The sequence below is a fragment of the Serratia sp. SCBI genome (genome assembly GCF_000747565.1).
Taxonomy (GTDB): domain Bacteria; phylum Pseudomonadota; class Gammaproteobacteria; order Enterobacterales; family Enterobacteriaceae; genus Serratia; species Serratia ureilytica.
On record NZ_CP003424.1, the window covers coordinates 3789771 to 3846616 of the forward strand.

At 58.6% G+C, this 56846-nt stretch carries 50 protein-coding genes, 4 pseudogenes and 1 riboswitch (2 of these 55 cut by a window edge); of the genes and pseudogenes, 29 read left to right on the forward strand and 25 right to left on the reverse strand.

Translation table 11 applies throughout. From position 1 onward, the window contains the following. Together SERRSCBI_RS17780 and SERRSCBI_RS17785 are read left to right on the forward strand one after the other, a co-directional pair. Positions 1-194, forward strand: the final stretch of a protein-coding gene (locus SERRSCBI_RS17780) for a diguanylate cyclase (protein ID WP_042785187.1). Its footprint begins 3136 nt before the window's first position; 194 of the gene's 3330 nt are visible here — the last part of the coding sequence; its start codon lies beyond the left edge, outside the window; it ends in the stop codon at positions 192-194. Between the two features lie 195 nt (positions 195-389). Then, positions 390-743: a DNA-binding protein gene (locus SERRSCBI_RS17785; RefSeq protein WP_033644048.1), complete on the forward strand. Its 354-nt coding sequence runs from the start codon at positions 390-392 to the stop codon at positions 741-743. A gap of 6 nt (positions 744-749) precedes the next feature. Here SERRSCBI_RS17785 and alkA read toward each other — a convergent pair whose 3' ends face one another. The 3 genes from alkA to SERRSCBI_RS17800 all read right to left on the reverse strand — a co-directional run bounded on the left by alkA (position 750) and on the right by SERRSCBI_RS17800 (position 4398). Continuing rightward, positions 750-2240 (reverse strand): DNA-3-methyladenine glycosylase 2, encoded by a 1491-nt coding sequence (gene alkA, locus SERRSCBI_RS17790; protein ID WP_033644049.1) that lies wholly within the window; start codon positions 2238-2240, stop codon positions 750-752. Between the two features lie 160 nt (positions 2241-2400). Next, positions 2401-3240 (reverse strand): oxidoreductase, encoded by an 840-nt coding sequence (locus SERRSCBI_RS17795; RefSeq protein ID WP_042785188.1) that lies wholly within the window; start codon positions 3238-3240, stop codon positions 2401-2403. 147 nt (positions 3241-3387) lie between these two features. Beyond that, positions 3388-4398, reverse strand: coding sequence for an AraC family transcriptional regulator (locus SERRSCBI_RS17800; protein ID WP_033644051.1), 1011 nt, complete (start codon positions 4396-4398; stop codon positions 3388-3390). Between the two features lie 270 nt (positions 4399-4668). On the opposite strand from SERRSCBI_RS17800, the gene yegD reads away from it, so the two are divergent. Together yegD and SERRSCBI_RS17810 are read left to right on the forward strand one after the other, a co-directional pair. Beyond that, positions 4669-6021 carry a molecular chaperone gene (gene yegD, locus SERRSCBI_RS17805; protein WP_033644053.1) on the forward strand — a complete coding sequence of 451 codons (1353 nt, stop codon included), beginning with the start codon at positions 4669-4671 and terminating at the stop codon, positions 6019-6021. A 51-nt stretch (positions 6022-6072) separates the two neighbouring features. Next, complete coding sequence (locus SERRSCBI_RS17810) at positions 6073-6639, forward strand: GNAT family N-acetyltransferase (protein ID WP_033651544.1); 567 nt, start codon at positions 6073-6075, stop codon at positions 6637-6639. Here the strand turns inward: SERRSCBI_RS17810 and SERRSCBI_RS17815 are convergent. Then, positions 6636-7253, reverse strand: coding sequence for a pyridoxamine 5'-phosphate oxidase family protein (locus SERRSCBI_RS17815; protein WP_033651545.1), 618 nt, complete (start codon positions 7251-7253; stop codon positions 6636-6638). The two genes, SERRSCBI_RS17810 and SERRSCBI_RS17815, sit on opposite strands and share 4 nt — an antisense overlap. Before the next feature lie 61 nt (positions 7254-7314). Further along, on the reverse strand, positions 7315-8268 hold the full coding sequence (locus SERRSCBI_RS17820) for an aldo/keto reductase (protein ID WP_042785189.1): 954 nt from the start codon (positions 8266-8268) through the stop codon (positions 7315-7317). A 269-nt stretch (positions 8269-8537) separates the two neighbouring features. On the opposite strand from SERRSCBI_RS17820, the pseudogene SERRSCBI_RS17825 reads away from it, so the two are divergent. The 6 genes and pseudogenes from SERRSCBI_RS17825 to baeR all read left to right on the forward strand — a co-directional run bounded on the left by SERRSCBI_RS17825 (position 8538) and on the right by baeR (position 19459). Next, a pseudogene (locus tag SERRSCBI_RS17825) lies at positions 8538-9727 on the forward strand (MdtA/MuxA family multidrug efflux RND transporter periplasmic adaptor subunit). Next, positions 9727-12846, forward strand: a complete 3120-nt coding sequence (locus tag SERRSCBI_RS17830; RefSeq protein ID WP_033644058.1) for an MdtB/MuxB family multidrug efflux RND transporter permease subunit — start codon at positions 9727-9729, stop codon at positions 12844-12846. Before SERRSCBI_RS17825 ends, SERRSCBI_RS17830 begins: the two are co-directional and overlap by 1 nt. Then, positions 12843-15923 carry a multidrug efflux RND transporter permease subunit MdtC gene (mdtC, locus tag SERRSCBI_RS17835; protein ID WP_042785190.1) on the forward strand — a complete coding sequence of 1027 codons (3081 nt, stop codon included), beginning with the start codon at positions 12843-12845 and terminating at the stop codon, positions 15921-15923. Before SERRSCBI_RS17830 ends, mdtC begins: the two co-directional genes overlap by 4 nt. A gap of 10 nt (positions 15924-15933) precedes the next feature. Next, a complete protein-coding gene (gene mdtD / locus SERRSCBI_RS17840; protein ID WP_042785191.1) occupies positions 15934-17364 on the forward strand; it encodes a multidrug transporter subunit MdtD in 1431 nt (476 codons plus the stop codon). Then, complete coding sequence (gene baeS, locus SERRSCBI_RS17845; RefSeq protein ID WP_033644061.1) at positions 17361-18743, forward strand: two-component system sensor histidine kinase BaeS; 1383 nt, start codon at positions 17361-17363, stop codon at positions 18741-18743. Before mdtD ends, baeS begins: the two co-directional genes overlap by 4 nt. Further along, the gene (gene baeR, locus SERRSCBI_RS17850; RefSeq protein WP_033644062.1) at positions 18743-19459 is read left to right on the forward strand and encodes a two-component system response regulator BaeR; all 717 of its coding nucleotides are present in this window, start codon (positions 18743-18745) and stop codon (positions 19457-19459) included. Before baeS ends, baeR begins: the two co-directional genes overlap by 1 nt. On the opposite strand, the gene SERRSCBI_RS17855 is transcribed toward baeR, so the two are convergent. Beyond that, entirely contained in the window at positions 19456-19638 is a 183-nt protein-coding gene (locus SERRSCBI_RS17855; RefSeq protein ID WP_033644063.1) for a hypothetical protein, read from the reverse strand. The genes baeR and SERRSCBI_RS17855 overlap by 4 nt on opposite strands. Before the next feature lie 285 nt (positions 19639-19923). Between SERRSCBI_RS17855 and SERRSCBI_RS17860 the strand changes: the two genes are divergently transcribed. Then, entirely contained in the window at positions 19924-20262 is a 339-nt protein-coding gene (locus SERRSCBI_RS17860; RefSeq protein WP_033644064.1) for a YegP family protein, read from the forward strand. 178 nt (positions 20263-20440) lie between these two features. Continuing rightward, on the forward strand, positions 20441-21793 hold the full coding sequence (gene yegQ / locus SERRSCBI_RS17865; protein WP_042785192.1) for a tRNA 5-hydroxyuridine modification protein YegQ: 1353 nt from the start codon (positions 20441-20443) through the stop codon (positions 21791-21793). Between the two features lie 216 nt (positions 21794-22009). On the opposite strand, the gene SERRSCBI_RS24820 is transcribed toward yegQ, so the two are convergent. After that, positions 22010-22231: a hypothetical protein gene (locus SERRSCBI_RS24820; RefSeq protein ID WP_127897175.1), complete on the reverse strand. Its 222-nt coding sequence runs from the start codon at positions 22229-22231 to the stop codon at positions 22010-22012. 29 nt (positions 22232-22260) lie between these two features. On the opposite strand from SERRSCBI_RS24820, the gene yegS reads away from it, so the two are divergent. From yegS to gutQ, 10 genes are all read left to right on the forward strand, one after another. Continuing rightward, positions 22261-23166 carry a lipid kinase YegS gene (yegS, locus tag SERRSCBI_RS17870; protein ID WP_033644066.1) on the forward strand — a complete coding sequence of 302 codons (906 nt, stop codon included), beginning with the start codon at positions 22261-22263 and terminating at the stop codon, positions 23164-23166. 261 nt (positions 23167-23427) lie between these two features. Beyond that, positions 23428-24477: a class I fructose-bisphosphate aldolase gene (gene fbaB, locus SERRSCBI_RS17875; RefSeq protein ID WP_042785193.1), complete on the forward strand. Its 1050-nt coding sequence runs from the start codon at positions 23428-23430 to the stop codon at positions 24475-24477. Between the two features lie 337 nt (positions 24478-24814). Then, positions 24815-25342 (forward strand): hypothetical protein, encoded by a 528-nt coding sequence (locus SERRSCBI_RS17880; protein WP_042785194.1) that lies wholly within the window; start codon positions 24815-24817, stop codon positions 25340-25342. A gap of 260 nt (positions 25343-25602) precedes the next feature. Next, on the forward strand, positions 25603-26151 hold the full coding sequence (locus SERRSCBI_RS17885) for a PTS glucitol/sorbitol transporter subunit IIC (RefSeq protein ID WP_004941528.1): 549 nt from the start codon (positions 25603-25605) through the stop codon (positions 26149-26151). 15 nt (positions 26152-26166) lie between these two features. Then, positions 26167-27150, forward strand: coding sequence for a PTS glucitol/sorbitol transporter subunit IIB (locus SERRSCBI_RS17890; protein ID WP_042785195.1), 984 nt, complete (start codon positions 26167-26169; stop codon positions 27148-27150). Between the two features lie 22 nt (positions 27151-27172). Beyond that, complete coding sequence (gene srlB, locus SERRSCBI_RS17895; RefSeq protein ID WP_004941520.1) at positions 27173-27535, forward strand: PTS glucitol/sorbitol transporter subunit IIA; 363 nt, start codon at positions 27173-27175, stop codon at positions 27533-27535. Positions 27536-27545: 10 nt separating this feature from the next. Beyond that, positions 27546-28325 (forward strand): sorbitol-6-phosphate dehydrogenase, encoded by a 780-nt coding sequence (srlD, locus tag SERRSCBI_RS17900; protein WP_033644069.1) that lies wholly within the window; start codon positions 27546-27548, stop codon positions 28323-28325. Between the two features lie 46 nt (positions 28326-28371). Then, positions 28372-28728 carry a transcriptional regulator GutM gene (gene gutM, locus SERRSCBI_RS17905; RefSeq protein WP_004941515.1) on the forward strand — a complete coding sequence of 119 codons (357 nt, stop codon included), beginning with the start codon at positions 28372-28374 and terminating at the stop codon, positions 28726-28728. 83 nt (positions 28729-28811) lie between these two features. Continuing rightward, positions 28812-29585 carry a DNA-binding transcriptional repressor gene (locus SERRSCBI_RS17910; protein ID WP_033644070.1) on the forward strand — a complete coding sequence of 258 codons (774 nt, stop codon included), beginning with the start codon at positions 28812-28814 and terminating at the stop codon, positions 29583-29585. Then, the gene (gutQ, locus tag SERRSCBI_RS17915) at positions 29578-30549 is read left to right on the forward strand and encodes an arabinose-5-phosphate isomerase GutQ (protein ID WP_042785197.1); all 972 of its coding nucleotides are present in this window, start codon (positions 29578-29580) and stop codon (positions 30547-30549) included. Before SERRSCBI_RS17910 ends, gutQ begins: the two co-directional genes overlap by 8 nt. A 39-nt stretch (positions 30550-30588) precedes the next feature. On the opposite strand, the pseudogene SERRSCBI_RS17920 reads toward gutQ, so the two are convergent. The 3 genes and pseudogenes from SERRSCBI_RS17920 to thiM all read right to left on the reverse strand — a co-directional run bounded on the left by SERRSCBI_RS17920 (position 30589) and on the right by thiM (position 32723). Then, positions 30589-31048, reverse strand: a pseudogene (locus tag SERRSCBI_RS17920) (inhibitor of vertebrate lysozyme family protein). Positions 31049-31131: 83 nt separating this feature from the next. Then, positions 31132-31932, reverse strand: a complete 801-nt coding sequence (thiD, locus tag SERRSCBI_RS17925; protein WP_025303881.1) for a bifunctional hydroxymethylpyrimidine kinase/phosphomethylpyrimidine kinase — start codon at positions 31930-31932, stop codon at positions 31132-31134. Next, a complete protein-coding gene (thiM, locus tag SERRSCBI_RS17930) occupies positions 31932-32723 on the reverse strand; it encodes a hydroxyethylthiazole kinase (RefSeq protein ID WP_042785198.1) in 792 nt (263 codons plus the stop codon). The genes thiD and thiM overlap by 1 nt, the downstream gene beginning before the upstream one ends. Before the next feature lie 35 nt (positions 32724-32758). Then, positions 32759-32855: riboswitch (TPP riboswitch) on the reverse strand. 142 nt (positions 32856-32997) lie between these two features. On the opposite strand from thiM, the gene SERRSCBI_RS17935 reads away from it, so the two are divergent. Further along, positions 32998-33423 (forward strand): GNAT family N-acetyltransferase, encoded by a 426-nt coding sequence (locus tag SERRSCBI_RS17935; RefSeq protein ID WP_033644074.1) that lies wholly within the window; start codon positions 32998-33000, stop codon positions 33421-33423. On the opposite strand, the gene SERRSCBI_RS17940 is transcribed toward SERRSCBI_RS17935, so the two are convergent. Continuing rightward, positions 33420-34643 (reverse strand): MFS transporter, encoded by a 1224-nt coding sequence (locus SERRSCBI_RS17940; RefSeq protein ID WP_042785199.1) that lies wholly within the window; start codon positions 34641-34643, stop codon positions 33420-33422. The genes SERRSCBI_RS17935 and SERRSCBI_RS17940 overlap by 4 nt on opposite strands. Positions 34644-34738: 95 nt before the next feature. Between SERRSCBI_RS17940 and SERRSCBI_RS17945 the strand changes: the two genes are divergently transcribed. Further along, positions 34739-35188, forward strand: coding sequence for a helix-turn-helix domain-containing protein (locus tag SERRSCBI_RS17945; RefSeq protein ID WP_042785200.1), 450 nt, complete (start codon positions 34739-34741; stop codon positions 35186-35188). A 21-nt stretch (positions 35189-35209) separates the two neighbouring features. On the opposite strand, the gene SERRSCBI_RS17950 is transcribed toward SERRSCBI_RS17945, so the two are convergent. Genes SERRSCBI_RS17950 through SERRSCBI_RS24300 form a run of 3 tightly spaced genes read right to left on the reverse strand, consistent with a single transcriptional unit; the run spans position 35210 to position 36433 of the window. Next, positions 35210-35455 carry a DUF1158 family protein gene (locus tag SERRSCBI_RS17950; RefSeq protein WP_042785201.1) on the reverse strand — a complete coding sequence of 82 codons (246 nt, stop codon included), beginning with the start codon at positions 35453-35455 and terminating at the stop codon, positions 35210-35212. Between the two features lie 55 nt (positions 35456-35510). Then, on the reverse strand, positions 35511-35891 hold the full coding sequence (locus tag SERRSCBI_RS17955; protein WP_049866702.1) for a putative T6SS immunity periplasmic lipoprotein: 381 nt from the start codon (positions 35889-35891) through the stop codon (positions 35511-35513). Between the two features lie 8 nt (positions 35892-35899). Beyond that, a complete protein-coding gene (locus tag SERRSCBI_RS24300) occupies positions 35900-36433 on the reverse strand; it encodes a type IV secretion protein Rhs (protein ID WP_071883574.1) in 534 nt (177 codons plus the stop codon). A gap of 272 nt (positions 36434-36705) precedes the next feature. Here SERRSCBI_RS24300 and rluF point away from each other — a divergent pair, with 272 nt between their 5' ends. Then, a complete protein-coding gene (rluF, locus tag SERRSCBI_RS17965) occupies positions 36706-37641 on the forward strand; it encodes a 23S rRNA pseudouridine(2604) synthase RluF (protein ID WP_232230722.1) in 936 nt (311 codons plus the stop codon). A gap of 50 nt (positions 37642-37691) precedes the next feature. Here the strand turns inward: rluF and SERRSCBI_RS17970 are convergent, their stop codons facing one another. From SERRSCBI_RS17970 to SERRSCBI_RS17985, 4 genes and pseudogenes are all read right to left on the reverse strand, one after another. Continuing rightward, positions 37692-38144 carry a DUF943 family protein gene (locus SERRSCBI_RS17970; protein ID WP_042785203.1) on the reverse strand — a complete coding sequence of 151 codons (453 nt, stop codon included), beginning with the start codon at positions 38142-38144 and terminating at the stop codon, positions 37692-37694. Beyond that, positions 38137-38940, reverse strand: coding sequence for a DUF3289 family protein (locus SERRSCBI_RS17975; RefSeq protein ID WP_042785204.1), 804 nt, complete (start codon positions 38938-38940; stop codon positions 38137-38139). The genes SERRSCBI_RS17970 and SERRSCBI_RS17975 overlap by 8 nt, the downstream gene beginning before the upstream one ends. A gap of 181 nt (positions 38941-39121) precedes the next feature. Next, a pseudogene (locus SERRSCBI_RS17980) lies at positions 39122-42168 on the reverse strand (autotransporter domain-containing protein). Between the two features lie 195 nt (positions 42169-42363). Next, positions 42364-42678 (reverse strand): hypothetical protein, encoded by a 315-nt coding sequence (locus tag SERRSCBI_RS17985; protein WP_025303891.1) that lies wholly within the window; start codon positions 42676-42678, stop codon positions 42364-42366. 175 nt (positions 42679-42853) lie between these two features. Here SERRSCBI_RS17985 and SERRSCBI_RS17990 point away from each other — a divergent pair, with 175 nt between their 5' ends. Then, on the forward strand, positions 42854-43486 hold the full coding sequence (locus SERRSCBI_RS17990) for a response regulator transcription factor (protein WP_042785205.1): 633 nt from the start codon (positions 42854-42856) through the stop codon (positions 43484-43486). Continuing rightward, the gene (locus SERRSCBI_RS17995; protein WP_042785206.1) at positions 43483-45264 is read left to right on the forward strand and encodes a hybrid sensor histidine kinase/response regulator; all 1782 of its coding nucleotides are present in this window, start codon (positions 43483-43485) and stop codon (positions 45262-45264) included. Before SERRSCBI_RS17990 ends, SERRSCBI_RS17995 begins: the two co-directional genes overlap by 4 nt. A gap of 97 nt (positions 45265-45361) precedes the next feature. Here the strand turns inward: SERRSCBI_RS17995 and SERRSCBI_RS24825 are convergent, their stop codons facing one another. From SERRSCBI_RS24825 to SERRSCBI_RS18005, 3 genes and pseudogenes are all read right to left on the reverse strand, one after another. Continuing rightward, the gene (locus tag SERRSCBI_RS24825; protein ID WP_145957773.1) at positions 45362-45556 is read right to left on the reverse strand and encodes a hypothetical protein; all 195 of its coding nucleotides are present in this window, start codon (positions 45554-45556) and stop codon (positions 45362-45364) included. A 158-nt stretch (positions 45557-45714) separates the two neighbouring features. Then, positions 45715-47846, reverse strand: a pseudogene (locus SERRSCBI_RS18000) (peptidase domain-containing ABC transporter). Beyond that, on the reverse strand, positions 47821-49098 hold the full coding sequence (locus tag SERRSCBI_RS18005; RefSeq protein WP_033644082.1) for an HlyD family secretion protein: 1278 nt from the start codon (positions 49096-49098) through the stop codon (positions 47821-47823). The pseudogene SERRSCBI_RS18000 and the gene SERRSCBI_RS18005 overlap by 26 nt, the downstream one beginning before the upstream one ends. A gap of 320 nt (positions 49099-49418) precedes the next feature. Between SERRSCBI_RS18005 and SERRSCBI_RS18010 the strand changes: the two genes are divergently transcribed. Then, positions 49419-49736, forward strand: a complete 318-nt coding sequence (locus SERRSCBI_RS18010) for a hypothetical protein (protein WP_079007635.1) — start codon at positions 49419-49421, stop codon at positions 49734-49736. Between the two features lie 77 nt (positions 49737-49813). Here SERRSCBI_RS18010 and SERRSCBI_RS18015 read toward each other — a convergent pair whose 3' ends face one another. The 4 genes from SERRSCBI_RS18015 to guaB all read right to left on the reverse strand — a co-directional run bounded on the left by SERRSCBI_RS18015 (position 49814) and on the right by guaB (position 56617). Further along, positions 49814-51439, reverse strand: a complete 1626-nt coding sequence (locus SERRSCBI_RS18015) for a cholesterol oxidase substrate-binding domain-containing protein (protein WP_042785207.1) — start codon at positions 51437-51439, stop codon at positions 49814-49816. A 128-nt stretch (positions 51440-51567) separates the two neighbouring features. Then, positions 51568-52371, reverse strand: coding sequence for a helix-turn-helix domain-containing protein (locus SERRSCBI_RS18020; RefSeq protein ID WP_033644341.1), 804 nt, complete (start codon positions 52369-52371; stop codon positions 51568-51570). A 1101-nt stretch (positions 52372-53472) separates the two neighbouring features. Next, positions 53473-55050 (reverse strand): glutamine-hydrolyzing GMP synthase, encoded by a 1578-nt coding sequence (gene guaA / locus SERRSCBI_RS18025; protein ID WP_021504498.1) that lies wholly within the window; start codon positions 55048-55050, stop codon positions 53473-53475. Between the two features lie 103 nt (positions 55051-55153). Beyond that, positions 55154-56617, reverse strand: a complete 1464-nt coding sequence (gene guaB, locus SERRSCBI_RS18030) for an IMP dehydrogenase (protein WP_004941460.1) — start codon at positions 56615-56617, stop codon at positions 55154-55156. A gap of 170 nt (positions 56618-56787) precedes the next feature. Here guaB and xseA point away from each other — a divergent pair, with 170 nt between their 5' ends. Continuing rightward, on the forward strand, positions 56788-56846 hold the start of the coding sequence (gene xseA / locus SERRSCBI_RS18035; RefSeq protein ID WP_042785772.1) for an exodeoxyribonuclease VII large subunit. Its footprint extends 1318 nt past the window's final position; the window shows 59 of its 1377 coding nt (coding positions 1-59); its start codon is at positions 56788-56790; the stop codon falls past the right edge of the window.

Genomic DNA, 56846 nt, shown 5'->3' on the forward strand with positions numbered 1-56846 from the left:
ACGAGCTGATGGTCTCGATGCTCAACGGCGCGGCGCATCGCATTAAAGCGCAGACCTTCGCCGGACCGGCTCACCAGCCGGTGACGCTGCAGGCGCTGCGCGACATTGGCGTCGATCTGGCGGACGGCGACCAGGTGGCGCTGGAGCAGCCGCTGGCGGTGTTGCTCAGCGACGGCTATTTCGGCATCCGTTAACCCTCTCCCCCCACTCAGGCGCCGTCTCCCGGGCGGCGCCTCGCATCTCGTTCGTTACATGATATTAACCAAGACAAGATTAGTGATATAAATAACACCTGAAGCTTAAACGATTAAGTAAGATGAAATCCCCATGCGAACATCGACGTATCCGTTGATTTTCCTCGACAGGTGATGGCTCAGAGACAAGGGACTATGGAAAAGAAATGGTTTTCCGCCAGGGAACTGATGGGTAAGGCGGGGTTGCCCTCAACCCCGCAAGGGGTCAATTTGATGGCCCGGCGCGAAGGCTGGGTCAGTCGCCGCCGCAGCGGCGTACAGGGCAAAGCGCTGGAATACCATATCGACAGTCTGCCGTTCGGCGCGCGCAGTCTGTCGGCGTTGCGCGAAACCGACCATCCGGATTACGACGTCAAACGTCAGGATCCGGTACGGGTCTGGATCGAGTATTACTATCACCTCACGCCGGCCGAACGGGAAAAGCTGCTGGCGTTCCTGATGCGTGAAGGCATGAGCCGCCTGCTGCAGCTGATCGAGTCTCCCCGCTAGCCGCGTTCAACTCTCCGCTTCCGGCGCCCAGCCGCCGTTGTGCCATAGATGCAGCGTGGCGTAAGAGCGCCACGGGCGCCAGCGCTCGGCGTAGCGTTCAATCTGGCGCGGCGTCATGCCGGGGAAACGCTGTTTGATCAGGTAGTCGCCGGCCAAGAACACGTCCGGCCACGACCAGGCGCGCATCGCGATATAGCTGGCGGTCCAGTTGCCGATACCCGGCAGCGCGGTCAGCGCCTTGATGCCCTGTTCGATATCCAGCACGTTGTCGAGCTGCAGCCGCCCTTCCCCCAGCGCGCGGGCGATCTCGATCAGCGCCGCCGCGCGCTTCACTTGCACCCCGAGCGGGCGCAGTTCTTCAGGCTGCAGCTGCGCCACCCGTTCTGCTGTGGGGAAAACGTGGGTGATGCCCTCATGCGGCGTCGCCAGCGCTTCGCCCCAGCGTTCGGCCATCCGCCCGGCGAAGGTCGCCGCCATTTTCACGCTGACCAACTGCCCCAGCACCGCACGCGCCGCCTGCTCGAAACTGTTCACGCAGCCCGGCAGGCGCAGCCCCGGCGCATCGGCCGCCAGCGAGCCCAGCGCCTCATTGATGCGATCCGGCGCGGCGTCCAGATCAAACAGCAGGCGCACCCGGCGCAACACCTCCGTCGTCACCAGACTGAGCGTCGGCGCAATCTCGACCCGAACCCGATTGCGCGCCTCTTCCGGCTGCACGCTGAGCCAGCCGCGGTGTTCCGTGCCGCCCTGGCTGACGGCGATCGAGCGCAGGTAGCGGCGCCCCTCGACCCGCTCCACGCCCTGCACGGCGCGCGCCTGCAAGAAATTCAGCATGCGCGCCCAGTCATAGGGCGGCCGATAGCCCAGGTGAAACACCAACCCGCTGGCGGCGGCCCGTTCACCGCGCGCGCCGCCGCTGCGCAGCGCCGACGGGATCAGGCGGTAACGCGCCTTGAACAGCTCGTTGAAACGCCGCAGGCTGCCGAAACCGGCGGCGAACGCCACCTCGCTGAGCGGCAGATCGGTGTCCGCCAGCAAGCGCTTGGCCTGCAGCAACCGATGCGACTGCGCGTAGTCGATCGGCGAAGCGCCAAACTGTTCGGCGAAGATGCGCCGCAGATGGCGATCGGAAATGCCCAGCCGCGCCGCCAGCGCTTCGCAGCTGTGTTCGGACAGATACCCCTGCTCGATGAGCTGCACCGCTACCTGGGCATAGCGGTTGCCCAGATCGATCAGCGCCAGGCCGGGCGCCAGTTCCGGTCGGCATTTGAGGCAGGGGCGAAACCCCGCCAGTTCAGCCGCCGCCGCGCTCGGATAAAAGGTGCAGTTTTCCAGCTTTGGCGTGCGGGCGCTGCACACCGGACGACAATAGATGCCGGTGGAAGAGACGCCGACGAAAAAACGGCCGTCGAATTTTCGGTCACGCGCGCGCAGCGCGTCGTACAACGCTTGCTGTTGAGTATTCATGGCAACGCTCGGGTTCGGTTTTTTCTGCATTATGGGACTCGGCTAGCGCGCTGACGTGCGGAATTCGGACATTAAGTTACGCACCTTCCCACCGTCCAGATTAGCGATTGTCTTTAATGATTATGCGTCTGAACAGCGTTCAGACGCACCATTTTCACCGCCACCGACATAAAGCCCGCTGCCCGACGACTTATTGCCCCTGGCGCGGTACCCCCAATGCCCGGCGCATCAGCCCATCGAAGGCGCGATCGGACAACAAGCGCCGCAGAAAAATCAGCGGTTTCGCGCCAAACCCCACGGCATAGCGCGTTTTCGGACGATGGGCGACGACGGCTTTGGCGATCGTATCGGCAATCACGCTCGGCGGCGATTGCCGTTTCTTGCTGGCGTCGCTGACCATGGCGTGGGCGACAGCGTGAGCCTGAGCGGCGTACTCGCTCTGGCCGGAAACGCCGATCAGTTTTTCCGCGGCGATATCCGCCCATTCACTCTGGATGCCGCCGGGTTCGATCACCACGACGTCGATGCCGAAAGGTTGTACCTCCATGCGCAAACAGTCGCTGATGGCCTCCAAGGCGAATTTGGTGCCGTGATACCATCCGCCCAGCGGCGTATGTATTTTCCCGCCCATCGACGTAATATTGATGACGGTGCCGGAGCGCTGCGCTCGCATGTGCGGCAAAATCAGCTGCGTCAGCCGAACCGCACCGAACACATTCACATCAAATTGAGCGCGAGCCTCATCCGCAGAAACGTCTTCAATAGCGCCATAGGAGCCGTAACCGGCGTTATTGACCAACACATCGATACGCCCCGTTTCGGCGATGATGGTCTTTACCGCCTGCGCCATGGAAGCATCGTCGGTGACGTCCAACGGCAAAACGCGAATGCCGGCGGCAGCCAGAGCCTGCATGCGTTCAACCCGGCGGGCGGCCGCATAAACGGTATGCCCGCGCTGCTTTAACGTGACGGCGGTGGCTTCGCCAATACCGGACGAGGCGCCGGTCACCAGGATCACTTTGGACTTCATACTGACTGCTCCTTATTAGGATGATTGCGTTGGCGACTGCCTGCGCAGTCTGTATGTTGTCCACTTTAAGCGACGGGCCCTGCCGCAACCATGTCGAACCGCGCCAATCAACTCGCAGAATGCGCCAACGTGAACAGCGCCTCTCGGCTAATTCAGCCGCATCGCCTGGCGAGCCGCTTCCGGCGTTTGCCCTGTCCATTCGTGAAAGGCGCGGAAGAAAGAGTTCGGCTCTTCAAAACCGAGCAAAAAGGCAATCTCTCCGCTGGTAAGGGTCGAATGCTTAAGATAGTGGCGCGCCAATTTTTCCCGGGTGCCGTTGCTCAGCGAACGAAAACTCTCGCCCTCATCTTCCAGACGCCGCTGCAGCGTCCGGCGGCTCATGCCCAATCTTGCCGCCACCGCGTCGATGCCGGCGGTATTGCTGGGAATCAACTCCAGCAGCACCGCACAAACGCGCTCTCCAGTGGTTGCCGTGGCGTCCAGTTCACTGAGGCGACGACGCAGCTCGGGTTCGAAAACGCGCCACATGCCCTCATTCACTGTCAAAAAGGGACGCAAGGCATCTGCGGAGGAGAAAGTAATGCCCGGCCCTGCCCCAGGCGTTACCGCGCAGCCGAAGAAGGCTGCCAAGGGGCGTGAAAGGGCTGCAGGCGGCAGTTCAGGCAAGGTGATACGGCGCGCTTTTACCGGTTCGCGCGTGGCAAGCTGCGCCAGCCGAACATAAAATGCCAGCTCAGCCACCAGTAAAGACGCCGGTACCGCCTCCTCCGCCAACAACCAGCGGGGTGAAATCGTCATTTCGCCTTCAGGGCCGATGGCGAGCTCCAGGCTCATCGGCGCCGTAAGTTGCTTGTATTTCGCTAACCGCTGGACAGCTTGCGCCAGATTGGCGCTGCACAGGGCGGCGAATATCGGAGGGTCAAACGATTCCGTTGACATCAGCGCAACGATTTTCAACGGAAACAACGGGTCGCCCGTTCCTTCCTCCATCGCGCGCCAGAAGCGGAAATATTCTTCCGTAGTGATCCCTTCAGCGGTGCGTGACAACAGATCTTCAGGCAATGCAGCCCGGCGTAAAACATCCGTCGGCTGGAGCCCCAGATCTTTCAGCAGGGTTCTCCAGCCGATATTCATGAGAAAGGTCGAGTTGCGCGTCATGAAATCCTCATCACAGAGTCATAGGGAAAGGCATTCCCCGCTCGGAATACCTGTTGAGTATAAAGAAATGGCGTGCGTCTTGATGGGCGAAGCACGCCATTTTCATAGCCGACTGTGCCATTGCTGCGGCTTGAGCGTTATCCGCACTGAGAAAGTTCGCGCAAGCCGCCGCGCCCGCTAAATTTTTCGACACTCGCGCATTGGCGCATTGCCCGCCGGCCCCGTCTCGGGTAAAGTCGCCCCCTTCATTGGCATGGGGACAAAAAAGAGATGTTTATTGGATTCGATTACGGGACAGCCAACTGTTCCGTTGCAGTGATGCGCGACCACGGCCCCGAGCTGTTGACGCTGGAAAACAACGCGCCCTATCTGCCTTCGATGCTGTGCGCGCCGACCCGCGAAGCGGTGAGCGAATGCCTGCACCGCCATTGGCAGATCCCGACCGGCAGCGAAGAAAACCAGCAGCTGCTGCGCCGCGCCATCAGTTACAACCGCGAAGAAGACATTCCGGTCAACGGCGACAGCGTGCTGTTCGGCCTGCAGGCGCTGGCGCACTATATGGAAGATCCGGAAGAGGTGTACTTCGTGCGCTCGCCGAAGTCCTTCCTCGGCGCCAACGGCCTGAAACCACAGCAGATCGCGCTGTTCGAAGACCTGGTGTGCGCCATGATGTTCCACATCAAACGCCAGGCGGAAAATGTGCTGCAAACCGGCATCGATCAGGCGGTGATCGGCCGGCCGATCAACTTCCAGGGCATCGGCGGCGACGAAGCCAACCGGCAGGCGCAGGGCATTCTGCAACGCGCCGCCGAACGCGCCGGTTTCAAGGACATTGAATTCCAGTTCGAGCCGGTGGCGGCGGGGCTGGACTTCGAAGCGACGCTGAGCGAAGAGCAAACCGTGCTGGTGGTGGACATCGGCGGCGGCACCACCGACTGCTCGGTGCTGCTGATGGGGCCGCAGTGGCGCAACCGCGCCGATCGCCAGCAGAGCCTGCTGGGCCACAGCGGCTGCCGGGTCGGCGGTAACGATCTGGACATCATGCTGGCCTTCAAGCAGCTGATGCCGCTGTTCGGCCTGGGTGGCGAAACCGCGAAAGGCATCGCCCTGCCGGCGCTGCCTTACTGGAACGCGGTGGCGACCAACGATGTGCCGGCGCAAAACGATTTCTACAGCGCCGCCAACGGCCGCGTGCTGCGCGATCTGATCCTCGACGCGGCGGAGCCGGAAAAGGTCAAGCGCCTGCTGAAAGTGTACCAGCAGCGCCTGAGCTATCGATTGGTGCGGGCGGCCGAAGAGAGTAAGATCGCCCTGTCCGGCCAAACGGCCATCAGCGCGCCGCTCAATTTCGTGCAGGCCGATCTGGCGGAGAACATCAGCCAGGATCAGCTCGCCGACGCCATCTCGCAGCCGTTGATGCGCATTCAGGAGCAGGTCAGCGCCGCGCTGGCCAGCAGCCAGACCGCGCCGCAGGTGATCTACCTGACCGGCGGCAGCGCGCGTTCGCCGCTGCTGCGCGCCGCGCTGCAACAGCAGCTGCCGGGCATTCCGATCGTCGGCGGCAACGACTTCGGCTCGGTCACCGCCGGGCTGGCGCGCTGGGCGCAAACGCTGTTCCGTTGACAGCCCGCGGGCGCGGCTCGCCGCGCCCTTGTTCATTGGAGGCTATGCATCATGTCGACCATCCTTACCCTCGACAGCGCCAGGCTGCGGCTGCGCCCCTGGCGCGACGACGACCTGCCGGCCTTCGCCGCGCTCAACGCCGATCCGCAGGTCATGCGCTATTTCCCGGCGACGATGACGGCCGAGGAAAGCCGCGCGCAGGCCGAACGCATCCGCGCCTTCCTGCAACAGCACGGCTGGGGGCTGTGGGCGGTGGAAGTGAAAAGCGGCGCGCCTTTTATCGGTTTTGTCGGGCTGGCGCGGCCGGGCGACGATCTGCCTTGCTCCCCCTGCGTGGAGATCGGCTGGCGGTTGGCGGCGGCCCACTGGGGCAACGGCTACGCCGCTGAGGCGGCGCGCGCCGCGCTGGCGTGCGCCTTCGACACGCTGCATTTGCCGGAAGTGGTGTCCTTCACCGCCGAAGATAACCAGCCGTCGCGCCGGGTGATGACGCGCATCGGTATGCGCTTCGACGGCGAAACCTTCCTGCACCCGCGTCTGCCGGCGGGCCATCCGCTGCAAAAGCACGTCTTGTACCGGCTGAACCGACAAACGTGGCGCGAACGCCACGGCGATTAATACAGCGTATCCTTCAGCCGCTGCGGCAGCGCGCTGTCGTACTCCTCACCATCGAAGCGCGTTTGGCTCACCGCAGCCAAAATATGGCCGGGGCTGGGCAGCGCCGAACGCTCGAGGCGGCTGGCCTCTTCCCATAACCCCGAACGCAAGATCGCCCGGCTGCACTGGAAGAACACCGCCTCCACCCGAATGCGCAGCACCGAACGCGGCAGCTGGTTGCGGTGGGCGAAACGCTGCAACACCGCCGGCGCCACCACGATCTCCGCCCGCCCGTTAATCCGCAGCGTTTCGCCGATGCCGGGGATCAGCAGCAGCAGCGCCACCCGGTTGTCGTGCAGGATATTGCGCAGGCTGTCGATGCGGTTATTGCCGCGCCGATCCGGCAACAGCAGGGTTTTCTCGTCTTCGATATGAATGAAACCGGCCGGATCGCCGCGCGGCGAGACGTCCATGCCGTCCGGCCCCACCGTCGAGAGGGCGGCGAACGGCGCCGCCTCGATAAACGGACGGTAAGCCGGGTGGATGTAGCTGACTTCTTTAAAAACCGAGGGCGCGGCGGGCTTGCCGTACAGCTGTTCCAGCGCCGCGAGGTCGTTGATGATATCGCCAGACATTGCAGTTTCCTGAATGAGTCATATTGACCCCTTCAGCATAGAGCAAAATCGCCGGCGGCTCTTACTCGGCGCTGGCGTGGTTCAGCGTCTGAATGTCGTCCGCATCCAGCGTCAGACGCGTGGCGCTGACCAACTCATCCAGCTGCGACAACGAGGTGGCGCTGACGATCGGCGCGGTGATGCTCGGGCGCGCGATCAGCCAGGCCAGCGAGACCTGCGCCACAGAGACGCCGTGTTTGCCCGCCACCTGATCCAGCGCCGCCAGGATGCGGAAACCGCGCGGGTTCAGGTAGCGTTCGACGATACGATCGCCGCGCTGACTTTTGCCCTCATCCGCTTTGCTGCGGTATTTGCCGGTCAGAAAGCCGCTGGCCAGCGCGAAGAAGTTGATCACCCCGAGGCCATGGCGCTGCGCCACCCCCTCCAGCTCGGCTTCATACCCTTCGCGCGCATACAGATTGTATTCCGGCTGCAGGGTTTCGTAGCGCGCCAATCCGTTGCTCTCGCTCACCCGCAGCGCTTCTTCCAGGCGATCCGCCTGATAGTTGGAGGCGCCGATCGCCCGCACCTTGCCGGCCTTAATCAACGCATCGAACGCCGCCAGCGTCTCTTCCAGCGGCGTATCGCGGTCATCGTCATGCGACTGATAAAGATCGATATAATCGGTTTGCAGGCGCCGCAGCGAATCTTCCACCGCCTGCTGAATATAGCGCGGCGACAGACCCTGTTTGCCTTCGCCCATCGGTTTACCCACCTTGGTGGCGATGATCACCTGGTCGCGCTTGCCGCTCTTCTTCAGCCATTCGCCGATGACGGTTTCCGATTCGCCGCCCCGGTTGCCCGGCGCCCAGCTGGAATAAACGTCGGCGGTATCGATAAAGTTGAGCTGATTGTCCACCAGCGCATCCAGCAGGCTGAACGAGGTCGCTTGATCCGCCGTCCAACCGAACACATTGCCGCCAAAGGTCAACGCCGGCACCTGAATGCCTGAGCGGCCCAATTCTCTGTTGCTCATCACCTGCTCCTGTGGGAAAAGATTCGCGGGTTAATTATTAGCGCCAACCAGGATAGAACGCTAAAACGGATTGGCTATAAGCTGAAACAAATCACTTATAAACATAGCACGCTCAAATCACCCACTTATTAGGACAATGCTGACGGTTCCTCCATATTTCCTTCATTTTTATGCCGTCCCCGCTGGCTAAACTAGTATCCTGTAAGGAGTGTCATTTTTGTGGCAATGAGTGCCCGCACCCCTGCCTTTTGGAGAGAATTTTCGCCGCCATGAATGCAAAACCCCAACGCCGTTCCCTGATGCCGCGCCTGCTGGTTGCGGCCATCCTGGTCATCGCCGCCGTCTTCGCCTGGCGTTATTTTAACGCCGCTCAACCGCCGGCCGGCACGGCCCCCCGATGTCGCCGGTGCAGGCCGCGACGGCCACGCAACAGACGGTGCCGCGCTATCTTTCCGGCTTGGGCACCGCCACCGCCGCCAATACCGTCACCGTCACCAGCCGGGTCGACGGCCAACTGATGGCGATCCACTTTACCGAAGGCCAGCAGGTCAAAGCCGGCGATCTGCTGGCTGAAATCGATCCCCGGCCGTTCCAGGTGCAACTGACCCAGGCGCAGGGGCAGTTGGCGAAAGATCAGGCCACGCTGGCCAACGCCCGACGCGATCTGGCGCGCTACCAGCAATTGGTGAAAACCAATCTGGTTTCCCGTCAAGAGCTGGATACGCAGGCCTCGCTGGTGCAGCAAACCGAAGGCGCCATCAAAGCCGATCAGGGCGCGGTCGACAGCGCCAAACTGCAGATCACCTACAGCCGCATCACTGCGCCAATCGACGGCCGCGTCGGGTTGAAACTGGTCGACGTCGGCAACTACGTCACCAGCGGCAGCACCAACGGTTTGGTGGTGATCACGCAGACGCACCCGATCGACGTGGTGTTCACGCTGCCCGAAGGCAACATCGCCGATCTGCTCAAGGCGCAAAAAGCCGGGCCGGTGAGCGTCGAAGCCTGGGATCGCACCAACCAGAACAAGCTGACGACCGGTTCGCTGCTGAGCCTGGACAACCAAATTGATACCGCCACCGGCACCATCAAGCTGAAAGCGCGCTTCGCCAACGAAGACGACGCGCTGTTCCCCAACCAGTTCGTCAACGCGCGGCTGCAGGTGGATACCCTGCACGATGCGGTGGTGATCCCGACCGCCGCGCTGCAGATGGGCAACGAAGGCAACTTCGTCTGGACGCTCAGCGAAGACAACAAGGTCAGCAAACACCGGGTCACCGCCGGCGTGCAGGACAGCCGGCAGGTGGTGATCAGCGCCGGCCTCAACGCCGGCGATCGGGTGGTGACCGACGGCATCGATCGCCTGACCGAAGGCATGCAGGTGGAAGTGCTGGCGCCGAACGACGCGCCTGCGGCGTCAAAAGCCAAGCGCGAACCTGACGTTCAGAGGAAGTCCTGATGCAGGTGATGCCACCGACCCGCGGCGGCGGCCCTTCCCGCCTGTTTATCCTGCGCCCGGTCGCCACCACCCTGCTGATGGTGGCGATACTGCTGGCGGGGATCATCGGCTATCGCGCGCTGCCGGTTTCCGCGTTGCCGGAAGTGGACTACCCGACCATCCAGGTGGTGACGCTGTACCCCGGCGCCAGCCCGGACGTGGTCACCTCCGCCATTACCGCGCCGCTGGAACGCCAGTTCGGCCAGATGTCCGGCCTGAAGCAAATGGCGTCGCAAAGCTCCGGCGGCGCCTCGGTGGTGACGCTGCAATTCCAGCTGGCGCTGCCGCTCGACGTCGCGGAGCAGGAAGTGCAGGCGGCGATCAACGCCGCCACCAACCTGCTGCCGAACGATCTGCCCTACCCGCCGATTTACAGCAAGGTTAACCCGGCCGATCCGCCGATCCTGACGCTGGCCGTCACCTCCACCGCCATGCCGATGACGCAGGTGGAAGACATGGTGGAGACGCGCGTGGCGCAGAAAATCTCTCAGGTGACCGGCGTCGGCCTGGTGACCCTGGCCGGCGGCCAACGCCCGGCGGTGCGTGTAAAACTGAACGCCGCGGCGGTCGCCGCCTATGGCCTGAACAGCGAAACCATCCGCACCGCCATCAGCAACGCCAACGTCAACTCGGCAAAAGGCAGCCTGGACGGCCCGACCCGCTCGGTCACCCTGTCCGCCAACGACCAAATGAAATCCGCCGACGACTATCGCCAGCTGATCGTCGCCTATCAGAACGGCGCGGCGATCCGCCTGCAGGATATCGCCACCATCGAACAAGGGGCGGAAAATACCCGACTGGCGGCCTGGGCCAACCAGCAACAGGCGATCGTGCTGAACATTCAGCGCCAGCCCGGCGTCAACGTCATCACCACCGCCGACAGCATCCGCGAAATGCTGCCGACGCTGATTAAAAGCCTGCCCAAGTCGGTCGACGTCAAGGTGTTGACCGATCGCACCACCACCATCCGCGCCTCGGTCAGCGACGTGCAGTTCGAGCTGCTGCTGGCGATCGCGCTGGTGGTGATGGTGATCTACGTGTTCCTGCGCAACGTGCCGGCGACCATTATCCCCAGCGTGGCGGTGCCGCTGTCGCTGGTCGGCACCTTCGCCGCCATGTATTTCCTCGGCTTCTCCATCAATAACCTGACGCTGATGGCATTAACCATCGCCACCGGTTTCGTGGTGGATGACGCCATCGTGGTGATCGAGAACATCTCACGCTACATCGAGAAAGGGGAAAAGCCGCTCGACGCCGCGTTGAAAGGGGCCGGCGAGATCGGCTTCACCATCATCTCGCTGACCTTCTCGCTGGTGGCGGTGCTGATCCCGCTGCTGTTCATGGGCGACATCGTCGGCCGCCTGTTCCGCGAGTTCGCCGTGACGCTGGCGGTGGCGATTTTGATCTCCGCCGTGGTATCGCTGACGCTGACGCCGATGATGTGCGCCCGCATGCTCAGCCACGAATCGCTGCGCAAGCAGAACCGCTTCTCCGCCGCCTCTGAGCGCTTTTTCGAGCGCGTGATCGCGCGATACGGCCAGTGGCTGAAAACGGTGCTTAACCACCCCTGGCTGACGCTCGGCGTGGCCGTGGGCACCCTGGCGCTGACGGTGTTGCTGTACCTGCTGATCCCGAAAGGCTTCTTCCCAGTGCAGGACAACGGCATCATTCAGGGCACGCTGGAGGCGCCGCAGAGCGTTTCGTTCAGCAACATGGCCGAGCGCCAGCAGCAGGTCGCGGCGCAGATCCTCAAAGATCCGGCGGTGGAAAGCCTGACCTCGTTCGTCGGCGTCGACGGCAGCAACGCCACGCTCAACAGCGGCCGGCTGCAGATCAACCTGAAGCCGCTGAGCGAACGCAGCGACCGCATTCCGGCGATCATCAGCCGGTTGCAGCAGCAAACGGCGCAGTTCCCCGGCGTGAAGCTGTACCTGCAGCCGGTGCAGGATCTGACCATCGATACCCAGGTCAGCCGCACCCAGTACCAGTTCACCCTGCAGGCGATGTCGCTGGACGATCTCAGCCTGTGGGTGCCGCAGCTGATGGATGAGCTGAAACAAACCCCGCAGCTGGCGGACGTCACCAGCGATTGGCAGGATCAGGGGCTGGTCGCCTACGTCAACGTCGATCGCGATTCGGCCTCGCGCCTCGGCGTCACCATGAGCGACGTGGACAATGCGTTGTACAACGCCTTCGGCCAACGCCTGATCTCCACCATCTACACCCAGGCCAATCAATACCGGGTGGTGTTGGAGCACGACGTCAGCGCGACGCCGGGGTTGGCGGCGCTCAATGAGATCCGTCTGAGCGGCAAGGACGGCGCCGTGGTGCCGTTGAGCGCCATCGCCAAAATCGAAGAACGGTTCGGCCCGCTGTCGGTCAACCACCTCGACCAATTCCCGTCGGCCACCGTCTCGTTCAACGTCGCCGCCGGCTACTCGCTCGGCGAAGCGGTAGACGCCGTCACCCAGGCAGAAAAAAATCTCGCCATGCCGAAAGACATCACCACCCAATTCCAGGGCGCGACGCTGGCCTTCCAGGCGGCGCTCGGCAGCACGCTGTGGCTGATTTTGGCGGCGGTGGTGGCGATGTATATCGTGCTGGGCGTGCTGTATGAAAGCTTCATTCATCCGGTGACCATCCTCTCCACCCTGCCGACCGCCGGGGTCGGCGCGCTGCTGGCGCTGATGCTGGCCGGCAGCGAACTGGACGTGATCGCCATCATCGGCATCATCCTGCTGATCGGCATCGTGAAGAAGAACGCCATCATGATGATCGACTTCGCGCTGGCGGCGGAACGCGAACAGGGCTTATCGCCGCGCGACGCCATTTATCAGGCCTGCCTGCTGCGTTTCCGGCCGATCCTGATGACCACGCTGGCGGCCTTGCTCGGCGCGCTGCCGCTGATGCTCAGCACCGGCGTCGGCGCGGAGCTGCGGCATCCGCTGGGCGTCTGTATGGTCGGCGGCCTGATCATGAGCCAGATCCTGACGCTGTTCACCACGCCGGTGATCTACCTGCTGTTTGACAAACTGGCGCGCAACACGCATCGCCAGCCGGATACGCAGGAGCTGCCGTGAAATTCTTCGCCCTGTTCATTCACCGGCCGGTGGCCACCACCCTGCTGACGCTGGCCATCGCCATCAGCGGCGCGATCGGTTTTCGCCTGCTGCCGGTGTCGCCGCTGCCGCAGGTGGATTTTCCGGTGATTTCGATCAGCGCGTCGCTGCCGGGCGCCTCGCCGGAAACCATGGCCTCCTCGGTGGCGACGCCGCTGGAGCGCGCGCTGGGCCGCATCGCCGGGGTCAATGAAATGACCTCGATGAGCTCGCTCGGCAGCACCCGGGTGATTTTGCAGTTCGATCTCAGCCGCGACATCAACGGCGCCGCGCGCGACGTGCAGGCGGCGATTAACGCCGCGCAAAGCCTGTTGCCGACCGGCATGCCGAGCCGCCCCAGCTATCGCAAGGTCAACCCTTCCGACGCGCCAATCATGATCCTGACGCTGACGTCGGACACCTACAGCCAGGGGCAGCTTTACGACTTCGCGTCCACCCAACTGGCGCAGAAGATCAGCCAGACCGAAGGCGTCGGCGACGTTTCCGTGGGCGGCAGCTCGCTGCCGGCGGTGCGCGTGGAGTTGAACCCTTCGGCGCTGTTCAATCAGGGCGTTTCGCTGGATGCCGTGCGGCAGGCCATCAGCAACGCCAACGTGCGCCGCCCGCAGGGCGCCGTCGAAAACCCGCAGCAACGTTGGCAAATCCAGGCCAACGACGCGCTGAAAACCGCCGACGCCTACCGCCCGCTGATCGTTCATTACAACAACGGTTCGGCGGTGCGGCTCGGCGACGTGGCCGAGGTCAAAGATTCGGTGCAGGACGTGCGCAACGCCGGGATGACCGACGCCAAGCCGGCGATCGTTCTGGCCATCAGCCGCGCGCCGGACGCCAACATCATCGAAACCGTCGATCGCATTCGCGCCGAGCTGCCCGCCTTGCAGGAGAATATCCCGGCCTCGATTCAACTCAACGTCGCGCAGGATCGCTCGCCGACCATTCGCGCGTCGCTGGCCGAGGTCGAACAGTCGCTGGCGATCGCCATCGGGCTGGTGATCCTGGTGGTGTTCATCTTCCTGCGCTCCGGCCGCGCCACGCTGATCCCGGCGGTCGCCGTGCCGGTGTCGCTGATCGGCTCGTTCGCCGCCATGTACCTGTGCGGCTTCAGCCTCAACAACCTGTCGCTGATGGCGCTGACCATCGCCACCGGCTTTGTGGTGGACGACGCCATCGTGGTGCTGGAAAACATTTCCCGCCACGTCGAGGCCGGCATGAAACCGATCAACGCCGCGCTGCTGGGCGCGCGGGAGGTCGGTTTCACCGTGCTGTCGATGAGCGTTTCGCTGGTGGCGGTGTTTATCCCGCTGCTGCTGATGGCGGGCCTGCCCGGCCGGCTGTTCCGCGAATTCGCCGTCACCCTGTCGGTGTCTATCGGGCTGTCGCTGATCGTCTCGCTGACGCTCACGCCGATGATGTGCGCCTATCTGCTGCGCCACCAGCCGGCGCGTTCGCAGCGGCGCGCGCGCGGCTTCGGCAAAATGCTGCTGGCGCTGCAGCAGGGATACGGACGCTCGCTGAACTGGGTGCTTGGCCACTCGCGCTGGGTGCTGGCGGTGTTCCTCGCCACCATTGCGCTCAACGTCTGGCTGTATATCAGCATCCCGAAAACCTTCTTCCCCGAACAGGATACCGGCCGCCTGATGGGCTTTATCCAGGCCGATCAGAGCATCTCGTTCCAGGCGATGCGCGGCAAACTGGAAGATTTCATGAAAATCGTGCGCGAAGATCCGGACGTGGAAAACGTCACCGGCTTTACCGGCGGCTCGCGCACCAACAGCGGCTCGATGTTCATCTCACTGAAACCGCTGTCGGTGCGCAGCGACGACGCGCAGAAAGTGATCGCCCGCCTGCGCGCTCGCCTGGCCAAAGAACCGGGCGCCAGCCTGTTCTTGATGGCGGTGCAGGATATCCGCGTCGGCGGCCGCCAGGCCAACGCCAGCTACCAATATACGCTGCTGGCGGATGACCTCGCCGCGCTGCGCGACTGGGAACCGAAGATCCGCGCTGCGCTGGCGGCATTGCCCGAGCTGGCGGACGTCAACTCGGATCAGCAGGATAAAGGCTCGGAGATGGATCTGGTCTACGATCGCGAGACCATGGCGCGCCTCGGCATTTCGGTGTCCGACGCCAACAACCTGTTGAACAACGCCTTCGGCCAGCGACAGATTTCGACCATCTATCAACCGCTCAACCAATACAAAGTGGTGATGGAAGTGGCGCCGCCTTACACTCAGGACGTCAGCTCGCTGGACAAAATGTTCATCATCAACAACGAAGGCAAGGCGATACCGCTCTCCTACTTCGCCAGTTGGCGACCGGCCAACGCGCCGCTGTCGGTCAACCATCAGGGGCTGTCCGCCGCCTCGACCATCTCCTTTAACCTGCCGGACGGCGGCAGCCTGTCGGACGCCACCGCCGCTGTCGAACGCACCATGACTCAGCTCGGCGTGCCGTCCACGGTGCGCGGCGCCTTCGCCGGCACCGCCCAGGTGTTCCAGGACACCCTGAAGTCGCAGCTGATCCTGATCCTGGCGGCGATCGCCACGGTGTATATCGTGCTCGGCGTGCTGTACGAGAGCTATATCCATCCGCTGACCATCCTCTCCACCCTGCCTTCCGCGGGCGTGGGGGCGCTGTTGGCGCTCGAGCTGTTCGGCGCGCCGTTCAGCCTGATCGCGCTGATCGGCATCATGCTGTTGATCGGCATCGTGAAGAAAAACGCCATCATGATGGTCGACTTCGCGCTCGAGGCGCAGCGCAACGGCGGCATCAGCGCCCGCGAGGCGATTTTCCAGGCCAGCCTGCTGCGCTTCCGGCCGATCCTGATGACCACACTGGCGGCGCTGTTCGGCGCGCTGCCGCTGGTGTTGACCAGCGGCGACGGCGCGGAGCTGCGCCAGCCGCTCGGCATCACCATCGCCGGCGGTCTGGTGATGAGCCAGTTGCTGACGCTGTACACCACGCCGGTGGTCTATCTTTACTTCGACCGGCTGCAGGCGAAGTTCCGCCGCAACAAGCAGCTGACCCCGCTGCCGCACTAATGGCCGACCGATGCTGATGAAACACACCGCCACGGTACGTTGGCAACTCTGGATAGTGGCGTTCGGCTTCTTTATGCAGACGCTGGATACCACTATCGTCAATACCGCCCTGCCCTCGATGGCCGCCAGCCTGGGGGAGAACCCGCTGCGCATGCAGTCGGTGATCGTCGCCTATGTGCTGACGGTGGCGGTGACGCTGCCGGCCAGCGGCTGGCTGGCGGACAAGGTCGGCGTACAGCGGGTGTTTTTCAGCGCCATTGTGCTGTTTACCCTCGGCTCCTTCCTCTGCGCCCGCTCGGCAACCCTGAACGAGCTGATCGCCTCGCGCGTGCTTCAGGGCATCGGCGGCGCGATGATGGTGCCGGTCGGCCGACTGACGGTGATGAAGATCGTGCCGCGCGAGCAGTACATGGCGGCGATGACCTTCGTGACGCTGCCGGGCCAGATCGGCCCGCTGATGGGGCCGGCGCTGGGCGGACTTCTGGTGCAATACGCCAGCTGGCACTGGATTTTCCTGATCAATATTCCGGTGGGCATCGTGGGTGCCATCGCCACGCTGCTGCTGATGCCCAACTACCAAATGCAGACCCGCCGTTTCGATCTCAGCGGCTTTTTCCTGCTGGCGATCGGCATGGCGTCGCTGACGCTGGCGCTCGACGGCCACAAAGGCATGGGCCTGACCGGCGGCGCCATCGCCGGCCTGGTGGCGCTGGGCGCGGCGGCGTTGTTGGGGTATGTTTGGCATGCCTACGGCAATAGCCGCGCCCTGTTCTCGCTGCGGCTGCTGCGCACCCCGACCTACAAGATCGGGCTGCTGGCCAGTCTGCTGGGGCGCATCGGCAGCGGCATGCTGCCGTTCATGACACCGCTGTTTCTGCAGGTGGGCATGGGCTTCACGCCGTTCCACGCCGGGCTGATGATGATCCCGATGATCATCGGCAGCATGGGCATGAAGCGCATCGTGGTGCAGGTGGTCAACCGCTTCGGCTACCGCAACGTGCTGGTGGCCGCCACGCTGCTGCTGGCGCTGGTCAGCCTGAGTTTCCTGCTGGCGGCGATGCTCGGCTGGCTGTGGCTGCTGCCGGTGATACTGTTCTTCCAGGGGATGGTCAACGCATTGCGCTTCTCGGCGATGAATACCCTGACGCTGAAAGACCTGCCGGACCGGCTGGCCAGCAGCGGCAACAGCCTGTTGTCGATGGTCATGCAGCTGTCGATGAGCCTCGGCGTCAGCGTCGCCGGCATCTTGATCGGCAGCTTCGCCCATCACCAGGCGGTGGCCGACAGCCCGGCCATCCACAGCGCATTTATTTACAGCTACTGCTGTATGGCGTTGATTATCGCCCTGCCCGCGCTGGCCTTCGCGCGCGTGCCGGCGGATAGCGCGCCTAACCGCACGCTGGCCAAAGAGCCGGGCACCGGCTCAACGAGGTTGCAATGAAGATAGGCATTACCGGGAAGCTGTTCCTGGCCATTTTCGCCACCTGCATGCTGGTGTTGATCACCATGCACTGGGGGGTGCGCGTCAGCTTTGAGCGCGGTTTTATCGACTACATCAAGAGCAGTAACGAGCAGCGCATCAACATGCTGAGCGAAGCGCTGGAGGAGCAGTACAGCCATCATGGCAACTGGATATTCCTGCGCAACAACGATCAGGTGGTCTACCAAATCATGCGTTCGTTCGAGCAGAACAGCGACAGCAGCCACAACCTGCCGCCCAAAGGCTGGCGCACCCAGTTTTGGGTGGTGGACAGCCAGTTCAATCGGCTGGTCGGGCATTCCGGCCCGTTGCCGAAAGAGGGGCCGCGCCACCCGATCCGCTACAACAACGAGATCGTCGGTTGGGTGCTCACTACCCCGGTCGAACGCCTGACGCGCAATACCGACATCAACTTCGATCGCCAGCAGCGCCGCACCAGCTGGATCATCGTCGCGCTCTCCACCCTGCTGGCGGCGGCGGTGACCTGGCTACTGTCGCGCGGCATGCTGGCCCCGGTTAAACGCCTGGTGGCGGGCACCCATCGATTGGCGGCGGGCGACTTCACCGCCCGCGTGGCGGTCAGCAGCCAGGATGAGCTGGGCAGGCTGGCGCACGACTTTAACCAGTTGGCCACCTCGCTGGAGAAAAATGAACAGATGCGCCGCGCCTTTATGGCCGACGTGTCGCACGAACTGCGCACGCCGCTGGCGGTGCTGCGCGGCGAGCTGGAGGCGCTGCAGGACGGCGTACGCCAGCCGACGCCCGCGTCGCTCAGCTCGCTGCAGGCCGAGGTGTCCACCCTGACCAAACTGGTCGACGACCTGCACCAGCTTTCGCTCTCCGATCTCGGCGCGCTGGCCTATCGCAAATCGTCGGTGGACTGCGTGCATCTGCTGCAGATCGCCGTCGCCGCCTTCCGCGAGCGCTTTCGCGCCAAAGGGCTGGAGATCGTCACCCATCTGCCGCCCCAGGCGCCGCTGTTCGGCGATCCCGATCGCCTGAATCAGCTGTTCAATAACCTGTTGGAAAACAGCCTGCGCTACACCGATGCCGGCGGCCGGCTGGAAATCAGCGCCGAGCTGCAGCCGGGGCGGCTGTCCCTCTGCTGGCAGGACAGCGCGCCGGGCATCAGCGATCAGCAACTGACGCGCATTTTCGAACGTTTCTACCGGGCGGAAGGCTCGCGCAACCGCGCCAGCGGCGGTTCCGGATTGGGGCTGGCGATCTGCCACAACATCGTGGAAGCGCACGACGGGAAAATCCGCGCCGAGCATTCGCCTTTAGGCGGCGTGCGCATTACAGTAGAATTTGCTACCCCGATAAAAAATAAGGCGCCCTGATGGACATTCAGAATCAACCCGTGCAGATCATGATTGTTGAAGATGAGCCCAAGCTGGGCCAGCTGCTGGTGGATTATCTGCAGGCGGCGGGCTACGCCACCCGTTGGCTGACCAACGGCAATGAGGTGGTGCCGACCGTGCACCAGCATCCGCCGGCGCTGATCTTGCTCGATCTGATGCTGCCGGGCGCCGATGGGCTGACGGTGTGCCGCGAGCTGCGCCGCTTCAGCGACGTACCGATCGTGATGGTGACGGCGAAAATCGAAGAGATTGACCGCCTGTTGGGGCTGGAGATCGGCGCCGACGATTACATCTGCAAACCCTACAGCCCACGCGAGGTGGTGGCGCGGGTGAAAACCATCCTGCGCCGCAGCTATCGGCCGCAGGAGAATGCGCGGGAAGATGACCTGCTGCACATCGATGAACCGCGTTTCCAGGCCAGCTATCAGGGGCAGTTGCTGGATCTGACGCCGGCGGAGTTCCGCCTGCTGAAGACGTTGGCCAGCCAGCCGGGCAACGTATTTTCGCGCGAGCAGCTGCTGAATAACCTGTATGACGACTATCGGGTGGTCACCGACCGCACCATCGACAGCCACATCAAAAACCTGCGCCGCAAGCTGGAGCTGATCGACGGGCAAAAATCCTTTATCCGCTCGGTATACGGCGTCGGTTACCGCTGGGAAGCCGAACCCTGCCGGCTGGTGAATGGGGTTTAGGGGAGAGAATCGACTGCGTTCCACCAAGGCGCGCGGTCAGCCACACCCTGTTGTCGCTCATCCGACAGCAGGAAGTCGTGTGGTAGGGCTGTGTTAGCGATCATTCTCAACAGAGGCTCCCAACCTTTATCGCTGCCCTCGCTTTTATCATTTCCTACTGACCGTTCGATTTTTTCCATCCTTGGCGCTCCTGTGCAAAATTTGCCCTATTTTATCTCTGCGAGGTGAACCCGCCAAGATGAAATCGCGAGTGTTCCACGGCTTAGACGTCCCAAATACTGCACTGCGCAATCACCGCCCCTCCCTTAGCTTCCCGTGCGGCGCCGGGCTTCTCGGGCGAAAACTCCGCGCCGGCGCAAAAAAATTGCGCATTTTTTCGACTAAGCTGCTGTGAGGTTTAGCCACCGATTTTCAAGCGATTGGCTACACTTACATCACGAATCGGAACCTACAGGAGAAGAACCATGGCAATCGGTCATTACGAGCTGAAAAAAGCAAAGAACGGACAGTACCACTTCAACCTGAAAGCCAGTAACGGCGAGATCATTCTGGCCAGCGAGATGTACGCCAGCAAAGCGTCGGCGGAGAACGGCATCGCCTCGGTGCAGACCAATTCGCCGCATGAAGCACAGTTTGAACTGAAGCACAGCACCAGCAACCAGCCCTACTTTGTGCTGAAGGCCAAGAACCATCAGGTGATCGGCGTCAGCGAAATGTACAGCTCCGAAAGCGCAGCCAAAAACGGTATCCAGTCGGTGATTAAAAACGGCCCGACCACCGATATTCGCGATTTGAGCGCCTGATCCCCCGTTTCGCCCGCGCGGTGGCCGCCATCGCGCGTTTTCCGTTTGACCGGGATCAATCTCCCTTGAATAAATCCGGTTAACTGCTGATTTTTTGCCGCGCCGCGGCTACAATCCCCCGCTTTTACTGCGCCATCAGGTGGCGTGGTGCTGACCTGAAATCAGACCGAGACACACTATGTTTACACCGGAACTTCTCTCCCCGGCCGGAACGCTGAAAAACATGCGTTACGCCTTCGCCTACGGCGCCGATGCGGTTTACGCCGGCCAGCCGCGCTACAGCCTGCGGGTGCGCAACAACGAGTTCAACCACGAGAATCTGGCGCAGGGCATCAACGAAGCGCACGCGCTGGGCAAAAAATTCTACGTGGTGGTCAACATCGCCCCGCACAACGCCAAGCTGAAAACCTTCCTGCGCGATCTGAAACCGGTAGTCGATATGGGCCCGGATGCGCTGATCATGTCCGATCCTGGCCTGATCATGATGGTGCGCGAAGCCTTCCCGCAGATGGACATCCACCTGTCGGTGCAGGCCAACGCCGTTAACTGGGCGACGGTGAAGTTCTGGAAACAAATGGGCCTGACCCGCGTGATCCTGTCGCGCGAACTGTCGCTGGAAGAGATCGCCGAGATCCGCGCCGAAGTGCCGGACATGGAGCTGGAGATCTTCGTCCACGGCGCGCTGTGCATGGCCTACTCCGGCCGCTGCCTGCTGTCCGGCTACATCAACAAGCGCGATCCCAACCAGGGCACCTGCACCAACGCCTGCCGTTGGCAGTACAAGGCGGAAGAAGGCAAAGAGGACGACACCGGCAATATCGTGCACCTGCACGAGCCGATCCCGGTGCAGACCGTCGAGCCGACGCTGGGCATCGGCGCGCCGACCGACAAGGTATTCATGCTGTCTGAGGCGCAAAAACCAGGCGAATATATGAGCGCCTTCGAGGACGAACACGGCACCTACATCATGAACTCCAAGGATCTGCGCGCCATCCAGCACGTAGAGCGTCTGACGCAGCTCGGCGTGCATTCGTTGAAGATCGAAGGGCGCACCAAGTCCTTTTACTACTGCGCGCGCACCGCCCAGGTCTACCGCCGCGCCATCGACGACGCCGTTGCCGGCAAACCGTTCGATCCGACCCTGCTCACCACGCTGGAAGGCCTGGCGCACCGCGGCTATACCGAAGGCTTCCTGCGCCGCCACGTGCACGAAGCGCAGCAGAACTACGACTACGGCTCTTCGCTCTCCGAGCGCCAGCAGTTCGTCGGCGAATTCACCGGCTTGCGCCGCGAAGGCTGGGCAGAAGTCGACGTGAAGAATAAATTCTCACTCGGCGACAGCGTCGAGATGATGACGCCGGGCGGCAACGTGCTGTTCACCCTCGAAAGCATGCAAAATAAGAAAGGCGAGCCGATTGAGGTCGCGCCGGGCAACGGACATATCGTTTATTTGCCGATTCCGCAGGATATCGATCTCAATTATGCTTTGCTGATCCGCAATTTGGCGGAAGAAAATAGCGCCGGAGCCTAACAATGAATCGCCGTCATTCGGCGGCGATTTTTAGCAAATATTAGAATTGGATCACATCAATGTGCCCGCAGCTTGGTTACTATCACGCTGCTTAAAACGAACAACGAAAATATTTGCATAGCAATACTAGGAACCACCTCCTTAGCCGGCCCAATCTCCCTTGGGCTGGCTTTTTCTTTATGGGCCCGCCATTGCCGCCGGCGCGCCTATTTCTCATTACGTTTTCCCGTTATCCATTTTAATAAAAATAATAACGCCACATCGATATATAAATAACGCTATAGCGATTAATCCTGCCGCCATTAAAATTGCGCTTATTGTCAGGTTAAATTCAGATAAATTCGCATCGTCCTCATATTCACGGCGCAATGGGAAATAACCGGAATTAGCTGAATATTCTGATGGCTTGGCGGCCTGGGCTGGTTTATCTTGAGGCATTATTGGTTTTCCGCCGGAGGAGCTCGGCAATGCCTCAACACTCACATGCACCAGCACTGCTTATCATCAACGGCAAGGGCGCCGGCAACGAAGAGCTGCGCCAGGCCGTCAACCGGCTGCGCGAAGAGCAGATAACGCTGCACGTGCGCGTCACCTGGGAGCACGGCGACGCCGCGCGCTACGTCGCGGAAGCCGCTCGGCTCGGCGTCGGCACCGTCGTCGCCGGCGGCGGTGACGGCACCATCAACGAAGTGGCCGCCGCGCTGGCGCAACTGCCGGCGCAAGGTCGGCCGGCGCTGGGCATTTTGCCGCTCGGCACCGCCAACGACTTCGCCATGGCCTGCAACATTCCCCTCTCGCCCGAGCAGGCGCTGCAGCTGGCGATCAAAGGCCGCTCGGTGCCTATCGATTTGGCCAAGGTCAACGGCGAGCGCTACTTCATCAACATGGCCACCGGCGGCTTCGGCACCCGTATCACCACTGAAACGCCGGAGAAGCTGAAGGCGGCGTTGGGCGGCGTGTCCTACTTCGTTCACGGCTTATTGCGCATGGATACGCTGCAGGCCGACCGCTGTGAAATCCGCGGGCCGGACTTCCGCTGGGCCGGCGAAGCGCTGGTGATCGGCATCGGCAACGGCAAACAGGCCGGCGGCGGCCAGGAACTGTGCCCCAACGCGCTGATTAACGACGGGCAGTTGCAGCTGCGCCTGCTGATCGCCGATGAACTGCTGCCGGCGCTGGTGGCCGCCCTGTTCAACGACGAAGAGAGCAACAGCATCCTCAGCGCCGCGCTGCCGTGGCTGGAGATCGACGCGCCGCATGAGATGACCTTTAACCTCGACGGCGAGCCGCTCAAAGGCCGCCATTTCCGCATCGAAGTGGTGCCGCAGGCCATCGAATGCCGCCTGCCGCCGAACTGCGCCCTGCTGGGCTAATCCGGCTCTGCGCCCGCTCGCCGCTCGGAACGCCAAGGCAGGCGAGATCGAACAATCAAGCACTTAACGCGCCGGGGGCGATCGTCCCCGCGTATTTGGCCTCGCCAATGGCATTTCCTCTCAATCGCATCTATTGTTTGTCCTTGCCGGATCAAGTTCGGTAGCATCGCTTTACAGCTTCAATCACCGCTTTTTTACTACGCCGGTGGTCAAAAACCCTTGCATTGCCGGTGTATGAAGAAGCTTAATCGGGAGTGAATCATGACTGATATTGTGCAGTTGCTAGGAAAGGAAGCGGAAGATCTGCTGCAACACCGCTGTACCACTATCCCCGCCGAGAATCTCTACCTGCCGGGCGCCGACTTCGTCGAGCGCGTAATGATCGATAACAACCGCCCCAACAGCGTGCTGCGTTCGATGCAAACCCTGTTCAACCACGGCCGCCTGGGCGGCACCGGTTACCTGTCGATCCTGCCGGTCGATCAGGGCATCGAGCACTCCGCCGCCGCCTCGTTCGCCGCCAACCCGCTGTATTTCGATCCGAAGAACATCGTCGAGCTGGCGATTGAAGCCGGCTGTAACTGCGTCGCCTCCACCTACGGCGTTCTGGCGTCGGTATCGCGCCGCTACGCGCATAAAATTCCGTTCCTGGTCAAACTCAACCACAACGAAACGCTGAGCTACCCGACCCAGTACGACCAGACCCTGTACGCCAGCGTCGAGCAGGCGTTCAACATGGGCGCGGTGGCGGTCGGCGCCACCATTTACTTCGGCTCCGAGCAGTCGCGCCGCCAGATCGAAGAGATCTCGATCGCCTTCGAGCGCGCGCATGAGCTGGGCATGGTCACGGTGCTGTGGGCCTATCTGCGCAACCCGGCGTTCAACAAGGACGGCGTGGACTACCACTCCAGCGCCGATCTGACCGGCCAGGCCAACCACATCGCCGCCACCATCGGCGCCGACATCGTCAAACAGAAAATGGCCGAAAACAACGGCGGTTACCGCGCGGTGAAATTCGGCTATACCGACGATCGCGTCTACTCCAAGCTGACCACCGATCACCCGATCGATCTGGTGCGCTACCAGCTGGCCAACTGCTACATGGGCCGCGCCGGGCTGATCAACTCCGGCGGCGCCGCCGGTGAGAACGATCTGCAGGAATCGGTGCGCACCGCAGTGATCAACAAACGCGCCGGCGGCATGGGCCTGATCCTGGGGCGTAAAGCGTTTAAGAAATCGATGAAAGACGGCGTGGCGCTGATCAACGCCGTACAAGACGCCTACCTGGACAAGAAGGTCACCATCGCCTGATGTGACAGACCGCCTGTCCCAAAGCCCGGTTCGCCGGGCTTTTTTGTGCATCGAGGGAGGTCTTGACAAGGAAATAATGCAACCGAATGTATTTTATGAGCAAAAATAAGAATTATTTTTTATTTACTATCCCTGGGCTTTTTTTATTCCAAATATGCGAAAGAGAACGACATAAATCATTAAAGATTGAAAGTTAACCTTATCAAATGTCAAATTCCCCACCTTTTCCGAAAACACAAAAAGTTAGCGTATTAATAATTATTATAGTCTGTTGTTATTTATGGACTTTTGACTAAATTTTACGCTAATTAATCCACGTTTTTATGGTGGTGCCATAATGAAAGTCAATATTGTAATCATCTCTCTGCTCATCCTTTCGCTATCGTCTTGCGCGCTATTTAAATCTCCGGCCTCTAAGCATGAGTTGAAACCTGGAGAAACGTATTGGTTTGACTATGACTCAACAAGAAGCAGCGCCATTTATATTCCCGCAGACTCAAATATCAAGTACTGCGTGGCTCCACCGCCTGATGTCGCGCAGTCCGTTATCGCCGCGCTGAAAGCTGAAATGAGCACGGAACAAATTCAAAAAGTCAGTGGCGATGCAGGGTTCAGCACCGCCGTAGTCGATCTGGCTCGGCGCACCACCACGGTAAATTTTATCCGCGATACGTTGTATCGCGTCTGCGAAGCCAGACTACAAGGCCCTCTCACCGCCACGGAAAAAGAAATTTTCCTGGCCGCGATAGCCGCCGCCAAAGATATGGCAATCGCTGAAAAAGACAAACAAAAGCAAGAGCTGGCCCAAACGGCCGAAAGAAACGGTGCTTCCGTGCAGACAATACACAAGATTCTCGAGCAGTAACAGAAACAAGCCAACAACGGCGATTACCGTATGTCCCCCTACTCAAAGCCCGGTTCGCCGGGCTTTTTTGTGCCCGTTATCCCGCCTCTCGCGCCGTTCACCTTCTCTTTCTTTCACTTTAAACTTTCAAAATAAAATATTTATCTTTCAAATTGTGATCTATTTAAAACAAATAGCCCAACAAAGTGACTACTGTAAGGCCCATGGCGACAGAGCCGCCGTTCGCTCCAGGCCATATCAGTCCATTACAGGAGAACATAATGATTGAGCTAATCACCCACGGCGCCGAGTGGTTTATCGGCCTGTTTCAGAAAGGCGGTGAAGTGTTTGTCGGCATGGTGACCGGCATTTTGCCTTTATTGATCAGCCTGCTGGTTATCATGAACGCGCTGATCAAATTTGTTGGCCAGGAACGTATCGAACGATTGGCACAGCGCTGCGCGGGCAACCCCGTTTCGCGTTATCTGCTGCTGCCGCTGATCGGCACCTTTGTCTTCTGCAACCCGATGACCCTCAGCCTGGGGCGTTTCATGCCGGAGAAATACAAGCCGAGCTACTACGCGGCGGCTTCCTACAGCTGCCACTCGATGAACGGCCTGTTTCCGCACATCAACCCCGGCGAACTGTTCGTTTACCTCGGCATCGCCAGCGGCCTGACCACCCTCGGCCTGCCGCTCGGCCCGTTGGCGGTGAGCTATTTCCTGGTGGGGCTGTTCACCAACTTCTTCCGCGGCTGGGTCACCGATCTCACCACCAGTCTGTTCGAACGCAAGATGGGCATCCGTCTGGATCGCCAGGTGCAACTTTAATTCGTGGAGTGCAGCATGAGTGCTTATATCCGTATTGAAAAAGGCGCCAGCGGCTGGGGCGGCCCCCTGGAACTGCCGATAGAACCCGGCAAAAAAGTGGTGTACATCACCGCCGGCACCCGGCCTTCCATCGTCGATCGCCTCAGCGAATTGACCGGTTGGCCCGCCGTCGACGGTTTCAAAGAGGGCGAGCCGCCGGCGGAAGAGATCGGCGTGGCAGTGATCGACTGCGGCGGCACCCTGCGCTGCGGCCTGTACCCGAAACGCCGCATTCCGACGGTCAACATCCACGCTACCGGCCAGTCCGGCCCACTGGCGCAGTTTATCCTCGAAGACATCTATGTCTCCGGCGTGCGCGACCACAACATCAGCCGAATCGACGCGACGGAGAACCCACCCGCCGCCGCCGCCGTTGCAGCGCCGCCCAAGGCGCGCGACTACGACACCAGCAAGAAGATCACCGAACAAAGCGACGGGCTGCTGGCGAAGGTCGGCATGGGCATGGGATCGGTGGTGGCGGTGTTCTTCCAGGCCGGGCGCGACACTATCGACACCGTGCTGAAGACCATTCTGCCGTTTATGGCATTCGTCTCGGCCTTGATCGGCATCATCATGGCCTCCGGCCTCGGGGACTTTATCGCTCACGGCCTGACGCCGCTGGCCAACAGCCCGATCGGCCTGGTGACGTTGGCGCTGATCTGCTCATTCCCGCTGCTGTCGCCGTTCCTCGGCCCCGGCGCGGTCATCGCCCAGGTGATCGGCGTGCTGGTCGGGGTGCAGATCGGCCTCGGCCATATCCCGCCGCAGCTGGCGCTGCCCGCGCTGTTCGCCATCAACGCGCAGGCCGCCTGCGATTTCATTCCGGTCGGCCTGTCGCTGGCGGAAGCCAAACAGGACACCGTACGGGTCGGCGTGCCTTCAGTGCTGGTTGGGCGCTTTCTGACCGGCGCGCCAACGGTCCTGATCGCCTGGGCCGCCTCGGCCTTTATTTATCAATAGCATGATTTCCAGGGAGACGTTTATGCACACCATTTTTCATACCACCATCACGCAGATCGGCGGCTGCGCCCGCGACGCGTTGCTGGACAACATGCTGATCACTTTCCGTGAAGGCGCGCCGGCGGATATCGAAGAGTTCTGCTTTATCCACCGCCACGGCGCGACCGCCGGTGAGCTGCAGGTCGGCGGCGTGATGGAACTGGCGCAGCAGCGCTACGCCATCACCGCCGTCGGCAGCGTCGCCACGCAGAATCTGCGCGAACTGGGCCACATCACCGTGCGCTTCGACGGAGAAGCCGAAGCCGAATTCCCCGGCTCGATCCACGTTTCCGGCCCGACGCCGACCGATATCCCGTTGGGCAGCACGCTGTCATTTATCGCATAAGGAGTAGACCATGTCTGAAGTAGCTGTAGTGATCGGCGGCGGCCAAACGTTAGGCGCCTTTTTGTCCCACGGGCTGGCGCAGGCCGGCTATCGGGTGGCAGTGGCCGATCTGAACGCCGACAACGCCAATCGGGTGGCGCGGCAGATCAACGAAGAGTACGGCGCTGGCAGCGCCTGCGGTTTTCAGGCCGACGCCACCGACGAGCAGAGCGTGATCGCGCTGGCGGCGGCGGTTGACCGGGAATTTGGCCAAACCAACCTGCTGGTCTACAGCGCCGGCATCGCCAAGGCGGCGCCGATCACCGATTTCCCGCTGGGTGACTTCGACCGCTCGCTGCAGGTGAACCTGGTGGGCTATTTCCTCTGCGCCCGCGAGTTCTCGCGCCTGATGATCCGCGACGGCATCGCCGGGCGCATCATTCAGATCAACTCCAAGTCCGGCAAAGTCGGCAGCAAGCACAACTCCGGCTATAGCGCCGCCAAGTTCGGCGGCGTGGGGCTGACGCAGTCGCTGGCGCTCGATCTGGCGGAATACGGCATTACCGTGCATTCACTGATGCTCGGCAACCTGCTGAAATCGCCGATGTTTCAATCGCTGCTGCCGCAGTACGCGCAAAAATTGGGCATCGCGCCGGACCAGGTGGAGCAATACTACATCGACAAAGTGCCGCTGAAGCGCGGCTGCGACTACCAGGACGTGCTGAACACCCTGCTGTTCTACGCCAGCGATAAGGCCTCTTACTGCACCGGCCAATCGATCAACATCACCGGCGGCCAGGTGATGTTCTGACGCCACCGACGCCCCCTTCCGCGGAAGGGGGCATAAGGAGAACCCCATGACACAAGCTTTGATCGCCTTCGCGCTACTGGCCTGGCTGCTGCAAATCGCCTTCGGCTGGTGGCAACTGCAACGTTTTAACCGCGCCTTCGACGGCTTATGCCGACTGGGCGCCGTCGGCGTCGGCCGCTCCGGCGGCCGTTTCCGCCCACGGGTGGTGCTGGCGCTGGCCTTCGACGCCGATCGGCGGGTGTGCGGCAGCCTGTTGCTGCGCGGCCTGACCGTTTTCGCCCGGCCCCGCCCGCTGCCTCATTTGCACGGTTTGCATCAGCGGGATTTGCGCCCGGATGTGATCTTCCCCGAGGATCGCGCATGCCAGTCTGCACTATCGTTAGCGATTGAACCCAAATCGTGATATTTTCACATTAAAAGGCATTACCTTTCATAGTGAATTATTCAGCGAGGGGAAATGCCCCACTCTTGTGAACGGGAATCGCGATGAAACCAAAGCAGCGGCAGGCCGCTATCCTTGAATATCTGCAGCAGCATGGCAAAACGGCAGTGGACGCCCTGGCCGAGCATTTCTCCACTACCGGCACCACCATCCGCAAAGATCTCACCCTGCTGGAAGAAGAAGGCGAGGTGATCCGCACCTACGGCGGCGTAGTACTCAGCCGCGACGACGGCGATCAGCCAATCGACCGTAAAACCCATATCAACACCGAGAAAAAACGCCGCATCGCCAGCGCCGCCGTGGCGCTGATCGCCGACGGCGACTCGCTGATCTTCGACGCCGGCAGCACGGTGCTGCAGATGGTGCCGCACCTGGCGCAGTTCAATAACATCACGGTGATGACCAACAGCCTGACCATCGTCAACGCGCTGGTGGAACTGGACAACGATCAGACCATCCTGATGCCCGGCGGCACCTACCGCAAAAAATCGGCCTCGTTCCACGGCAGCCTGGCCGAATCGGCGTTTCAGCAATTCAGCTTCGACAAGCTGTTTATCGGCGCGGACGGCGTCGATCTCAACGCCGGCGTCACCACCTTCAACGAAGTGCACAACGTCAGCAAAGCGATGTGCGAAGCCGCCGGCCGGATTATTTTGTTGGTGGACTCCTCGAAATTCGGCCGCAAGAGCCCGAACGTGGTGTGCGAACTCAGCGCCGTCGATACGCTGATCACCGACCGAGACATCAACCCCGATTACCTCGCCGCCCTGCAGGCGAAAGGCATCAATATCATTCTGGTAGGAGACCCCGATGAGTAACGCCAACGCCCTGCTCGCCTTCGCCCGCGAAACGCTGGAGATCGAGTTGACCGAAGCGCAGCGCCTGCTGGCGCGCCTGGATGACAATTTCGTCTGCGCCTGCGAGCTGCTGCTGAACTGCCGCGGCAAAGCGGTGATTTCCGGCATCGGCAAGTCCGGCCATATCGGCAAAAAAATCGCCGCGTCGCTGGCCAGCACCGGCACGCCGTCGTTCTTCGTTCATCCGGCGGAGGCGCTGCACGGCGATCTCGGCATGATCGGCGCCGAGGACGTGGTGGTGTTCATCTCCTATTCCGGCCGCGCCAAAGAGCTGGACCTGATCCTGCCGCTGCTGGCGGAGAACGGCATTCCGGTGATCGCCATCACCGGCGGCAAAGAGTCGCCGCTGGCGCAGGCCGCGGCCTGCGTACTGGATATCGGCGTCGAGCGCGAAGCCTGCCCGATGGGGCTGGCGCCCACCTCCAGCGCGGTCAACACCCTGATGATGGGCGACGCTCTGGCGATGGCGCTGATGCGCCAGCGCGGTTTCAATGCGGAAGACTTCGCCCGCTCGCACCCGGGCGGCAGCCTGGGGGCGCGCCTGTTGAACCGCGTGCATCACCTGATGCGCACCGGCGATCGCCTGCCGCGCGTGAGCGAAAGCGCCAACGTGATGGAAGCGATGCTGGAACTGAGCCGCACCGGGCTCGGGTTGGTGGCGGTATGCGACGCGCAGCAGCGGGTAGTGGGCGTGTTTACCGACGGCGACCTGCGCCGCTGGCTGGTGAAGGGCAACAGCCTGCAGGATCCGCTCAGCCCGGCAATCACCCGCCCCGGCTATCGGCTGCCGGAGCAGTGGCGCGCCGGCGAAGCGCTGGAAGCGCTGCACGAACAGCACATCAGCGCGGCCCCGGTGGTCGATATGGACGGCGTGCTGGTGGGGGCGCTCAACCTGCACGATCTGCATCAGGCCGGCATCGGCTGATCGACGCCGGGGGCGGCATCGTCAGCGCCCCCGGTCAGATCATTTCCAGTCGGGATTGTTCTCGAACTGCTGCTTAAGCAGCGCTTTCATGTCGTCATCCGGCTTGCCGAGCCACTGGTACTTGGCGTATTTCTTCGGATGATCGACGGCTTCCGGCCGATCTTCCACTTCCACCCGCACGCCCCAGGCCTGGGATTTGTCCGCGCTGAACGCCACGATCAAAAAGTTGTTGCCGCAGTCGTGCGGCTTGCACAGGTTGCCGACCAGATACTCTTTGCCCTTCCAGCTCAAGTTTTGCGCCGGCGTAGAGGTGCCGACGCCCTTGCGCGCCCAGCCCGGCATCCGCGCCTGGCCTTTGACCATGTTTTTGCCAGCTGGCCTGATACCCCGGCTGCTGAATCAAATCCGATGTGGTGACGATCTGCTGAGCGAAGCTGCCCGCGCTGAAGCTGAGCAATGCGCCGAAGAGGGCGCAACGCAGCGCCTGGTGTCCCGTCATAGTCCTTCTCCCTAGGTTAAATCAGGTTTCGCCCGTAAACCGGGCCTGAACTAGTCAGACCACGGTTGCGGCAAAAAGTTGACTCACCACCAGGCGTGAAAATGATGCACCGGCCCGATGCCGTGCCCCACTTCCAGCGTGTCCGCCTGTTGCAGCGCGTGTTGCAGGTAGTCCTTGGCGGCGGCCACCGTGGCCGCCCAGTCGGCATGGCGCGGGCGCAGCGCCGCCAGCGCGGCCGAGAGCGTGCAACCGGTGCCGTGGGTATGGCGGGTGGCGACGCGCGGCGCGGTAAAGCGCTGCTCGCCTTCGGCGGTAAACAGCCAGTCCGGGCTCTCGCTTTCGCTCAGGTGGCCGCCCTTCATCAGCACCGCCCGGCAGCCCATCGCCAACAGCGCCCGCCCCTGCTCGCGCATCTGCGCTTCATCTTCCGCCGGCGCGCACGCCAGCAGCGCCGCCGCTTCCGGCAGGTTCGGCGTAATGATCGACACCAGCGGCAACAGCTCGCGCCGGATAGACGCCACCGCCTCCGGCGCCAACAGCGGATCGCCGCTTTTCGCCAGCATCACGGTATCCAGCACCACGAATTCCGGCCGGTAATGGCGCAGCCGTTCGGCCACCGCCTGCACGATGTCGGCGTTGGCCAGCATGCCGATCTTGACGCTGTCGATGCGCACGTCGCTGAACACCGAGTCCAGCTGCGCGGCGACGAACGCCGGATCGATGTAATACACCGACTGCACGCCGCGGGTATTTTGCGCCACCAGCGCGGTGATCACCGAGGTGCCGTAGGCGCCAAGCGCCGAGAAGGCCTTCAAATCGGCCTGAATGCCGGCGCCGCCGCTGGGATCGGTGCCGGCGATGGTCAGCGCGTTAATGCGTTTCATCACAGATCCTCCCCACGCAGTTGATACAGGGCATCGAGGAACGCCGGCGTAAAGCTGCCCGGCCCGGCGGCCTGCCTGGCCGCCAGGCCGCCGCAGTGGGACATCACCCGGCAGGCGGTCGCCACGTTGTCCAGGCGATCGCCCGGCAGGGCGCAAAACGCTGCCACCACCGCCGACAGCGCGCAGCCGGTGCCCACCACCCGCGTCATCAGCGGGGAGCCGCCTTCGATCGCCCAATCGCGTTGGCCGTCGGTGACGTAATCCACCGCGCCGGTGACCGCCACCACCGCGCCGCTGCGCCGCGCCAGCTCACGCGCGGCGGGCAATGCCGCCAGCGAGTCGTCGCCGCTGTCCACGCCGCGGCCGCTGGCCAGCAACCCGCTGAGCGCCATGATTTCCGAGGCGTTGCCGCGTATCGCCGCCGGTTTCTCGTCCAGCAGCTGTTTGGCGAAGGCGGTGCGGTAGGAGAGCGCGCCGACCGCCACCGGATCCAGCGTCCAGGGCTTACCGGCCCGATTGGCGGCGGCCACCGCCGCCCGCATCGATTCGGCGCGCAGCGCGTTGAGGGTACCGACATTGATCAGCAGGCCGTCGGCCAGCGCGCTGAACTGCGCCGCCTCTTGCGGCTCCACCACCATCGCCGGGGAGGCACCGAGCGCCAATAGCACGTTGGCGGTCAGCGACTGCACCACTTCGTTGGTCAGGCAGTGGATCAGCGGAGGCCGCTGTTGGAATTGGGTCAGGCAGGCCGCGGCGCGGGCGCCGGGTAGTGCATCAGGTCGAGCGATCATATTCCTCCCAACCGGCGTTCAAGAAGGCGGCGCCGGTTGAGCGGCCGTGACTTCCCTACGCTGGCATTATCCAGATCAGGTAATACGGGTATTTCTCAGCCTTCACGCGGAAGGGCACCCCGAGTCATGAAAATCAATAGGTTGTGATCAACGTTGCGTTAATCCCTGCAGGGGATCATGCCAGCGGCGGCGCGGACAAACAAGCGATTAAATTGGCCCAGCGGGCATACGCCGCGCAATGCGCTATAGTGAGCACAAACCACCGGGAGATGCCATGCAGATAAGACCCTACCAAGAGACCGATCGCCCCTTCCTGCGCACGCTGTACCTGGCGTCGCGCAAGGCGGCGTTCGGCTGGCGCGATACCTCAAACTATCAGTTGGAAGATTTCGACGGCGCGACGCTGGGCGAAGCGATTTGGGTGGCGGAAGACGGCGGCGCGCTGCTGGGATTCGTCTCCGTCTACCGCGAAGATAACTTCATTCATAACCTGTATGTCGATCCCCATCAGCCGCCGCGCGGCGTCGGCAGTGCGCTGCTGCATGCGGCGCAAGCCACCTTCACCGCCACCGGTTCGCTGAAATGCCTGGTGAAAAATGAAAAAGCGCTGGCGTTCTACCGCAAGCACGGCTGGCGCATCATCTCCACCGGCAACGACGGCGAAGAAGATTATTACCTGATGCACTCACCGGCCCGCTAGCCCTTACCCGCCGCATCCGGCATCCCGCGCAGCGTCAGCCGCCAAAACAGCAATGCGCTCAGGCTGACGACCGCCCCCAGCCAGCAGACGCCGCTCCAGCCCGCCCAAGCGTACACATGGGTGCCGGCAAAGGCGCCCAGCCCGCTGCCGACGGCGTAAAACAGCATGTAGCAGGCCACCAGCCGGCTGTGCGACTGCGGGTGCGCGCTGAAAATCATGCTCTGGTTCAGCACGTGGATAGCCTGGCCCGCCAGATCCAGCAGCACGATGCCCGCCACCAGCCAAACCAGGCCGCTGCCGAGCAAACCGAGCGGCAGCCAGGCCAGCGTCAACAGCAGCAGACATGCGCCGCTGGCCGTCTGCCCCAGCCCGCGATCCGCCAGATGCCCGGCGCGCACCGCCGCCAGCGCGCCCACCGCGCCGACCAGGCCGAACGCTCCCACCGCGGCATGGGTGAAGTTGAACGGCGGCCGGCTCAGCGGCAACACCAGCGAACTCCAAAAGAGGCTGAAAGCGCCGAACATCAGCAGCGCCAGCATGCCGCGAATTTGCAGCGTGCGGTCATGCAGCAACAGGCTCAACATTGAACCCAGCAGCGCGGGATAACTCAGCGTGCTGGGAACAGTGCGTGGCGCTGGCAGCAGGCGCGACAGGATCGGCAGCAATACCAACGTCACTCCGGCGGAGAAGAAGTACACCGTGCGCCAGCCGCCGACGTCCGCCAGCGCGCCGGACAAGGTGCGCGCCAACAAAAGCCCCAGCACCACCCCGCCCTGCGCCGCGCCGACCACCCGCCCGCGCTCCTGCGGCGGCGCCAGGGCGGCGGCGAACGCGATCAGGCCCTGCGTCATGGCGGTGCCCAGTAGCCCCACCAGCATCATCCCCACCAGCAGCCAGGGCGCGCTGGGCGCCCAGCCCACCAACAGTAGCGCAGCGATCAGCCCCAGCTGTTGCCCCGCCAGCAATCGATGCCGGTTTAACCGATCCCCCAGCGGCACCACCAACAGCAACGCCAGCGCGCAGCCCAACTGAGTCACGGCGATCACCATGCCGACCGCCGCCAGGCTGATGGAAAAATCGCGGGCGATGGCGTCTAACAGCGGCTGCGCATAGTAAACGTTGGCCACGCTAAAGGCGCTGGCGGCGGCCAACAGCAGCACCAGGGCGGCCGGCAGGCACCCCAATGCCGCACAGGGAGGTTCCAGCAGTTTGTCGCTCATCGCACACCTTAATGTGGTTTCATTATTAAACCCAATGAACTTTAGGCGCAGAGGTTTTATAATGCAACCAGAATGTGCAGCAGGAGATAATCGTCGTGAAACGTAAGAGCCTGGAAGACGCGCCGTGCCCGGTGGCGCGCACGCTGGATGTGATTGGCGACTGGTGGTCGCTGCTGATCGTGCGCGACGCCTTCGACGGCGTCACCCGCTTCAGCGAATTTCAAAAAGGGCTGGGGATGGCGAAGAACATCCTTGCCACCCGGCTGCGCGCCCTGGTGACGCACGGCGTGCTGGAGATCGTGCCCGCCGCAGACGGCAGTGCCTATCAGGAGTATGTGCTGACCGAGAAAGGCCGCGCGCTATTTCCGGTGATCGTTGGCCTGCGCCAGTGGGGGGAAGATCATTTGTTCGCCGAAGGAGAGGCGCATTCAACGCTGGTGGAAAGCGACAGCGGCCGCCCCGTGCCGCGCCTGACGCCGATCGGCAACGCCGGGCAGACGCTCACCCCGCTTAACACCCGGGTGGTGAAGGTGGGGGAACGGTGATGAGAGTTAATGACGGTGTCCTCAGCTCACCCGTTGAAAGATTAGGCGGATAAAGAACCATTCCAGACATCCAACCAACAGATAAACCGCGCCAAAAACGAGCGCGCCAAACCATTCCGTATCGTTAAAATGAAAAAACTCACTGGCGTCAATCAGCCAAGCGGTTTGATTCTGGTTTAGCCTGGGTACAGGAAAAAGCTTTATTGTCAGCACAGCCAGCCCAACAACAGCCAATACGTTAGCGAGCAACAGGGCAAATTTTTTCATAGCCTTTCATTCTACAACCTAACGCAGCCCAACAAACTGAACCTAAGAACATACGTTAATCGTTAACCCTCAGGTTGCCCCGTTCGTCGGAGACAACCATGAATGCGGCGGTAATCAAATGCGAACCTTCGGGTGTCTGTACATCGTAGGCGACGGAATAGCGCCTCCCTGGCCGAAAAGCATAGTCGAATACCGGCATGCACCTCCCCGGTTCAACAAAAAAAGCGTCATTATCGATATCTTTAATGAGCTTATCGCCTGATTCGCTATAAATCTGAACGAAGCGGATATTATCCCCCGCCTTCATAGAAGAAAGAATGCAGACATGGTTATCTTTGGCAGTGACGACGGCGGGGAAACGCGGAGTAAACTTATCGCCAGGCCCCGGACAGCCGACCAAGAAGCAGGCCGTGAATAGAACCACATATTTTTTCATGCTCCCTCTCATCCCCTAATAATTTTTTGATAAAGTGCATGAATGTCACGCAAACTATCGGTTCCCCTGTACCTACCCACTCGTCCAGGACGTTGATAATAACGCCACGTTTCAATACCATAAACCAACAGCAGCCAGTAATCAGCAAAAATCGAAGCTTGTTGTTCCAGCGAGTAATCAGTAATTTTATTTCTATCAAGACGATAGTTGTACTCAGCCGCCCAACTAAACAACCCACGCATTCTTACCCATTGTCCATGCTGATGTTGCCATACATGCCCCAATTCATGGATGAAAAGATGTTTATCTTCTATCAGAACCCTATTATCAGAAAAATCGTCTTTATAGAGCTCCCTCCATAACCATAACTCACCATTAGGTGCCATGGCATAACTTCTGTTTTGTAAGCCAAACGGGAAATAGCTATCACAGTGTATCCATACACGGCCATATATAATTGAGCTTCCATATATATGGCGAGCCAATTTTATTTCCCCTATGGTCATACGTCGTAATGTCCCTTCTTCGGCCAATGCGTTCATTTATCCCTCCTTGAATTTATCAATATCCTAATACTTTTTTAAAATGAATCTATACATGAACTCTTAAAGAATTGCATTTGGCATAATCCATTTATAACTTGAATGACTTTCAGCGAAATCCCCATCGATTTTCTATAATTAATTAAACGAAAAAAAATATTGCAAATACCTTTGTAGCAACCGTGGTCAGGATACGCTTATCCAGCCCCCCTGCATGATTCGCTTCGCAGCGCCATCCGGGTAATGTATAGTCCGCGTTTTACGGAGATCCCATGCTGACTAACTCATCCATTCGTCTGAACAAATACATTAGCGAGAGCGGTATCTGCTCACGCCGCGACGCCGATCGATACATCGAACAGGGCAACGTTTTCATCAACGGTAAACGCGCCACCGTTGGCGCCCAGGTATTTGCCGGCGATGTGGTGAAGGTTAACGGTCAGCTGATCGAGCCGCGCAATGAAGAAGATCTGGTGCTGATCGCGCTGAACAAACCGGTCGGCATCGTCACCACCACCGAGGACGGCGAGCGCGACAACATCACCGACTTCGTCAACCACAGCAAGCGCATCTTCCCGATCGGCCGCTTGGACAAGGATTCGCAGGGGCTGATCTTTCTGACCAACCACGGTGACCTGGTCAACAAGATCCTGCGCGCCGGCAACAATCACGAGAAAGAGTATCTGGTGACGGTCAACAAACCAGTGACCGACGAGTTTATTCGCGGCATGGGCGCCGGCGTGCCGATGCTTGGCACGGTGACAAAAAAATGCAAGGTGAAGAAAGAAGCGCCGTTCGTGTTCCGCATCACGCTGGTGCAGGGGCTGAACCGCCAGATCCGCCGCATGTGCGAACACTTCGGCTATGAGGTCACCAAGCTGGAACGCACGCGCATCATGAACGTCAGCCTGAAAGGCTTGCCGCTGGGCGAATGGCGCGATCTGACCGATGACGAGCTGATTGAGCTGTTCAAGCTGATTGAAGGCTCTTCGTCCGAGGCTAAACCGACGAAGAAAGCCCCGGCCAAATCTGCCCCGGCGAAAAACCGAGCGCCGGCGGACCGAAAAGCGCCGATAAAACCGCTGCGCCGGCCGGCCGCAAGCGCTTTACCCAGCCAGGACGCAAGAAAAAAGGGCGTTAAACGTCCTTCCCTGCTCAGCCCGCCGTTGCGCGGGCTTGGCGAGGGCGAAACCCTGACCACCACCTAGACGAGTCTGATTGAAAACGAGGAAAAATCAGGGGGTAAGAGTAAGAGTCACTATTTTTTTAACAGCGTGGTCTTACCGTCAGGCTCTTGAGCAAAAGTCTTCCCATCCAGACTGATAAAAATCCTTTTATTAGCATCACCATTAATAATCATCGCTATATCCTTATAGATACATTTGTTCTTGGCATCGCTCTCGGCAAAACAATGATAGTCATCAACACTTCCATCATTGCTACCCGTCGGAGCGGCAACATAGCCATCAAAATTCATTACGGCAACGGTAAAGTGACTCTCGTCTTTGATAATATGATATTTTTCCTGAAGTTTATCTTTATTATCATTCCACCAAGATATTTTACCTTCCGTGGTCAACGGAAGGTATTGAACATAAACAGCAGCACCATCAACCCGCACAACATTAGCCGGCCTGACAAGCACCCAAACCAACCAAAAAGCCGCTACGGCAACCAAAGAAAAGAACGCAACCTTTTTCTTGTTAAGCATAGTTTTCACCTGTCACTATTATCTTCGCGCCAAAGTTGGTGAAAAAGGGTCTAAACGCGAACTCTTTATACCTTTGAAGTACAAACCAAATCCTGAAAAAACCAATAGAATTAAACTTTAACTTGCTAATATCTTCTTTATCCAATCCAAAATGATCCTGAGCTTTATAGCTAATCACGGCAGTATATCTATTACCTTGAAAAACCAAAGAATCAACACTGATCTCTGTACTGTTGACCTCATGCACACTGACTCCCATTCCATTTATGCAGTCTTCCCAGCGAACATATTTTGGCAAACGGCTCTGTGATAACTGAAGAGCAAATGCCTCTTTATTCAGCCGATATGAGTTAAAGTCAAAGGTGTCGAGAACACTTTTAATTCGAATTAGCGTACTATTTTCTGATTTATCGCTCAGTATCAGCCTTTTATAGGCTAAATCCATTTGAACATCTTGAAAGTCAGTTCCGTTATTGCACTGCATATGATTGAAAAGCTTAACTATCAAGCCTTGATAAACGCCAGTAAAAGAAAAGTATCTCGATGCAGCTCTCAGCTCATCAAAAAGCATGGCAACCGCCTTTTCTTTTCCTGCTGCCGGAATATTTCGCGTTGCCGGATGATCATAGGGCGATTTATAAGTACTCCAATCGATAAACGTTGATACTTGCCCCAAGCGATACCGTTGCTTAAGTGTACGTTCATCCATATCGCCATATTGCATATCATCCGCAAAACGGTCGTTAAAAGGCTTCTTGCTGGTGAAAATCGTTAACGGCCTTGTCAATTCACGCATTGGAAAATCAGTCCCTTGCCCATACCAATAAGAGCATTAATCATACAGGCAATCCCGCCCTGCTCATATCGGGAAATGTCTTAGCGCCCCCTTACTCAGGCTCACGGGAAACTTAATGCCCACCATAAAAAAGGCCCGCATCAAGCGGGCCTGCAAGTACCAGAGAAGTCTAGAGGAAAAATCAGAACGACCAGCGCAGGTTGGCGTTGACCGAATTGACGCGGGTATCGGCGCCGAATTGCCCCTGATAGCCGACATCCAACGTCGCAGCGCGCGACAGCTTCACGCTCACGCCGATATCGCCCACCATCACGTTGTCATCCACGGCCTGGCCCTGAGTGACGAACGCGTCGCTGCCGGCAAACGCCATGCGCGATGAGGTGTTCTTATCGCCGTAGGCATGTTGCCAGCCGAGCGAGCCGTAAAGGCTGACGTTCTTCGGCAGTTCAGTCACGCCGCGCACCCCGAGCGTGGAGTAGAAGGTGTCCATCGTTTCATTGCGCACGCTCAGCGCCGCCGCGCCACCCGACTCCTGGAAGCTGTCGGTATGCAGGCGGATGTAGCTCAGGTTGATGAACGGTTCGACGTTCATCTCCGGCTGGCCGAAACGGTAACCCGCTTCGGTGAATGCCAGCAGCGAGTTCGCGTCATAATCCGACTTCAGCCGATCCGAGAAGCCGCTGAAATCGACGTTGCGCTTGCCTTCAATCTTGTGCCAGGTGTAACCCAGCGCGCCGCGCAGCGAGAACGCATCCTGTTGCCCGGCCGCATACAGGCCGAGGTGGTAGTTGTCGGTATCGGCCTTGGAGCGGCGGCTGTCGACGTCATAATCGCCGCGGCTGTAACCGAAGTAACCGCCGATGCGCACGTTATGGTCCGCCAGCTTGCGATCCGCCCCCAACAGGAAGCCGGTGGTGTTGCCATCCAGCTTGCCCACGTTGCCGTTGCCGCTGTTCCTGCCCCAGGAACTGAAGGTCTGGCCCCAGACGCCGCTGTTTTGCGCCTGCGCCGGTTGCACCAGCGACATCGCCAACGGCGGTACCGGCAGACTGTCATTGTCGAACAGGCGCAGCATGCGCTGGTTCAGCACGTTGAACAGCTGGGTGCTGCCGGCGATCAGGTTAGACTGCATCGACGGATAGACTTCGCCGGACAGCTGATTGAACGCCTCGCGCGCTTCCGGCGCGCTCAGCAGCAGCAGCGAGTTGTACAGCGCCAGTGAAGGACCGCGCTGCGCCAGCGTGGAGAGCGCGCCGGCGATATTCCACTGGTTGCCGCTCTCGGCCACCGTTTGGAAAATGCCCGGCTTGCCGCTGCCTGGATTCTCGCCCCCCGGATTTTCCCCGCCAGGGTTTTCTCCGCCCGGATTCTCGCCCCCTGGATTCTCACCGCCAGGGTTTTCTCCGCCCGGATTCTCACCACCTGGATTTTCCCCACCCGGGTTCTCGCCGCCTGGGTTTTCACCGCCGGTGTCTTTCTGCGCGATAGTCAGATCCACGGCGTTGGCGCTGTGCTTCAACGCCACATCGAGGAAGGCGGACTTGGAGACCGCCGACGCGAACTGGCCGTCAATGCCGCCGTCCGAGGTCAGAATGCGGTAGCTTTGGCCGGTTTTATAGCTGGTTTGCGGATCCAGCGCCGTAACCTGCACCTTGGCCCGATCGCTGATGGTGGTTTTGCCCGCCACCAGCAGTTGATCGCTGCGGCCGTCGCCGGCGATATCGACGTCATAGAAGGATTCGCCGATAAAGTTCAGGTAGCGTTTCAGCGTCAGCGTGCCGATATTGCCGTCGCCGGGCGAGATATGGCCGCCGGACTGGATCTCGGTCTGGCCCAGCGTGCCGTTGCCGCCCAGCGTGCCGCCGGCCTTGATCGACGCGGCGCTGCTGTAGCCCAGCCCGTTATTGACGTCGGTGCCCGCTGTCGCGTTAAGGATCAGCGTGCCTCCGTTCTCGGCGCCGAGGGTTTGGATCTCGAAGATGTCGTCTTCTTTCTGGGTATTGATGTCGCTGGCGATGATGAGCTTGCCGCCGCGCGCGGTGACGTTCGCCTGCAGCTCAGAGAGATCGCCGTTCAGCGTCGTGTGCCCGGCGCTGTTGATCACCTCGCCTTCGCCGCTCATCTTGTTGCTGAAAACGTAATTGCCGTCGGTATGGTTAAAGTACACATAGCTGCGGAACAATCCGCCTCGCAGGGCGATCGCCGTCTGGGCATCGATGGCACCAGCGGCGCCCGCCGCGCCGAGCGTCGGTTCGGTCAACCCGGTGCCAGTGTCCATATTGCCGCGGCTGCCGATAATCAGCGCGCCGCGGTTCGAGCCGGAACCGGTCTTGCCCAGCACCACTTCGTTGCCGCCGGCGGAGAATGTCCCGCCGTCCATGACCGCCAACACGCCATTGCCGTAATCGCCGACGTTGACGCTGCTGCCGCTGGTAAACCGTGAGCCGTTGCCGGCGATCGTCAGCTCGGCGGTTTTACGCGCGCCCGAGACGCCCGCCACCTGAATATTACCGACGTTGACCGCAGCGCCGTTCAGCACGTCCAGATCGCCGTAGAGCGTGAGCGCACGGCCGACGTTCCACTGGGAATTGGCCCCCTTGACCGTGGCTTTCGGGCTCAGCGTATCGGTCTCACCCGGCCCGCTGCCATTGCCGATGCGTGCGTCAAAGGCGGTGTTCAGCACCGCGCCGTCTTCAATCGCCAGCGTGGAACGTGCCCCCAGATCGGTGCCGACGCTGAGAAAATTGCTGGTAACGCGAGAACCGGCGCCGGTGGCGATAAGGTGGCTGTCATAGCCACGGGTGGTGCCGACCACGATCTCTTTCGCGCTGGCCAGCGCACCGTCTTCAACCCGCAAAGTGCCCCGCCCCAGATTGAGGCCGCCGCGCAGCACGAACTGATCGTTCACCGCATTCAGCTCGGCGTTCGGCCCGCGGACCGTGACTACGCTGTCATGAATTTGGCCGTTGAACATCCGGCCGATATTGATGTTATAGGCGCTGATCTTGCCATTCTCGATCAGCAGGTTGCCGCTTTGGTTACGGCCGACGTAAACGTCCCGGTGTAGGCCAATGATTCGGTAATTTTTGAGTCGCCGTCAAAAATGGCATCGTCTGCGCGAGCGATATCGGCGGGCGCCAGCATCAACAGCGGCGCGGAAAATAGAGCGAGATAAAGTTTGGAAAGCGGTGTTTTAACCGCTAAAGAATGCGATGTCGTGTCATTCACGGGCTATCTCCGTACTCGTTAGCGTGATGTCGCGGAATGTATTGTTATAAGAAAACTCAATGCGCTAGAGGAGGTATGAGGCGTTATTCCGCGCACGCAGGTTTATTGATCGTCGAAGCAAAAGCTTATTGCCCCCCGGCGCTGGCGCTCCGACGATGGAAAACCAGGAAGCGGCAATACCGCCTCCAAAGCGAATTATTTATGGGTGACTACCGGTGTACAGGTTGGCGCGCTCAGCGACGGCGAGGAGCCTAAAATTCCCGGCATCATCAGCGATGAACAATCGAAAATTCGGCCTTTTTCCGTGGTGGCGCGATAAGAAAGTTTTTGGCCGCCCAGCGCATCCGGCTGCGCGCCATTGACATTGGTCACGGTAATTTCGTCCGATGAACCCAGGCCCAGCATTTTAGCGGTTTCCGCCTGCAGCAGCGGAATGGCCTGATCGGTTTTCAGGGTGGAACAACCGGCTATCATCATCGTAACGGTTAAAGCGATAAGTGGTTTCTTCATAAATTATCCTTTATAACCAATCAGTTAAAATTACCGATTGGCTTTATGTTTTCTCTTATCCAAATCCTCGAATAATATATTTCCCTTTCCTAAACGAAAAAACCCTCCTAAAGTAGGGAGGGTTGATAATAACTCATCAGACCTATCTGATATTTGAAGGCGAAAGGAGAATCCTTTGGGGCAGGATTATGCGTTGGTCGTTGATGACCATCCATTGGTAGCAAGCGGCATCGCTAATTTTCTCAGTACGCATTGCCGATTCAAACAGGCGCATGTGGTGACCACAGAAGAGAATTGCTACCGTCATATTAGGGAAAACGGCCCGCCGCGTTTACTGGTGATCGATTTTTGGCTCTCTTCCGGTACGGCGTTGAAATTACTCAAAGAAGTAAGGCAACTTTATCCTCAGGTGCGGATCTTGGTGGTTAGCGGCGACGAGAATAACGATATCTGGCAGAAAGTGCACACTGCCGGCGGGCATGGATTTGTATTAAAAAACGAACCTCCTGAATTATTCGCCAAGGCGGTCTTTGCACTGAATGATAATCAGGAATGGTTTCCTGACGGGAATGAGCTCGCCGTTAAAAGCAACCACGAGCATTTAAAAAAATTTAATTTAACCCCGCGACAAATTGACGTATTAAATATGATGATGCGCGGCCTACCCAATAAAAGGATCGCCGCGCAGCTGTCTATTTCCGAACCCACCGTCAAAGAACACATCAGCAATATTTTGAAAAAGATCGGCGTCAACAGCCGAGTGGAAGCCATTACGCTGTTGCACGGCAAACGGGAGCCGTCGCAATGAGGTTTTTCCAGAATTTACAAAATGATGGCATCTCACCACGCGCGCAGATCCGCCTGCTGGACAACACCTTCATGCGATTGGTGTTCAGCTTTACCGCCGTACCTTTCGTCGGCATCCCTTTCGCCATCTGGATTTATTTGCTGGGGGATGAACTTGGCCCAACCATTGCCTGGATCATGGTTTACCTGCTATGCGCCGTGGCGATCAGAATATGGCATCGGCGCTACCTGCGCGAGGCCAAAGAAAATGATGAAGACACCGTGCTGCGCCGCTGGCTGCCGCGCATTAATAAGGTGGCCTTTATTCACGGGCTGGGGATCTCCTCACTCTATTTAATTACCCCGCAGACCCATAACTTTGATTTTTTCCTGCTGCTCAATATCAGCATCGCCGCGATCGTCGCCGCCAACGCAACGCATCTGACGCCCGTCATCAGCACCTTTACGCGTTTTTTCTTCGCCTCCTGGGGGCTGCTGAACCTCGGCATCATCTGGCGGCTGGAAGACGTGATGTTCATCGTGCTGATGCTGAACTTGCTGTACGGTTTCGCCATTTATCGCCACGCGTTAACCTCACATGCGTTCTTTATTCAGCAAGCGCTGCTCGAAGAGCAAAGTTCGCGCCTGGCGGAACAGTTCCGCCAGGCCAAAGAAGAGGCGGAACAGGCGCTGTTGGACAAGAACCAGTTCCTGACCACCGCCAGCCACGATCTGCGCCAACCGGTGCACGCCATGGGTTTTCTGATCGAAGCCATCATCCACAAAAACCGGGACGACAGCCTGACGCCGCAGCTGCTGGATCTGCAGCAGAGCGTGCGCTCGGTGCATCTGATGTTCAATTCGCTGCTTGATCTCAGCAAGATCGAATCCGGCAACGTGCGCACCGCCGCCACCCATGTGGATATCGGCGCCCTGCTCGACTCAGTGATCACCCTGTTCCGGGAAGAGGCCAACAGCCGCTCGCTGGCGCTGCGCACCTGGCGACCCAAGCGGCGCATCAGCGTGATGGGCGATCCGCTGCTGGTGCGGCAATCGCTGATCAATTTGATCCAAAACGCCCTGCGCTACACGCAACGGGGCGGCGTACTGATCGCCATCCGCCCGCGCGGCGCCGAGTGCCTGGTGGAAGTGTGGGATACCGGCGTAGGCATCGCCGACGAAGAGAAAAGCAAAATCTTCTCCCCTTACTACCGTCCCGAGCTGGCGTGGAAGATAGACAGCGCCGGGCACGGGCTGGGGTTGGCAGTGGTAGCGCGCTGCGCCAAGCTGATGAAGGTGAAGTACGGCATGCACTCCGTCGAAGGCAAAGGCTCGCGCTTCTGGATGCGCTTTGCGCAATACCTCGGCGAAGACAAAGCGCCGGAGATCGCTGCGACGTACGACAACACCGCCACGCCCACCCGCTACGCGCCGCTGCGGGGATCCTGCCTGGTGGTGGACGACGATCCTTTGGTGACCTCCGCCTGGGAAAGCCTGATGAGCACCTGGGGCATCACCGTGCGCTGCGCGGCCTCCGCCGAGGAAGCCTTCGCCATCGTCGACGACGGCTTTACGCCGTTCGCCGTGCTGTGCGATCAACGCCTGCGCTCCGGCGAAAGCGGTTTCGACATCCTCAAAGCGTTGTTCGAACGCCTGCCGGACGTGAGCGGCGCCATGGTCAGCGGCGAGTTCAATTCGCAAGTTCTGCAAGAGGCCGAGCAGGAAGGCTATCTGGTGCTGCGCAAGCCGCTGGAACCGGCCAGGCTGCATGCGCTGTTGACGCAGTGGGGGGCAAGTTAACTACACAGATGGCGCAGGTTATCCGCCAGCAATAAGGCAGGCTCAATGAATAAAACATTAAGCCTGCCGCATTTTACGTGGCGTTATCTAAATACGATTAATCGCATTTAGGCGGTTCTGGTTTGCAGACCGGCGGCTCAGGTTTACATACCGGCGGTTTTGGCGTGCAACCGCCCCAGGCATTATTCCACGCGTTTCCCCAGCTGTTAATCACTTTGCCGATAATAGCCAGACCCAGGCCAATCGTTGCGCCGTTCACCTGCTGAACTTCTGTTGAATTTAATTCTCTCATTTTTCATCTCCATTCACTAAAAAGAATCAATTTAAAATACTGCTTTTTATGAACCGTCGGTTCACGCTTTAGGTATAAGGCGCTCGATAAATTAACTCAATAACGAAAATCTTAATTAAAGATGAAATAAATATAAAATTTTATATTTCATCAAAAAATTACGCCATTGCATTCACAGGCTGCAAAGTAATTACCCGATCTGCCGATGCAATCGTCGATGGCCGATGAGCAATGATAACGCGGGTCATTTTCAACGAGGATATGGCTTCGTTCACCCTTTTTTCATTGTCCAGATCCAAATGACTGGTGGCTTCGTCCATAAACAGAATACTGGGCCTTCGATATAACGCGCGGGCGATAAGAACCCGCTGTTTTTGCCCGCCGGAAAGGCTACCCCCAATTCGCCCACCAACGTTTCATATCCCATCGGCATTTTCATAATATCGTCGTGAATATTGCAATGCTTGGCGCATTCAACGATAAATTCCGTATCGGGATGAGCATCAAAACTGCATATGTTCTCGGCAATTGAACCGGCAAGCAGTTTATCTTCTTGCAATACACATGCGATGCACTCCCGATAATTATTAATGCCGATATCATGAATGTTAATGCCGTTGATAAACAAGCGCCCTTCCGTCGGTTCCAACAGCCCGCACATCAGCTTCATCAACGTGGTTTTGCCAACGCCTGAAGGCCCGACGATCGCCACGCTTTCTCCCGCCGCGATCTGCAGGCTGAGCCCGGGGATCACTGGGCGCGAAAGGCTGTCATATTGATAAAGCAGATCGCGCACTTCAAAAGTCACCGCCTCGTTGGGATTGCATATCTTTCGATAGGGCTTTTCTTCCTCTGTCGTAGAAAGCACGATGTCCGCCAGCCTTTCATTATGCAAATTCAGCATTCGCAGCCGAATGACCATATCGATAAGATTTGACGCGCGATCGGAGAATTGCCCCCGATAGGCATTAAAGGCGACAAACATGCCTAATGTCATTTGACTGTCGATCACTAAAGACGCGCCCAACCACAAGATAACGATTTGATCGCAGGCCGCAAGAAACGCATTCACGCCGCCAAAGAACATATCGAGCTTCGTTACCCGAATATTGGCGTTTGCCGTATCGATATTTAAATTTAACCAGAACTGCGAACGCGTTCCCGCCAACCCCAACGACTTCAGCGTCGCGATGCTGTACAGCGTCTCCATAAAATGTGAGCTGGCTTTCGCCGACTTCACCAATTGCTCCTCGGACGCTTGCCGATAATAGCGATAGGTCGAAAGGCGCAGTAGAACATATAAGACCGTAAAGCCGGAGGCTACCCACACCAGCCAGCCACCGTACATGAACATCATGATAAATACGCCGACCGACATGATGCCATCAATGATGCTGGAAACGATACTGGTGGTAAACGTGGTGCGAATGGCGTCCAACGAGCCAAAGCGCGATTGAATATCACCCAGCTTGCGCTTTTCAAAATAGGCAAGCGGGAGCTTCATCAGATGATCAAACAGCCCTGATTTCCACTGTATATCGATCAGCGCGCCCATCACGATGGAGATCCACGAGCGAAACATCGAAACGCAGGTGCGGAACAAGATAAAAAACAGTAAACCGACGCAAATAATGACCAATAAATTATGGTCGCCGGCCTGGATGACGTGGTCCATCACCAACTGAGTCCCGACGGGCATCAGCAGGTTGACGGCCTCAATGACCAGCGACAGCGCGAAAATTTTTACCAGCGCGCTTTTAAGACCGGTGACATTGCTGAGCAGTTTTCTAAAGTGCAGGCGATTTTTCTGCACCACAGGCGTGAATTCACTGCTTGGCCATACCTCTAAAGCGATTCCGGTAAAATGCAGGGAAAACTCCTGCAGGCCGATAACCCGGCGGCCAAATGCCGGATCGTGCAGGGTTATCCGCCCACCGCGAATGTTGACCAGGACCACAAAGTGATTCATATCCCAGTGCAATATGCAGGGCCTTTTCACCTGGTGAATCTCATCCAGGCTCAAGGATAAGGCCCGCGTTTTCAAATTGAGATTCTCGGCGATCGCGATCAGCGAGCTCAGGGTGGCGCCGCGGGCCGAGATATCAAACTTCTGACGCATCGACAGCATATCGATGTGCATGCCGTAATAGCCGCACACCATCGCTAAACTGGCCAGCCCGCATTCGGCGGCCTCCGTTTGCAAGACCTGCGGCACTTTTCTTCTGAGCGACAGGTTCAGCTTGCCAACGATATTCTCATAAACTTTATTCACGAAGTGGCCCCGACACACTGTTTTTCATGTCATAAAATGGCGCGAACATCCATTGGTAGATGGGTCTTTTCTCCAGGAAAAGCGTGGCTTGCGCCTTCATGCCGCTTGAAAGGTTCAGCTTCTTTCCCTGATAGCCGAACTGCGTGTTATCGATAGCCACCAGCACTTTGTAGTACGACTCAACCAGTTCAGCCGATTGTCGAGTTGGCGAACTGCTGTAAGTGGACATTTCCTGAATTGATGCGGGAACATAAGCGATGCTTTCGATCACGCCGGGAAACTGACCAAATTTTTCATACGGGAAGGCGTCATAGCGAACGTTGATGTGATCGCCTCGGCTCACGTAAGGCACGCTGCTGTTGGGCAACCATAAAACCAAATAATAGATGGCATGATTACTGGGGATTAATTGCGCCAGGCTGTCTCCCGTATTGACCATTTGCCCAGGCGTCACGCTGAGTGATTCAACGCGCCCGTCCGCTGGCGCATTGACAATCAACGAGCCGCTGGCGTCCGCTTCGGCCAGCTGCCGCAGGAGATCATTGCGCTGAAATTGATATTGTGAGATTTGATTATCGAAATCGGACGCTCTTGTCGCGAGATCGCTATTCAGGTTAGTTATCTGCAAAGACTCTTGAATGCTTTGGTTATAGAGACTGTGGAACGTACTCTGCTGCTGATAGTAGAGGTAAACCTGGTTATTCAGCTGATCCCGATTAATGAGCCCCTTACTGCGATACTCATCGTAATTTTTCATGGTTTCGCGCATGAAGTTAACACCGTTGCGTGAATTCTCGACCATCTGTTTGGACTGGCTGTGCGCCAGTTTATATTGGTCAATCTGCGCTTGCAGATTGACCAGGGTCGTTTTCTTGTTCGCCTCCAATTTGGCGATGATGCTATCGACCTGCGCCAGTTGATTTTCTATCGCCTGCCGCGTGCTTGCGCTGACGGTGCCGGAATCCGTCACCCTGCTGACGTCTATCTGATAAAGATGCTGCCCTTTTTTTACCTGATCGCCCACATTGACAAAGCGTTGTGCAATGAATCCCTGCTGAGTAGCAAATATGTTGACCGATCTTGGCAGCGTCGTGACCTCTCCGCCCACGCTGATACGCCGGGTATAACCGCCATAGGTCACGAAAATGATCAGCACAGAAACGAATGAAAGTGAAATGCCCGCGATGACCCAGGCCGGCAACCCTGCAATTAACAATGCTTTTCCTGCCCATTTAGAACGACTGTGCGATAAGGCCTCTTCCCTAAACAAATTCTGACCTCTCCATATATAACGACACCGTTCATTTTTATCTTTTCCCTGGCCCAACACGGCGCTTATTTAGATTTAGTCTTTGTTGGCAAAACCCACAAGTAATAATAATCTTAAAAAAACACAAAACTGCTGAAACGTCACAAAAAGTGCGACCCTAATATTAGCGACGGCGTTATGAGTTGCATATTTCAACGCCGACCTCTTTAATCTAAGCGTATTCTCATCAAGCCGTCATTCACAGAGGCTGCGAGAATTAAGCGGCGAAACGCTTTACGTTTCGTTCCTGAGGTATAGGGATAAAGTTGAAAGGATTTACTATGAAAGAGCTAAATACTGCAGAGATCGAAATCGTTTCTGGTGCGGGGATTATTTCCGATACGGCAAGCTTTGTATCAGGATTTGCCGGCGATGTTATCATTGATACCGTAAAATTGGCCAATGATGCGCTTAATACCCGATTGATCTCTTCCGTAGGCCAAGGGTTCAACGCGATCGGTTTTGGCTTGGGCGCCGTTCATAATGTCGCGGACTCGCTTGGCTATGCGGCATTTAAAAGCGTTGCAGCCGTAGGCTCCCTGCTGGGCGGGGATGCAAGCCGTATCGAATATCATTACGAGAAAGAATGGGGTGCTTGAAAACAAGCGGCTCCCTCTGAAAGGTTAATGATGCTAACCACCTGCCCAATCAGGTGGTTATTTCAATTACGCACTCACTAACTCTTCTGTTTGAAAACCGCTTTGGTCAATGGAGAGGAGAACACGTTGTGCGGATCGTACTTATTCAACACGTTGCAGGCATGATTCCAACTGTCATTGTTCCCTGCCCCTGCATTAAAGCTGCGCGGAATGTTTTCTTCGAGTACGGTTTTATCCTGCCACGCGGCCTGTGACGTATAACCCCAGCCTTTACTCCACTCTACGCGAACCGTCGCATAGTCGCCCGCATAGTGGCTAAAAATCCATTTTTCCATTTCACTGTAGAATTTATTGGCATCCGGCGTATCGGGCATGGTCAGAATATCCAACCAGATCGCGACATCCCATTCCGGATGGGATTCAACGGGGCGAATAGCCGAAAGATCGGGAGCAATGGCATTGGCCACCGCGCTCTCTTTTGCACTGTCCAATCCGGTGACGCGAATTTCAATCGGGCCATTCATCGGAAATGAATTCTTGCGCTGGTAATCGGCCACCATTTCTTCATATTTTTTCGTGAAATCGTGCAATACGTTTTGAATATTGCTCCGCTTCGTGATTATCGCGTAACCATTGGCCGTCACGCGCAGCGTTGTCGGCTTCACATACAACAGCAGATCCTTGCTCCACCCCCACAGATCCGCCGACACGGTGGCCCCTAAACCAATGCTGACCAACTCCATCTGCGCCTTGCCGAGTGTCGGGGTCAGCTCCGGGTGGCCATTATTGATTTTTTTAATGATATCGGAAATTTTAACCGGCAAATTATCCGAGAACGGATAGTTAAATGGACCATTAACCGGTTTTGACACTTTTGGGAAGCTGTCTTCTTGCTTCCACACTTTCAGCCATGGTTTTTCCGTGAACGGGAACCAAATGACTTCAACGCGCCCGCACAGATCCAAGAAATGGCTGAAGGTATTTTTTGTCGTGCTTGCAGTGGAAAAAAGATCCGCCGCGGTGACATTAACATAACTTTGACAGCGTAAACGCCGGTTGCGCGGCACCTGCAGCGTCACTTCGCTGATAAAAGCCCGGCCGACATGCACCAGGAATGCCGAGCTCTCCGCATTATCACGCGTAAACTCCTTTAATTCATACTTCGACCGCGCCTGATCCCAGACGACAGCTTTTAGCGACACCACGCTATTGCTCACGGAACCAAAGCTGGCAAACTCAGCCAGAGGCTCATCTTTTGCCGGGATGCAGGTTCCATGGCCGCCGATGGCGAGCACGCCGCCCAGGGTCAGATCGCCAGGCGCCGGCGTCGCGTAAAAGCCGAGTTTCTTTTTTTCTAATTCAGTGAGCAAAGCCTGCATTGTCACCCCCGTTTGCGCGGTGACGTATCCATGCTCTCCCACTTTATTGATTGAGATGTTTTTGAATTTCCTGGTGAGGTCGATCAGCACGACATTGCTGTTATCCTCCCCGTTTGCAATAACGAGCGGGGACCAGTTGTGCTTGATGCCAACCGGGCGCACGCAATATTTATTCTCATGCGCCCAGTTAATTACGGCCAAGAGCTCATCCGTATTTTGTGGATAGCAGGTCAGAATATGATTGCCGGAGATTTCTTTTGACCAATTAACAAAATTGACATACTCATAGCCCACAGGGAACGTGTTCAAACTAGAACTAGTCATAACTGACTTCCTTTTAAAATTAAAATAGATAGAGATAAAAACGGCAACAGCCCGAGCGCTAATTGATCACCCTGATAAGCACCTCCTTTTCCTTGGGATAATCCCTCTGTTTTACTGCCCGAATAGCGTCAAGACTTGCCAATATAAATCAACACCTTGACGTTAATTTCCGCGTATTGAAAATTCTTTTCTTTATGCAACTCAATTAAAAAGCCGTTTCTTATTCGCACGCCAAGTAAAGGAAGATAGGCGTCATAGATGCTGTCAAAAAAAACCAGGTATTCGTTCAACCTGCCGTTAAACTCGAACAACAAATACTGCCCTCTTATCAACGTCAGATTGCGTGTCTCGTAGTACCCTTTGCTGAGCGTTACTTCCCAACCGGATGAAGCCAACTTTACCGTGCGCATTGACGTATCGGTATTTTTCCCTGTGCGGCTGCCGTATTTCTGTCGTTCCTCTCCTCCAGAGCTGGAAGCATTCATCGAATGATAGAGAAAAAACTTATATCCCTTAAGCAGGTATATGTTCTTGGGCATTTCGATAAAATGATATGCTGACGGATTTTGTATTAAAAAGGGAGGGAGATGTTTGGAAAAGTCCCATTCCTGGCTCGTTCTAAAGTCCTTTGGGCTTTCACCGAAAAAGCGTTGAAAGGCGCGGCTAAAAGCCTGCTGGGAGCTAAAGCCGATAGCAGTAGCCACTTCCAATACTTTTAAATCAGACTGTTTGAGCATGACGGCAGACTTGCTCAGACGCCTATTTCTGATATACGTCGCTATTTTCATTCCCGTATAACGCTGAAACATTCTTTGCAAGTGCCATTTCGAATAACCAGACAAATCCGATAACTTTTCTATCGAGAGATCATGCTGTATATTCATCTCGATCAAATTAACTAGCTCGACCACAATACTATGCTGGTAACTCATAATGACATCCATGCCCTAACAAAACCCACCCTCAGACAACCTGCTCATTGGGCTTTTATCCATTAAAATGAAAAACAAAGCGCTGCCGCAATCATGCAATTAGGATTAGAATGTGAAAAACGATGAACCTTTTATAATTGATTGACAAAGAGATACTTCTTTTTGGGTAGACATCCTCCTTATGACGTTATTGGTATAATTCTTATAAAGCTTTTCCCTGGTGAAGGCTTTTCCTGTCTCTTTCATCTTGACCAATATCCATCCTGACGTTGTGCAACTAAGCAGTCAAAAGAAAGCATATCCTGGCATCCGTTGATAAATCGTTTGCCTCCCTCTCGGCGGTGCATTTTAATACCCTTACATTTAGAGTAGCCTATGTAGATAGCTTAGAAAATATCAAATGCCAGATAATTACATAGTTCGCACTTTATGTTACGACAATAATTAAAAGATAAGAAAAATCATATAATTAGAATTTCAACTCCAAGCAATGAATGCCGATAAAACGTAGATCTCGTCCTTGAGAAGGGTTATTAAAAACAATGAAACCGCTGATTTCCCCAATAAAAACAGAAAGAAAGATTTATAAAATAAGAAATAGACTAATTCACTGCATCCTTCTGATATATTTATTCGTCAGACCAAGTCTTTCAGAAAAATCCCATAAAATGGCGCACGGAGTCCTTTAATTTTCGCAGAGGATTAATTAGCTACGCTATCGCCCGATGCCGATGAGTCGACGCGCCTCAATACGGCAATTCATTTTAATGCCGCGGCCCGGCGGATACGGTGAATAAAGCCCCGTTATCCGACGACATCATCGCACCGGCGAAGTGCGCGTGGTTGCAGAATACCGTTCTGCGGATAGGCGCAAAGCCGAGATGGAAAACGCCGCGTCTCAGGAAATGAGCCGTAAGCAAAGCGCAGGCGGCTCCGTGCGGGCTGTCCTCTCCATTCGCGCCTCTCTCAACCTAGCCCTCTTGCGGATCGGAGGCCGTCTACGGCACAGGGAGCCAAACATCGGGTATAAAAAAACCCGCCGTTAAGCGGGTTTGGTTCTCATGTGCGGTTCACTGACGCCAGCCTACGCCGGACGCGGGATTACTCCCACTCGATCGTCGCCGGCGGCTTGCCGCTGATGTCGTACACCACGCGGGAGATGCCGTCCACTTCGTTGATGATGCGGTTGGACACGCGGCCGAGGAAGTCATACGGCAGATGCGCCCAGTGCGCGGTCATGAAGTCGATGGTTTCCACCGCACGCAGGGAGACCACCCAGTCGTATTTGCGGCCGTCGCCCATTACGCCGACCGAGCGCACCGGCAGGAACACGGTGAACGCCTGGCTGACTTTGTTGTACAGATCGGCTTTGTGCAGCTCTTCGATGAAGATGGCGTCGGCGCGGCGCAGCAGATCGCAGTACTCTTTCTTCACTTCGCCCAGCACGCGCACGCCCAGACCCGGGCCCGGGAACGGGTGACGGTACAGCATGTCGTACGGCAGGCCCAGTTCCAGGCCAATTTTGCGCACTTCGTCTTTGAACAGCTCTTTCAGCGGCTCGACCAGGCCCAGCTTCATCTCTTTCGGCAGGCCGCCCACGTTGTGGTGCGACTTGATCACGTGCGCTTTGCCGGTGGCGGAAGCGGCGGATTCAATTACGTCCGGATAGATGGTGCCCTGCGCCAGCCATTTCACCTGCTCTTGCTTGCAGGCTTCTTCGTCGAACACTTCAACGAACACGCGGCCGATGATTTTACGCTTGGCTTCCGGCTCGTCGACGCCCGCCAGCGCGGTCAGGAAGCGGTTTTCCGCCTCGACGTGCACGATGTTCAGGCCGAAGTGGTCGCCGAACATTTCCATCACCTGCTTGGCTTCGTTCAAGCGCAGCAGGCCGTTGTCGACGAACACGCAGGTCAGACGCTTGCCGATGGCGCGGTGCAGCAGCATCGCGGTCACGGAGGAGTCAACGCCGCCGGACAGGCCGAGGATCACGTGGTCTTCACCCACCTGCTCGCGGATGCGCTCAACCGCATCTTCGATGATGGTCGCCGGCGTCCACAGGGCCTCACACTGGCAGATGTCCAGTACGAAGCGCTCCAGCATGCGCTGGCCCTGACGGGTGTGGGTCACTTCCGGGTGGAACTGCACGCCGTAGAAGCGTTTTTCTTCGTTGGCCATAATGGCGAACGGGCAGGTATCGGTGCTGGCGACGGTCACGAAGTCGGACGGGATCGCGGTCACTTTATCGCCGTGGCTCATCCACACGTCCAGCAGCGGTTTGCCGGCCGGGCTGATGGCGTCTTCGATGTCGCGCAGCAGCGCGCTCTCGTTGACGATTTCCACCTGCGCGTAGCCGAACTCGCGTTCGTTGGAGCCCTGCACATGGCCACCCAGCTGCATCGCCATGGTCTGCATGCCGTAGCACACGCCCAGCACCGGCACGCCGGCGTTGAACACGTAGTCAGGGGCGCGCGGGCTGCCGGCTTCGGTGGTGCTTTCCGGGCCGCCGGACAGGATGATGCCGCTTGGATTAAATTCGCGGATCTGCTCTTCGCTAACGTCCCAGGCCCACAGTTCGCAGTAAACGCCGATTTCGCGCACGCGGCGGGCGACCAGTTGGGTGTATTGCGAACCGAAGTCCAGTATGAGGATGCGATGCTTATGGATATTTTGTGTCATGTGAGGCGAATTCCAGCAACAAGAGAAAAAGAGCGAAAATGTATGTTTTCGGGATGGGGCTTAGCGCCCCACCCCGGCCTCTCACTCAGGAGAGGTTAAGGCATCAGCCCATGCGGTAGTTCGGCGACTCTTTGGTGATGGTCACGTCGTGCACGTGGCTTTCCTGAATGCCGGCGCCGCTGATGCGCACGAACTCCGCCTTGGTGCGCAGATCGTCGATGGTGGCGCAGCCGGTCAGGCCCATGCAGGAGCGCAGGCCGCCCATCTGCTGGTGCACGATGGCTTTCAGCATGCCTTTATAGGCCACGCGGCCTTCGATACCTTCCGGCACCAGTTTGTCGGCGGCGTTATCGGTCTGGAAGTAACGGTCGGAAGAGCCTTTGGACATCGCGCCCAGCGAGCCCATGCCGCGGTAAGATTTGAACGAGCGGCCCTGATACAGCTCGATTTCGCCCGGAGATTCTTCGGTGCCCGCCAGCATGGAGCCGACCATCACGCAAGAGGCGCCCGCGGCGATCGCTTTGGCGATATCGCCGGAGAAGCGGATGCCGCCGTCGGCGATAACCGGAATACCGGTGCCTTCCAGCGCTTCCACCGCGTCGGCGATGGCGGTGATCTGCGGCACGCCTACGCCGGTCACGATGCGGGTGGTACAGATGGAGCCAGGGCCGATACCCACTTTCACCGCGCTCACGCCGGCTTCAGCCAGCGCTTTGGCGCCCGCCGCGGTCGCGACGTTGCCGCCGACGATCTGCAGATCCGGGTATTTGGCGCGGGTTTCGCGGATGCGCTGCAACACGCCTTCGGAGTGGCCGTGCGAGGAGTCGATCAGCAGGACGTCAACGCCTGCCGCCACCAGCGCATCAACGCGCTCTTCGTTGCCGGCGCCGGCGCCGACCGCCGCGCCCACGCGCAGACGGCCGTGTTCGTCTTTACAGGCGTTCGGCTTACGTTCCGCTTTTTGGAAGTCTTTAACGGTGATCATGCCCAGCAGGTGGAAGCTGTCGTCCACCACCAGCGCTTTTTCTACGCGCTTTTCGTGCATCTTCTGCAGCACCACGTCGCGCGCTTCACCTTCTTTCACGGTGACCAGGCGATCTTTCGGCGTCATCACCGCAGTCACCGGCTGAGTCAGATCGGTCACGAAGCGCACGTCGCGGCCGGTGATGATGCCGACCAGCTCGTTGTCTTCGGTGACGACCGGATAACCGGCGAAGCCGTTGCGCGCGGTCAGCTCTTTCACTTCCTGCAGCGTGGTGGCCGGGGTAACGGTCTGCGGGTCGGTGACTACGCCGCTTTCATGTTTTTTCACGCGGCTGACTTCTTCAGCCTGGCGCTCAATGGACATGTTTTTGTGGATGAAGCCCAGGCCGCCTTCCTGCGCCAGCGCGATGGCCAGGCCGGATTCGGTAACGGTATCCATGGCTGCGGACAGCATAGGGATGTTCAGGCGGATGGTTTTGGTCAGTTGAGTGCCGAGCTCTGCGGTGTTAGGCAGAACCGTGGAGTGGGCTGGAACCAGGAGGACGTCGTCAAACGTCAGAGCTTCTTTAGCGATACGTAGCATGGGCAATATCTCACCAGGGTGGGCTGTGAAAAAGATAAAATATTGCCGCGGCATTATACAGAGCGGAATCGGTTGCCTCCAGCACTTTCTTACAAAAAGTCTTGATTACCTTTTTCAGCCATGTAGTATCGACCAATTAAGTGATTGTTTTGAAATTTGATCTGGGTCACATGTCGCTACCTGTTTCGCCTTCCATTTTTACCGTAAGCCGCCTGAATCAGACGGTTCG

Excerpts from the sequence above, each read along its gene's own strand:
- rluF (WP_232230722.1), top strand. The coding sequence starts at position 36,706 with ATGCTGACTAACTCATCCATTCGTCTGAACAAATACATTAGCGAGAGC.
- guaB (WP_004941460.1), bottom strand. The coding sequence starts at position 56,617 with ATGCTACGTATCGCTAAAGAAGCTCTGACGTTTGACGACGTCCTCCTG.
- srlB (WP_004941520.1), top strand. The coding sequence starts at position 27,173 with ATGCACACCATTTTTCATACCACCATCACGCAGATCGGCGGCTGCGCC.
- SERRSCBI_RS17815 (WP_033651545.1), bottom strand. The coding sequence starts at position 7,253 with ATGTCTGGCGATATCATCAACGACCTCGCGGCGCTGGAACAGCTGTAC.
- thiM (WP_042785198.1), bottom strand. The coding sequence starts at position 32,723 with ATGATCGCTCGACCTGATGCACTACCCGGCGCCCGCGCCGCGGCCTGC.
- SERRSCBI_RS24820 (WP_127897175.1), bottom strand. The coding sequence starts at position 22,231 with ATGCCTCAAGATAAACCAGCCCAGGCCGCCAAGCCATCAGAATATTCA.
- SERRSCBI_RS17820 (WP_042785189.1), bottom strand. The coding sequence starts at position 8,268 with ATGAGCAACAGAGAATTGGGCCGCTCAGGCATTCAGGTGCCGGCGTTG.
- guaA (WP_021504498.1), bottom strand. The coding sequence starts at position 55,050 with ATGACACAAAATATCCATAAGCATCGCATCCTCATACTGGACTTCGGT.
- srlD (WP_033644069.1), top strand. The coding sequence starts at position 27,546 with ATGTCTGAAGTAGCTGTAGTGATCGGCGGCGGCCAAACGTTAGGCGCC.
- SERRSCBI_RS17970 (WP_042785203.1), bottom strand. The coding sequence starts at position 38,144 with ATGCTTAACAAGAAAAAGGTTGCGTTCTTTTCTTTGGTTGCCGTAGCG.
- mdtD (WP_042785191.1), top strand. The coding sequence starts at position 15,934 with ATGCTGATGAAACACACCGCCACGGTACGTTGGCAACTCTGGATAGTG.
- SERRSCBI_RS17800 (WP_033644051.1), bottom strand. The coding sequence starts at position 4,398 with ATGACGCGCAACTCGACCTTTCTCATGAATATCGGCTGGAGAACCCTG.
- SERRSCBI_RS17950 (WP_042785201.1), bottom strand. The coding sequence starts at position 35,455 with ATGAAAAAATTTGCCCTGTTGCTCGCTAACGTATTGGCTGTTGTTGGG.
- SERRSCBI_RS17880 (WP_042785194.1), top strand. The coding sequence starts at position 24,815 with ATGAAAGTCAATATTGTAATCATCTCTCTGCTCATCCTTTCGCTATCG.
- yegD (WP_033644053.1), top strand. The coding sequence starts at position 4,669 with ATGTTTATTGGATTCGATTACGGGACAGCCAACTGTTCCGTTGCAGTG.
- SERRSCBI_RS17935 (WP_033644074.1), top strand. The coding sequence starts at position 32,998 with ATGCAGATAAGACCCTACCAAGAGACCGATCGCCCCTTCCTGCGCACG.
- gutQ (WP_042785197.1), top strand. The coding sequence starts at position 29,578 with ATGAGTAACGCCAACGCCCTGCTCGCCTTCGCCCGCGAAACGCTGGAG.
- SERRSCBI_RS18015 (WP_042785207.1), bottom strand. The coding sequence starts at position 51,439 with ATGACTAGTTCTAGTTTGAACACGTTCCCTGTGGGCTATGAGTATGTC.
- fbaB (WP_042785193.1), top strand. The coding sequence starts at position 23,428 with ATGACTGATATTGTGCAGTTGCTAGGAAAGGAAGCGGAAGATCTGCTG.
- SERRSCBI_RS17975 (WP_042785204.1), bottom strand. The coding sequence starts at position 38,940 with ATGCGTGAATTGACAAGGCCGTTAACGATTTTCACCAGCAAGAAGCCT.
- SERRSCBI_RS17855 (WP_033644063.1), bottom strand. The coding sequence starts at position 19,638 with ATGGAAAAAATCGAACGGTCAGTAGGAAATGATAAAAGCGAGGGCAGC.
- SERRSCBI_RS17785 (WP_033644048.1), top strand. The coding sequence starts at position 390 with ATGGAAAAGAAATGGTTTTCCGCCAGGGAACTGATGGGTAAGGCGGGG.
- SERRSCBI_RS17910 (WP_033644070.1), top strand. The coding sequence starts at position 28,812 with ATGAAACCAAAGCAGCGGCAGGCCGCTATCCTTGAATATCTGCAGCAG.
- alkA (WP_033644049.1), bottom strand. The coding sequence starts at position 2,240 with ATGCAGAAAAAACCGAACCCGAGCGTTGCCATGAATACTCAACAGCAA.
- SERRSCBI_RS18020 (WP_033644341.1), bottom strand. The coding sequence starts at position 52,371 with ATGAGTTACCAGCATAGTATTGTGGTCGAGCTAGTTAATTTGATCGAG.
- SERRSCBI_RS17995 (WP_042785206.1), top strand. The coding sequence starts at position 43,483 with ATGAGGTTTTTCCAGAATTTACAAAATGATGGCATCTCACCACGCGCG.
- SERRSCBI_RS17810 (WP_033651544.1), top strand. The coding sequence starts at position 6,073 with ATGTCGACCATCCTTACCCTCGACAGCGCCAGGCTGCGGCTGCGCCCC.
- SERRSCBI_RS17940 (WP_042785199.1), bottom strand. The coding sequence starts at position 34,643 with ATGAGCGACAAACTGCTGGAACCTCCCTGTGCGGCATTGGGGTGCCTG.
- thiD (WP_025303881.1), bottom strand. The coding sequence starts at position 31,932 with ATGAAACGCATTAACGCGCTGACCATCGCCGGCACCGATCCCAGCGGC.
- yegQ (WP_042785192.1), top strand. The coding sequence starts at position 20,441 with ATGTTTACACCGGAACTTCTCTCCCCGGCCGGAACGCTGAAAAACATG.
- SERRSCBI_RS17955 (WP_049866702.1), bottom strand. The coding sequence starts at position 35,891 with ATGAAAAAATATGTGGTTCTATTCACGGCCTGCTTCTTGGTCGGCTGT.
- SERRSCBI_RS18010 (WP_079007635.1), top strand. The coding sequence starts at position 49,419 with ATGAAAGAGCTAAATACTGCAGAGATCGAAATCGTTTCTGGTGCGGGG.
- yegS (WP_033644066.1), top strand. The coding sequence starts at position 22,261 with ATGCCTCAACACTCACATGCACCAGCACTGCTTATCATCAACGGCAAG.
- baeS (WP_033644061.1), top strand. The coding sequence starts at position 17,361 with ATGAAGATAGGCATTACCGGGAAGCTGTTCCTGGCCATTTTCGCCACC.
- baeR (WP_033644062.1), top strand. The coding sequence starts at position 18,743 with ATGGACATTCAGAATCAACCCGTGCAGATCATGATTGTTGAAGATGAG.
- SERRSCBI_RS17860 (WP_033644064.1), top strand. The coding sequence starts at position 19,924 with ATGGCAATCGGTCATTACGAGCTGAAAAAAGCAAAGAACGGACAGTAC.
- SERRSCBI_RS24825 (WP_145957773.1), bottom strand. The coding sequence starts at position 45,556 with ATGAGAGAATTAAATTCAACAGAAGTTCAGCAGGTGAACGGCGCAACG.
- gutM (WP_004941515.1), top strand. The coding sequence starts at position 28,372 with ATGACACAAGCTTTGATCGCCTTCGCGCTACTGGCCTGGCTGCTGCAA.
- SERRSCBI_RS17985 (WP_025303891.1), bottom strand. The coding sequence starts at position 42,678 with ATGAAGAAACCACTTATCGCTTTAACCGTTACGATGATGATAGCCGGT.
- SERRSCBI_RS24300 (WP_071883574.1), bottom strand. The coding sequence starts at position 36,433 with ATGAACGCATTGGCCGAAGAAGGGACATTACGACGTATGACCATAGGG.
- SERRSCBI_RS17795 (WP_042785188.1), bottom strand. The coding sequence starts at position 3,240 with ATGAAGTCCAAAGTGATCCTGGTGACCGGCGCCTCGTCCGGTATTGGC.
- SERRSCBI_RS17830 (WP_033644058.1), top strand. The coding sequence starts at position 9,727 with ATGCAGGTGATGCCACCGACCCGCGGCGGCGGCCCTTCCCGCCTGTTT.
- SERRSCBI_RS17890 (WP_042785195.1), top strand. The coding sequence starts at position 26,167 with ATGAGTGCTTATATCCGTATTGAAAAAGGCGCCAGCGGCTGGGGCGGC.
- SERRSCBI_RS17885 (WP_004941528.1), top strand. The coding sequence starts at position 25,603 with ATGATTGAGCTAATCACCCACGGCGCCGAGTGGTTTATCGGCCTGTTT.